This is a genomic window from Terrabacter aeriphilus, assembly GCF_039542985.1.
GTDB lineage: Bacteria > Actinomycetota > Actinomycetes > Actinomycetales > Dermatophilaceae > Terrabacter > Terrabacter aeriphilus.
This window is the reverse complement of the sequence record NZ_BAABIW010000016.1, coordinates 169,884-225,890: the sequence shown is the minus strand read 5'-3', so window position 1 is coordinate 225,890 and position 56,007 is coordinate 169,884. Positions and strand designations below refer to the sequence as shown.

Genomic DNA, 56,007 nt, shown 5'->3' with positions numbered 1-56,007 from the left:
CCTCCAGCACGGTCGCGGCGCGGTCGGGCGACGCGACGCCGACGCGCACCTGGCTGACGCCGGCGCCGCCGAGGATGTCGCTGACGTGGCCCTCGGCGAGCAGCGCGCCGTGGCCGATGATCGAGACCGTGTCGGCGACCTGCTCGACCTCGGCGAGGATGTGCGAGCTCACGAGCACCGTCTTGCCCTGCGCGCCGAGCGAGCGCATGGTGTCGCGAACCTCCCGGATGCCGGCGGGGTCGAGCCCGTTGGTCGGCTCGTCGAAGATCAGCAGGTCGGGGTCCTTGAGCAGCGTCGCCGCGATGGCGAGACGCTGCTTCATCCCGAGGGAGAAGCCGGCATACCGGTCCCGGCCCCGGTCACCGAGGTGGGTGGCCGCGAGCACCTCGTCGACGCGCTCGCGCGGGCTGCCGATGGCGCCGGCCAGCAGCACGAGGTTCTGCCGGGCCGTGAAGGCGGGGAAGAACTTCGGCGACTCGACGATGGCGCCGACGCGGTCGATGACGTGGGGGAGCCGGTCGGGCACCGACTCGCCGAACACCTCGGCGGTGCCGGAGTCGGGCTGCGCGAGGCCGAGCAGCATGCGGATCGTCGTCGTCTTGCCGCTCCCGTTCGGGCCGAGGAATCCGTGGACCCCGCCGAGGGGCACCGTCATCGTCAGGCCCTGGACCGCGACGCGTCTGGTGGTGCGGCTCAGATAGGTCTTGCGCAAGTTGACCGTGCGGACCGCTGCGTCCATCGCTTCTCCCCTGAGGCTCGGCTGTGAGCACACCCTAGGGGCAGGAGGGGCCGGGTCAGGTGGCGACGCGCTGGTTCGGTCGGAGGGTCGGGAGGATGTCGGCGAGGTGCTTCTCGACGTGCGGCAGCACCTCCGTGACGGGCACGTCACGGCCGAGCTCGAAGGAGAGCGAGGTGACACCGGCGCCGACGATGCCGCACGGGATGATGACCTCGCCCCACGACAGGTCGGGGTTGCAGTTGAAGGCGAAGCCGTGCATCGCGACCTGCCGGCTCACCCGGATGCCGATGGCACCAATCTTGCGCCGCGGCCCGCGGTCGTCGGCGGCGATCCACGTGCCGCTCTCGCCCTCGACCCGGCCGGCCTCGACGCCGAAGTCGGCGCAGACCCGGATCATCATCTCCTCGATGTGCCGCACGTAGCCGACGACGTCGATCGGGGCGGGCAGCCGGACGATGGGGTAGCCGGTGATCTGGCCGGGACCGTGCCAGGTGATCTTGCCGCCGCGGTCGACGTCGATGACGGGAGTGCCGTCGGTCGGGCGCTCCTGGGGCTCGGTGCGCTTGCCCGCGGTGTAGACCGCGCGGTGCTCGAGGAGGTAGACGGTGTCGGGCTCCTCGCCCGAGACGACCTTCGCGTGGGTGTCGCGCTGCACCTGCCAGGCGTGCTCGTAGTCCACGAGGTCGGGGTCGAGGCCGAGGTGCACGAAGCGCATGGCGTCACCCTACGCCGGGCGGCATACGATGCCGGAATGCCTCCCACCGCGTCGCCCGACACCCCCGCCAGCCTCCGTGTCGGCCTCGTCGGCTACGGCTCGGCCGGCCGCGGGATCCACGCCCCCCTCATCGTGCGCGCGGGCCTGCAGGTGGCGGTCGTCTCGACGTCGAACGCGCAGCGGGCCGACGAGGTGCGCGCCGACCTGCCGGCTGCCGAGGTCGTGCCGGACCTCGAGACGCTGCTCGCGGTCGACGGGCTCGACCTCGTCGTGCTGGCCTCACCCAGCGGCGTGCACGCGGAGCAGGCCGAGCGCGTCGTGGAGGCCGGCATCCCGCTCGTCGTCGACAAGCCGCTGGCCGTCGACGCGAGCGCCGCCCTCGGCGTCGTCGACCTCGCCCGCCACCACGGCGTGCCGCTCACCGTCTTCAACAACCGCCGCTTCGACCCCGAGCTCGCGGCGCTGCGCATCGTCCGCGACGACGACCTCGTCGGTGAGATCTGGCGCGCCGAATACCGTTGGGACCGTTGGCGTCCCGTGCCCAAGCAGCGGTGGCGCGAGCAGGTCTCGCCGGAGCAGGGTGGTGGCCTGCTCCTCGACCTGCAGACCCACCTCGTCGACCAGGCCGTGCTGCTGCACGGTGAGGTCGAGTCGGTCTACGCCGAGCTCGACGCGCGCACGACGACCGCCGAGGACGACACCTTCCTCGCGTGCCACCACACCTCGGGTGTCGTCAGCCACGTCATGGCGAGCTCGGTCAACGGTTCACCGGGGCCGCGGGCCCGGGTCAGCGGCTCGTCGGGCTCGTTCGTCATCGGCCGGCAGGTCGACGACGTCAGCGCCTTCACCGAGTTCGAGAACGACGGTGACGCGGTGGGCTGGATCGTCCGCGGCGACGAGCGCGAGCGCGGGCCCGTCGTCACCGACGCGGACCAGGCCGACTTCTACCGCGCCGTCGCGGCTGCGCTCGGGTCCGCGGACCCGCAGTCGGCCATGCCGGTCGACCCCCGCGACGCCGTGCACGTCCTCGCCGTGCTCGACGCCGCGCGGATCAGCGCGCGTGATCGTCGGGTCGTCGACGTCGTGACCCCCGGCGAGACCCCCTGAGCCTTCGCCGCCGACAGCTGCAGCGTCCCGGCCACCGAGGCCGTATGCCGTCCGGTGGGGTCCGCGGGCCTGTGGACGACGCGCTCGTGCGCCCTGCGCGCGCTGCTTCCATGGAGAGGTGAGCCACGAGGGGAGCCCGACCGACGCCGGGATGGCGGGCGCCTGCATTGCGGGCACCCCGGGACCGGGTGACGGGGAGCGCGAGCACGAGCCGGAGCCGCCGGACGTGCCGGGCCACGTCGTCGAGAGCGTCGTGGGCATCGGCTCGTCGGCGGTCGTGTGGGCGGGCCGCGACGCGACCGGGCGGGCCGTCGCCGTCAAGGTGCCCCGTCGCTCGCCGGCCCCCGGCACGGGCGGGGCGGGTGGCTCGGCCTCGACGTGGTCGGCGGCGGAGCAGCAGGTGCTGTTGGCGGTGCGCCACGACCACCTCGTGCCGCTCCGCTCGGTCGTGCCCCTCGCCGACGGCCGCGTCGCGCTCGTCTTCGACCTCGTCCGGGGCGTCCAGCTGCACGGCCTGGTGCGCGCGCGGGGGCACCTGCGCCCGGGTGAGGTCGTCACGGTCGTCACACCGGTCTGCGAGGCCGTCGCGGCGGTGCACGCCGCCGGTGGCCTGCACGCCGACCTCTCGCCGGGCAACGTCGTCGTCACCCCGGACGGCCGCCCGGTCCTGCTCGACCTCGGGTCGGCCCGGCTCGCGGGGCAGGCCGAGGGTGAGGCGGTCGGCACGCCCGGGTTCGTGGCTCCCGAGGTGCGTCTCGGCAGCGACCCGAGCGAGGCCTCCGACGTCTACGCCCTCGGGGCGCTCGCGTGGTTCTGCGTCACCGGCAACGGGGCTCCCGACACGCTGCAGCGCCTCGACCCGCAGACCGTCGCGAGCCACGTCGGCCCGGAGCTCGGTCCGCTCGTCGCCGCGTGCCTCGACCCCGATCCGGACCTGCGTCCCTCGGCGGCCGAGCTCGCGCGGTGGTGCTGGGAGAACGTGCCCGCCGAGCCGGTCGAGGTCGTGCTGGGAGATGACGGTGCTGCCGCGCTGACCCACCGGCTGCGGGCCCAGGCGCGGGCCGAGCCCCCGCCGCCGCGACGTGCTGCCCGGCGTCGCCGGCGGTGGCTCGCGCCCCTCGTCGCCGTGCTGGTCCTCGCTGGTCTCGGGTGGGCGGCCGTCGCGTGGAGCCTGGCGCGCCCTGCGGTGGCACCGTGGCCGGGCGCGGCTCGGTCCGTCGCCGGGACGCCCGGGGTCGCGCCTGCGGCATCGTCGGACGGCAGGTCCGCCGCCCAGCCCACGCCGGGGTCTCCGGTGCCACGCGCGTCACCGGTTCCGTCTCCGTCACGGTCACCGTCAGGGTCTCCGTCACGGTCACCGTCGGCATCGCCCGAGGCGCTGCTCGGCTCGGCGTCGGCCCCGGCCCGCCGGCCGGAGGACCTCCTCCAGGCGCTGAGCGACCGGCGTGCGGTCGTTCTCGTCAGCCGGGACCCCACCGGGCTCGCCGCCGTCGACGCACCCGGCTCGCCGAGTGAGGCGGCCGATCGGGCGCTGGTCTCCGAGCTCGTCCGCTCGGGCCTGCGGTGGCGACAGCTGCGCCTGCAGGTGGCCGAGGCGACCTACGTCGGGGGCTCGTCGACGCGGGCGGTGCTGCGCGCGCGAGTCGACTGGACGGCATACGTCGTGGTCGAGAGCGACGGGAGCGCGAGGACGAGGCCGGCGGACGCGGGGGAGCGCCTCGACTTCACGGTGGTGCGCGGAGGGCAGGGCTGGCGGCTCCGGTCGGTCAGTGCCCCACCAGCCACCTGACGGCGCCCGAGAGGTCGGGGTGCTCGAAGGTGAACCCCGCAGCCAGCAGCGCCGAGGGCTCGACGCGCTGGCTGGCGATGATGTAGTCGGCGAACTCTCCGACGACGGCGCGCAGCGCGAAGCGGGGGGCCGGGACGAAGGCGGGACGCCGCAGCTCCCGGCCGATGGCGGCCGCGATCTCCTTCTGGCGCGCGGGGTGCGGCGCGGTGAGGTTGAACGGACCGACGAGCTCCGGGTGGTCGATGAGGTGGGTCAGGGCCCGTACCTCGTCGACGAGGGTGATCCACGGCCACCACTCACGGCCCGAGCCCATGGGTCCGCCGAGGCCGAGCTTGCCGAGCAGCACGACCTGCGAGAAGGCGCCGCCGTCAGGAGCCATGACGAGGCCGGTGCGGGTGAAGGCGGTCGGGATGCCGGCGTCGACGGCGGGCTGGGCGGCGCCCTCCCAGCGGGTCACCACGCCGGCGAGGAAGTCGTCACCGGGGGCGCTCGCCTCGGTGAGCACGTCGTCGCCGCGGTCACCGTAGTAGCCGACGGCCGAGGCGTTGACGAGTCGGATCGAGGCACCGGTGCGCTCCCGGTGGGCCACGAGCGCCCGGGCCACGGTGCCGGTGGCGTCGGTGCGGGAGCGCTCGACCTCGTGCTTGTGCGCGTCGGTCCAGCGACGGTCGCCGATGCCGACCCCCGCGAGGTTGACGACGGCGTCGACCCCGGCGAGGGCCGAATCGTCGAGACGCCCCTGGGCGGGGTCCCACTGCACCTCGTCGGGCGCGCCGGGGGCGTGCCGCACGAGGCGGACCACCTCGTCGCCTCGCTCGGTGAGGTGACGGCGAAGCGCGCCGCCGATCAGACCGGATGAACCGGTGACGGCGACGCGCTTCGTCATGTGCTGCTCCTGCTGCCCGAGGGCGTTCGGTGATGCGGTGGGTGGTGCTCAGGCCTCGAAGCGGCCCTCTTCGAGTCGCGCCTTCATCGTGCCGAGGAAGCGCGCGGCGTCGGCGCCGTCGACGATGCGGTGGTCGTACGACAGCGCGAGGTACATCATCGAGCGGATGGCGATCGTCTCGCCGCCGTCGGCGTCGGTGACGACGACCGGGCGCTTGACGATCGCACCGGTGCCGAGGATGGCCACCTGCGGCTGGTTGATGATCGGCGTGTCGAAGAGCGCGCCACGGCTGCCGGTGTTGGTGATGGTGAAGGTGCCACCGGCCAGGTCGTCGGGCGTGATCTTGTTGCTCCGCGTGCGGGCCGCGACGTCGGCGATCGCGCGGGCGAGCCCGGCGATGTTGAGGTCCCCGGCGTTCTTCACGACGGGGACGATGAGCCCCTTCTCCGTGTCGACCGCGATCGAGAGGTTCTCGCTGCCGTGGTAGACGACCTCGTCACCCTCGATGCTCGCGTTGACCATCGGGTGCGCCTTGAGCGCCTCGGTGGCGGCGAGCGCGAGGAACGGCAGGAAGCTGAGCTTCGTGCCCTCGCGCGCCTCGAAGTCGCCCTTGACCTTGGCGCGCAGGCGCGCGACCTTCGTCAGGTCGACCTCGACGACGGTCGTCAGCTGCGCCGACACCTGCAGCGACTCGACCATGCGCGTGGCGATGACCTTGCGCAGGCGCGTCATCTTCTCGCGCGTGCCGCGCTTCGGGGAGACCTCGCCGGCGGCCGGAGCGCTCGCGGCCGGAGCCGAGGGCGCAGCGGCAGCGGGCTGCGCCGGGGCCGGTGCCGCGGCCGGGGCCTGGGCGGCCTTGGCCGCCTCGGCCGCGTCGAGCACGTCCTGCTTGCGGATGCGGCCACCGACGCCGGTGCCCGTGACCGAGCCCAGGTCGACGCCGTGCTGACCGGCGAGCTTGCGCACGAGCGGCGTCACGTAGGCGGCGGCGTCGTCACGCGACGGGGTCGCCGCGGGGGCAGCGGCCTCGGGGGACTGCTGGGCCGCGGGGCGCTCGGCGTCGGCGGGCTTGCCGGCAGCCTCCTGCGTGGCCTCCTCCGGCTTCTCCTGCGCGGGAGCCTTCTCGGGCTCGGGGGCCTTCTCCGGCTCGGGGGTCTTCTCGGGCTCCGGTGCCTTCTCCGGCTCGGGGGCCTTCTCGGGCTCCGGTGCCTTCTCGGCCGGCGCGGCGGGAGCGGACCCGCCGATGACGGCGAGGTCGGCGCCGACGGGCACGGTGTCGTCCTCCTGGACGAGGATCTTCGTCAGCGTGCCGGCGACCGGGGAGGGGATCTCGGTGTCGACCTTGTCGGTCGAGACCTCGAGGAGCGGCTCGTCGACGGCGACGTCGTCGCCCTCGGCCTTGAGCCACCGCGTCACGGTGCCCTCGGTGACCGACTCGCCGAGGGCCGGCATCGTCACGGTCTGGCCGTCGCCGCCGCTCGAGGCGGACGCCTCGGCCTGCGGCTTCTCGGCCGCGTCGGCCTCGGGCTCGCTCGTGGCGGCCTGGGGCTCCTGCTCGGTGCTCGGCGCCTCGGGCGCGGGAGCGGACTCCTCTGCGGGGTCCGACTCCGGGGCCGACTGCGGGGCCGACTCGGCGGCGGGCGCGTCGTCGCCACCGGACGGGGCCGCACCGTCGCCGATGACGGCGAGGTCGGCGCCGACGGGCACGGTGTCGTCCTCCTGGGCGAGGATCTCCTGCAGCGTTCCCGCCACGGGGGAGGGGATCTCGGTGTCGACCTTGTCCGTCGAGACCTCGAGCAGCGGCTCGTCGACCTCGACGCGGTCACCGACGTTCTTCAGCCAGCGGGTGACGGTCCCCTCGGTGACTGACTCACCCAGGGCCGGCATGGTCACGCGTTCTGACATGACGTGTTTTCTCCTCTTCCCAGTTTCTGGCTCAAGCGTGTGCGTGCAGGGGCTTACCCGCCAAGGCCAAGTGTGCCTCGCCGAGTGCCTCGTTCTGTGTGGGGTGCGCGTGGATGAGACCCGCGACGTCCTCGGGGTGGGCCTCCCAGTTGACGATGAGCTGCCCCTCGCCGATCTGCTCACCCATCCGGGCGCCGATCATGTGCACCCCGACGACCGGACCGTCGACCTGGCGCACGAGCTTGACGAAGCCCTGGGTGCCGAGGATCTGGGACTTGCCGTTGCCGCCGAGGTTGTACTCGTACGTCGCGACGTCGCCGTGCTTCTCGCGCGCCTGCGCCTCGGTGAGGCCGACGCTCGCGATCTCGGGGTCGCAGTAGGTGACGCGCGGGATGCCGCTCTCGTCGATGGGCGCCGGCGCGAGGCCTGCGATCTCCTCGGCGACGAAGATGCCCTGGGCGAAGCCGCGGTGCGCGAGCTGGAGGCCGGGCACGATGTCGCCGACGGCATACACGCCCGGGACGCCGGTGCGCAGGCGCTCGTCGGTCGGCACGAAGCCGCGGTCGACGGTGACGCCGGCCTGCTCGTAGCCGAGGCCCTCGGTCACGGGTCCGCGCCCGACGGCGACGAGCAGCAGGTCGGCCTCGATCGTCTCGCCCGACTCGAGCGAGACCGTGACGACGTCACCCTGCTGCGTGGCGCCCGCGAAGCGGACACCGGTCTTGAAGACGATCTTGCGCTTGCGGAACGACCGCTCCAGCTGCTTGCTGATCGCCTCGTCCTCGGCGGCGACGAGCCGCGGCAGCGCCTCGACGATCGTCACCTCCGACCCGAAGCTCTTGAAGACGGAGGCGAACTCGACGCCGATGACGCCGCCGCCGAGCACGACGACGCGGTCGGGCACGTGGTCGATCGAGAGCGCCTGCTCGCTCGTCATGATGCGGCCGCCGATCTCGAGCCCGGGCAGCGTCCTCGCGTAGCTGCCCGTGGCGAGCACGACGTTGCGGCCCGTCAGGCGACGGTCGCCGACGACCACGGTGTGGGGCCCGTCGAGCCGGCCGGAGCCCTCGACGTAGTCGATCTTCGCCGACTTGACCAGGCCCTGCAGACCCTTGTGGAGGCGGCTGATGACGCCGTCCTTGTAGGCGTTGACGCCGGGCATGTCGACCGACTCGAGCGTCGTGCGCACCCCGAACTGCGCGCCCTCACGGGCGACGTCGGCGACCTCGGCGGCGTGCAGGAGCGCCTTGGTCGGGATGCAGCCCTGGTGCAGGCAGGTGCCGCCCAGCTTGCCCTTCTCGACGAGCGCGACCGAGAGCCCCAGCTCTGCCGACCGGAGGGCGCAGGCGTAGCCGCCCGAGCCCCCACCGAGGATGACGACGTCGTAGTCGCCTGCGGCGTCAGCCGACATGTGGATGTGCTCCTTCATGGGGATCGCCCGCCTCCGGCCGGGGTGGGGCGGGAGGGCGGGGAGGGGCAAAAGCGACGTGCACCATGCATCTTGTCATTGATCCTCCGGGACGTCACAGGCAGGTCCACGCTCGTTCGCGCAGGTCCGGGCGCGCGTCCGCGCGGCCTCGCGACTCCCTGCTCGCAGGCGGGCCCGCCGCCCGGTCCGCCGGATTCGCACGCACGGCGCACACGCACGGCACACGGCGGACTCATGGCGGGCTCATGGCCGGGTCACGGCGTGACGCGGCGATCAGCACGTACAGTGCCGCCATGGGCTGGTTCTCACGCCGCCGCGATTCGGGCAACGGTCGTCCGGGTCGCTCCGACGGGCCGCAGATGCAGATCGACCGCAAGGCCGTGGAGGAGCACCTGCGTGCCTTCGTCGAGTCCAAGCGCGGCGTCGAGGCGTACGTCGAGCCGGCCACGAGCGTCACGACGACGACCATCGTCCTCATCGCCTGGGACGGCGAGTGGACGCGCCGGGCCGTCGGCACGCCCAAGGACGGTTTCGGCATCAGCCAGAAGCTCGGCGTCCCCGTCTACGACGTCAACCAGACCGGCTACCCCAACCGGATGCGCGAGTGGAGCAAGCGCCGCCGGCGCGGCGACGCCTGAGTGGCCGGGGGCCCGCCGGGCACCCGTCGCGAGATCCCGGAGGCGCCTCGCCGGCAAATGGGGTGGACCCTGACCGCGACGGCTGACAGGGTGAAACCCGAACAGTGCGTGCCGGATCCGGCGCCACGGCACAACAGGAGGTTGGCGAATGTCGAAGCAGGATGACGCACCGAGCGGTCCGAGCGAGGAGATGAAGGCCAAGTTCCGGGCTGCGCTCGACAAGAAGCACGCGCACGGCGGCAAGGACGTCACCGACGACCACGACCGCAGCAAGGTGCACGGCGCGCACGGCCCGGCCAAGGCGCAGCAGATGTTCCGCCGCAAGTCCGGCGGCTGACCCCAGTCCCAACCGTCGAGAGGCCACTCCTTGCGGGTGCCTCGACGTCGAAGGGCCAGAACGCGCGACGCGTTCTGGCCCTTCGACGTTCCCGGACCCGCAGGACGTGGCCTCTCGACGGTGTCAGTGGGGCAGGGGTATGCCGTCAGCGCGTGGGTCAGACGTAGGACTCGGCGACGCCGACGAGGGTGCGCACGCCGAAGCCGGTGCCGCCCTTGGGCCAGTAGCCCGTCGGGGCCTTGTCGTTGTACGCCGGGCCGGCGATGTCGACGTGGCTCCACGGGATGCCCTCGCCGACGAACTCCCCGAGGAAGATGCCGGCTGTCAGCATGCCGCCCTCGGCGCCGCCCTTGTGGGCGAGGTCGGCGTTCATCGAGTCGAGGCCGGCGCGCAGCTCGGTCGGCAGCGGCATCGGCCACGCGGCCTCGCCGACCGACGCGGCCGCGTCGAGCACTCGGGTGCGGAACGCCTCGTCGTTGCCCATGACCGCAGCGGTGTTCGCGAGCGCCACGACCTGGGCGCCGGTGAGCGTCGCGATGTCGACGATGGCGTCCGGCGTGGACTCCGACGCGAGCGCGATGCAGTCGCCGAGCACCATGCGGCCCTCGGCGTCGGTGTTGAGCACCTCGACGGTCTTGCCGCCGCGCATCGTCACGACGTCGCTCGGGCGGTACGCCGACGAGCTCGGCATGTTCTCGGCCAGTCCGAGGTAGCCCGTGACGGCGATGGGCAGGCCGAGCTCGGCGATGGCGAGTACGGCGCCGGCCACGGCGGCCGCGCCGGCCATGTCGCACTTCATCGTCAGCATGCCGGCGGCCGGCTTGATGCAGAGGCCACCCGAGTCGAACGTGATCCCCTTGCCCACGAACGCGATGGAGGCCTTGGGGCGTGACGGGGTGTAGCTGAGCACGGCGATGCGCGGGTCGTTCGCGGAGCCCTGGCCGACGGCCACGGTGCCCCCGAAGCCGCCGGCCCGCAGCGCCTTCATGTCGTAGGACTTGAGCTTGACCTTCGTGCCCTTGACCCGGTCGGCGAGCGAGTCGACGAACGTCTCGGGGTAGAGCAGGTTCGGCGGGAGGTTGACGAGGTCGCGGGTGTAGGCGACGGCCTCGCCGAGGGCGGCGGCGCGCTTGACGGCCTTGCGCGACGCGGCGTCGGCCGGGCCGACGAGGGCGACGGCCGCGACGGCGTCGGTGCTGGTCGCGCCCGCCTTGGACACGGCATACGCCCCGAGCGCGACGCCCTCGGCGACCGCCGCGACGACCTCGACGGAGGTGCCCGGCACGACAGCGACGACCTTCTTGCGCTTCGTCAGCGCGCGCAGGGCGGAGCCCATGCCCTTGCGGACGTCCTCGAGCGCCGACGCCTCGGCCGAGAGCGCCCCGACGCCCGCGAGCACGACGATCCTGGCGGCGACCTCGGGCACGGCGGCGAGCGAGGTCACCTCGCCGACCTTCCCGGTCAGCTCGAGGTCGGCCACGACGGACTTGAGGTGCGCGACCGTCTTGCGCGGGAGGCCGTGCCCCGGGGCGAGCGCCGCGGTGGGCTCGCCGCTGACGAGGGCGATCACGAGCGCGTCGCCCGGGGTGTCGGCGGCCGAGCGGTTCGAGATGGTCAGGTTGGCCACGAAGGACTCCTTTGTCGAGGTGCTTCCGGGGCGCACGGGTCCGGGGTCGAGCGGCGTGCGTCGAGGGGCGAGGTGCACGGGTGCGTGCGGAGGCTGCCGGGTGACGGCGTTCGATGATAACGAGCGACGGCGGCATACCCGGCGGGCGGTAGGTTGGCGCCCATGACGACAGAGACGTCGGGGACGACCGCCCCGCTCACCTCACCCCTGCACGACCGCCACGTCGCCCTCGGCGCCAAGATGGCCGACTTCGGCGGCTGGGACATGCCGATCGAGTACCCGGGCGGCGGCGTCGTCGCCGAGCACACCGCGGTGCGCGAGCGCGTCGGCGTCTTCGACGTGAGCCACCTCGGCAAGGCCTCGGTCACCGGTCCGGGTGCCGCCGACTTCGTCAACGCGTGCCTGACCAACGACGTGCGCCGCATCCAGCCCGGGTCGGCGCAGTACACGCTGTGCTGCGACGAGGCCGGTGGCGTCGTCGACGACCTCATCGTCTACCTCAAGGCCGACGACGACGTCTTCCTCATCCCCAACGCCGCCAACACGGCCGAGGTGGTGCGCCGCCTGCAGGCCGCCGCGCCCGAGGGCATCACCGTGACGAACCTGCACCGCGACCACGGGGTGCTCGCCGTGCAGGGGACGAAGAGCGACGAGGTGCTCGAGGCGCTCGGCCTGCCGACGGGCCACGACTACATGTCGTTCGTCGAGGCCGACTGGAACGGTGCGCCCGTCATCGTGTGCCGCACCGGCTACACGGGGGAGCGCGGCTACGAGCTCGTGCCCCGCTGGGACGACACACCGGCCCTCTGGGACGCGCTCGTCGACGCGATCGCGACCTTCGACGGCAAGCCGTGCGGCCTCGGCGCGCGCGACACGCTGCGCACCGAGATGGGCTACCCCCTGCACGGACAGGACCTGTCGCTGCAGATCTCGCCCGTGCAGGCCCGCGCCGGCTGGGCGGTCGGCTGGAAGAAGGACGCCTTCTGGGGCAAGGCCGCCCTCGAGTTCGAGCGGGCCAACCCGACCCGCCTCATGCGCGGTCTGCTCGTGACCGGCCGTGGCATCCCGCGCGCGCACTGCACCGTGTCGTTGAACGGTGCGGCGGCCGGCGAGGTCACCTCCGGCACCTTCTCGCCGACGCTCAAGCAGGGCATCGCCCTCGCGCTCCTCGAGCCCGGGATCGCCGACGGCGAGACCGTCGAGATCGACGTGCGCGGCCGTGCCGTGGAGGCCACGGTCGTCAAGCCGCCGTTCGTCAAGGTGCAGGTGCGCGAGAGCTGAGTTCGACTGCGCCACAAGGTATGCCGGCCGGTGCACCCAGGTGCGCCGGCCGGCATACCTTGTGGTGGCGGTGCGTCGGGCGTCAGGGGCGCAGCGAGAACTTCCGCCGGCCGTGGCGGTCGAGGATGGCGGCGAGGCGCTCGCCGTCGAGGGCGTGGATCGTCAGGCCGTCGCGGCCGACCATCGTCTCGGCCTGCAGCATGGCGTTGAGGATCGCCTCCGCCGTCGCCTCGATGACCGCGCCGAACATCGCGTCGAAGTACTCGAGCGCGAGCATCTCGACCTGCATGCCGATCTCGGTGCGGGCGCCCGGACCCTGGTCGGGCATGCCGTGCGCGGCCGTCGAGAACGCGATCATGAGGTCGCCGGAGTAGTTGTCGCCCCGCGCCCCGAACTTGGCGATGCCGAGGCCCGCGCGCTGGGCGAGGCGGTTCAGCTGGTGCGGCAGCAGCGGCGCGTCGGTGGCCACGACGGCGAGCACCGAACCGGTGCCCGGCGGCGGCACCCGGGTGATCTCCGACGACCGCGGGAAGGGCACGACCTTCTTCGGCAGCACGTGACCGATCGGCACGCCGTTGACCTCGAAGTGCTTGCGGTCGCCGTGGTTCGCCTGGACGAGCACGCCCACCGTGAAGTGCCGGTCGCCGAGGTCGACGACCCGCGACGCGGTGCCCGTGCCGCCCTTGAAGCCGTAGCACTGCGTGCCCGTGCCGCCGCCGACGTTGCCCTCGGCGATGGCGCCGGTGCGCGCGCCGTCGAACGCCTCGTGGACGTGCTCGCGCCGCACGTGCTGGCCGCTGATGTCGTTGAGGATGCCGTCCCACGTCTCGCCGACGACGGGAAGCATGATCGGCATCCGGCCCGGCACGCGCGTCTCGCGGGCGATGAGGGAGTCCCGCACGATGCCGACGCTGTCGGTGTTGGTCAGGGCGATCGGGCTCGAGAGCATGCCCGACTCGTGCAGCCACTCGAGGCCGGTCAGCTCGCCGAAGCCGTTGAGCCGGTGGTACCCCGCGAAGACCGGCTCGGTCGACGCGCGGCCGCCGTGGGGGAGCACGACGGTGACACCCGTGCGCACCGGCCCCCGGCCGACCGTCATCTCGCCGTCGCCCTGCACGATGGTGCTGTAGCCGACGCGCACGCCCGCGACGTCGGTGATGGCGTTCAGCGGACCCGACTCGCCGGTCCCGATCTCGATCCCGACATCGGAGGCTCGCACGGTCTTCTCCTCGTCCACCCGCAGGCCGGGACGACCGGGACTGCGGCTACCATCTGGCTTGTCGATCTGGCCTGTCACCGAGCGGTCGTCCCTCGCCGACTGGCGACGCGACCGACGATGTCGAGAAGGGTAACCGCTTTGTCCGACGCACGCGATCCGCTCCGCGCCCGACTGGCGTTGGCGACCGGACGGTCCGCGGGCCGTCTCTCCAAGGCCCTCGGCAAGGGCTCCGGCTCGATGATCGGCGGTCGCCTGGCCCTGCGCGTCGACCCCGGCGTGCTGCACGCCGTGGCGGGTGAGCGGCGCAGCGTGCTCGTCACCGGCACCAACGGCAAGAGCACCGTCACGGCCCTCGTCGCCGCGGCGATCTCCCCGGGGGGCGCCGTCGTCAGCAACACGACCGGCGCCAACATGACCGACGGCATCGTCACGGCGCTCTCGGCCGACCGCACCTCCGGGCTCGCGGCCCTCGAGGTCGACGAGGTCTACCTCGAGCCGGTGGCCCGGGGCACCCGCCCCCGCGTCGTGGTCGTGCTCAACTCCTCGCGGGAGTACACGCGCGGCGTCTCGCTCAAGAGCACGCTGGAGCACTGGCGCCGCACCGCCGCCGCCCTGCCCTCCGACTGCGTCGCCATCGTCAACGTCGACGACCCGCTCGTCACGTGGGCCTTCGAGACCGCGCCGCGGGTCGTCGGTATCACCGGCGGCCTCTACTGGCGCGGCGACGCCCTCGTCTGCCCGGCCTGCGGCTCGATCCAGGAGTTCACCGAGCAGTCGTGGAGCTGCCCGGGCTGCGGTCGCCGGCGTCCCACGCCCGACTGGACGGTCGTGCCCGACGGCGACGGGTGGGCGGTGGAGCACGACGGCCGGCGCACCCGCGTCGACGTCACCGTGCCGGGCCGCACCGGCCCCGTCGGCGGCGCCTTCGCGCTCGCTGCCGCCGATGCCCTCGGGGTCGACGTGGCGGCCGCCGCCGAGCGCGTCAGCGCCGTCGCCGACGTCGACGGGCGTTACGCCCCCTACCGGCTGGGCGACCACGTGGCCCGGCTGCTCATGCTGAAGAACCCGGCCGGGTGGGCCGAGGCCATCGACGTGTCGGTCTCGACGGGCCGTCCCCTCGTCGTCGCCGTCGACCCCTTCGGCCCCAAGGACACCGCGACGATGTGGGAGGCGCCGTTCGAGCGGCTCGCCGGACAGCGGGTCGGGGTCACGGGCGGACGCACCGCCGACGCCGTGGCCATCCTCGAGGCGGCCGGCGTGCACCCGGTCGAGGCGCCCGACATCGAGTCGGCGCTGGGCACCCAGCCCCCCGGTGAGGTGATGGTGGCCTGCAACTACCCGGCCTTCCGACGCATCTCCAAGCAGTTCCGAGGAGGCACCCCGTGAGCCGGCTCGTCGTCGCCACGCTCTTCCCGCTCGCCACGGTCGCCGCGGCCGACGAGGCCAACGCGACGGCGCTCGTGCGCCGCGGTGCGGTCCGTGACATCACGGTCGAGACCGTCACCGTCGACCGCGCCGACTCCTTCGTCGACGCCGACGTCTACCTCGTCGGCGGCACCGGGCGCGGCGGTGTCGGCGCCCTCGTCGAGGCGCTCACCTCCACCGACCTCGCCGTGCGGGTCGCCGACGGCGCGCTGCTGCTCGCGGTCGACGCCGGGCTCGACGCGGTCTCGCGCTCCTGGGTCGACGCCTCGGGCACGCGCCGGCAGGGGCTGGGCCTCGCGCCCGTCACGGTCGAGCCGGCCGCCGAGGCCACGGGCACCGTCGTCACGCGCCCCGACGCGACGCTGTCGCTCCCGGCCCTCACCGGCTGGGAGGCCAACGACCTGCGCACGGTCCGCGAGGACGGCGCCCGGGCGCTCTTCACCCTCGAGATCGGCGCGGGCAACCGCACCGAGGACAGCTCGGGGGACGTGACCGAGGGCGTGCTCGCCGGGTCGGTGATCGGCACGCGGCTGCACGGCCCGCTGCTGTCGCTCAACCCCGAGCTCGCCGACCTCGTGCTCGCCCGCGCCACGGGGCGCACCGAGCCGTGGCCGACGCTCGCGTCGCCGTCGGTCGAGCGTGCCCGCACCCAGCGCATCGCCGAGGCGCGCCGTGACGCCCCGCGCGCCGACTGGCGCAGCCGCCTCCCCGCCCGCGTGGCCGCCCGCCTCCACCGCTGACCCCACTCCCTTCAACCGTCGAAAGGCCAGGGTCTGCGGGTCTTCCCCGGTCGAGTGGTCACTCGGCACGGCCGCGGGGACTGGCCTCTCGACGGTGCAGCACCCGCGAAGCGTGGCCCTTCGACGGTTCGGGACCCGCGAAGGTTGGCCTTTCGACGGTTCGGGACCCGCGAAGGTTGGCCTTTCGACGGTCAGGTGACGAGGGTGGCGGTGACCGCGGCGGCGGACAGGGCGACCTCGATCGCGGCGCCGATGACGTCGCCCGTCACGCCGCCCAGGCGGCGGACGGCACGGCGCCGGGTGGCGACGGCCGCAGCCGCGGCGGCCAGCACGACGAGGACGGCGCCGACCAGGGTCCGCCACCCCGCCTGACCGGGGCCCACCCACATCAAGGCGCCCGCACCGAGGACGACGACGGCGACCACGAGACCGACGAGCCCGGCGCGCCCCACCGTGCCCGCGACGCCCTGACCGAGGCCTTCGTCGCGCGCAGGAGGTATGCCGTCACGCGTGCACACCGCGCAGGCCAGCCGGCTCGCGACGAGGGCGACGACGGCGAGGGTGGTGCCGGTCGAGGTGGCGAACAGGCTTGCGAGACAGGCTGCCTCGAGCAGGAGGACGAGCACGATCGCCGCTGCCCCGGCTGGTCCGGTGTCGCCCCGGCGCATGACGGCCAGCGACCGCTCGCGGTCGTGCCCGGACGTCAGGCCGTCGGCGAGGTCGGCGAGCCCGTCGAGGTGCAGCGCGCGCGAGAGCAGCGCCGTCACGACGAGCGCGAGCACTGCGGCGACGCCGGTCGGGACCCAGCCGTGCACCGCGGCCCAGCCGAACGCAGCCCAGACGAGGCACGCCGGCGCCGTCGTCAGCGGGGCGAGCAGCATGGCCCGGCCGAGCACGCGCCGGTCGACGTGCGACGGCATCGCGACGGGCAGGGCGGTGAAGGTGCCGAGGGCGAGCCGCCACGCGTCACGCACGGGCCGCGCCGGCATCCGGCTGCCCGGTATCCGGCCCCGCGGCCACGACCGGGGCGTGCGTGAGGTCGACGACCCGGCCGGCGACGACGAGGTGCACGTGCGCCGCGACGGCGGCGACGAGCGCGTTGAGCCGGCCGAGCTCGTCCTGGAAGAGCCGACCGGACGCCGTCGTGGGGACGAGCGACCAGCCGACCTCGTTCGTCACGACGACGACGGGAACCGTCGTCTCGCAGAGCGCCGCGACGAGCCGGTCGCCCTCGCGGCGGACGGTCTCCGCGGCGCCGACGAGGTCGTCCCACCCCGCACCGTCGACGACGGCCGTCAGCCAGGTGCCGAGGCAGTCGACGAGGACGGGTCCGGTGGCGGCTGCGAGGGCCTCGACGACGTCGGTCGTCTCGAGGGTCCGCCACGACCCCCGGCGCCGAGCCCGGTGCTCCGCCACCCGCCGGCTCCACTCGGGGTCGCTGGGGTCCGCCCGGCGGCCGGTCGCGACGTAGGTGGCCCCGCCGGGGTGCGTGGCGAGCCGGCCGACGAGGCCCTCGGCGTGGCGGCTCTTGCCGCTGCGCACGGGCCCGGTGACGAGCGTGGTGGTCGCGGCCCGACCGGCCCGGTCGTGGAGGCCGGGGGCTGCGCTCACCGGGTGTCCTCCGCGCCCTGCAGCCGCGCGGTCGCCGGCACGGCGGCTCCGGGCGCCGGCTCGAACGCGACGGCAGCCCCGAAGGCCGCCCGCCGCGCGCCCCGGCGGAAGACGCGGAGCAGGGCGGGCCCGGCCACGACGACGAGCACGGCGTTGAGCACCCCGCGCGGCACGTCCCACCCCAGCGACGTCGCGAGGTAGAAGAGCCCGTAGTGCCCGAGGTTCTCGGACACCGTGGCGCCCGGCACGAAGCCCATGCCGCTCGGCGCGTTGGTGCCGAGGAAGGGCCAGAACCACAGGTTCATGAGCACCCCGAAGGCGAGGCCCGTCACGAGGGCGTATGCCGCGAGCGACCACCGCTCGGTGCGCCCGCCCGCGCGCCCCGGCAGCAGCCCGGCCCCGAGCCCGATGCCACCCGCGCAGATCATCTGAAACGGCAACCACGGCCCGACGCCGCCCGTGAGCAGGGCACCGGTCGTGACCGCGAGCGAGCCGGACACGAAGCCGACGCCCGGGCCGAGCACGCGCCCGGCGACGATGACGACGAAGAACATCGGCTCGAGCCCGGCCGTGCCCGCGCTGAGCAGGCGCAGGGCACCGCCGGCAGCGGCCGCCACCCCGAGCACGGCGATCGTCTTGGCGTCGAGGCGCCCGGCCGTCACCTCGGCGAGGCACACGACGGCGAGCAGCGCGAGCAGGACGGCGAAGAACCAGGGCGCGTCGTTGCCGTGGTCGCGCGCGACGTCGCCCGTGACGAAGAAGGGCCAGGTGAAGGCGACGAGACCGACGAGCCCGACGACGGCCACGGCCACGACGGCCGGCCAGCGCAGCGGGATGACACGTCGTGAGGTCATGCGATGCGCCCGAGTGCGCCGGCGACCTCGGCCACCGTGAGCCACGTCTGGGGGAGCAGCACCTTCGTCACCTGCGGCGCGAAGGCGGGGGAGGAGGCGAGCACGTCGCGGGCCGGACCGTCGGTCACGACCTCACCGTCCGCGAGGATGACGACGCGGTCGGCCACCTCGGCCGCGAGCTCGACGTCGTGGGTGGCGAGGACGACGGTCGTGCCCTGGGCGGCCAGCCCGGTGAGCACCTCGCCGAGCCGCTTCTTGGCGCCGTAGTCGAGGCCCCGCGTCGGCTCGTCGAGCAGCAGCACCTCGGGGGAGCCGGCGAGGATCACGGCCAGGGCCAGCTCGAGGCGCTGCCCCTCGGAGAGGTCGCGCGGGTGGAGGTCGGGGTCGACGCCGTCCGAGATGCGGTCGAGCACGGCCCGGGCCGTGCCCGCCGGCACGGCGAAGTCCTCGTCGGCGGCGGCGCACTCCGCGGCGACCGAGTCGGCGTAGAGGAGCAGCTCGGGCTGCTGCGGCACGAGCCCGACGGTGCGCACGCGCTCACGCGGGCTCCGGGCGTGCGGGTCGATGCCGTCGGCGCCGAGGCGCACCTGCCCGCCCGTGAGCCGGTGCTGGGCGGCCAGCGCGCCGAGCAGGGTCGACTTGCCGGCGCCGTTGCGCCCCATGAGCGTCGTGATGGAGCCGCGGGCCACGTCGAGGTCGACGCCGTCGAGCACGACCCGGCCGCCGCGCGCGACCTTGAGCCCCTTGACCGCCACGGCGTCGCCCGGCCCGATGAGGCGCAGGTCGGCCGTCGGCCGCGGCGTGCTCGCGCCGAGCGCATCGCGCAGCGTCGCGGCCTGGCGCCGGGCGTCACGGATCGACAGGGGCGTCGGCGACCACCCGACGAGCCGGGAGAGGCCGACGACCGGCGGGAAGATCTGCGACCGCAGCATCGCCTCGGCCGGGTCGAGCAGCTCCGACACGCGGCCGTCGTCGACGAGCACGACCCGGTCCGCGTGGTGCACGACCCGTTCGAGGCGGTGCTCCGCGAGCACGACCGTGACCCCGAGGTCGTGCACGATGCGGTGGAGCGAGGCCAGGACCTCCTCTGCCGCAACGGGATCGAGGGCCGACGTCGGCTCGTCGAGCACGAGCACGCGCGGGCCTGCGGCGAAGAGGGCCGCGATGGCGACGCGCTGCTGCTGCCCGCCCGAGAGCGCGCGCAGCGACCGGGTCCGCAGCGGGGTGAGGCCGAAGAGGTCGAGGGTCTCCTCGACGCGGCGGCGGATCGTCGTCGGGTCGAGGCCCATCGTCTCCATGCCGTAGGCGACCTCGTCCTCGACGACGTCGGTGACGAAGGTCGACGTCGGGTTCTGCTCGACGAGGCCCACGACGGTGGCGAGGTCACGCGGGCGGTGCTCCGCCGTGTCGAGGCCGTCGACGGTGACGCGTCCGCGCAGCGTGCCGCCGCTGAAGTGCGGCACGAGCCCGTTGATGGTGCGCAGCAGCGTCGACTTGCCGCTGCCGGTGGGCCCGACGACGAGCACGAGCTCGCCCTCGGGCACCTCCAGCGTCACGTCGCGGAGGCTGGGAGCGGCTGCGTCGGCATACTGCACCGACACGTGGTCGAAGGTGATCACGGGGCCACCTCTCGGGGCATCGGGGTGAGCCACGCGGGCAGCGCGGCCACGAGGAGGGCGAGCACGGCGACGAGCGGCACGGCAGGCAGCCCGGCCTGCTGGGCGGGCGTCACCCCGTCCCAGCCGCGCGCCGAGGCGACGACGAGCGCGCCGGCCGGCACGGCGCCGGCCACCACGGTCACGGTCTCGGTCCAGGCCCACCGGTCGCGCCGGTGGCCCGACCGCCCGTCGCGGGAGGCGCCGACGGCGAGGCTCGTCGCTGCGACGACGGCACCCAGGGCGAGCAGCGGGAGGCCGAGCAGCCCGCCGGCAGACGCGTCGAGCAGCCCGTAGAGGCCGGCGACGACGCCGACGAGACCGACGAGGGCCAGCGTGGTGGCGGCACGGCGCGAGGTGGAGCTCGACCGCACGGAGCGGCCGTAGCCCCGGGACTCCATCGACGCCGCGAGGCCGAGCGAGCGCTCGAACGCGGTCTCGAGCACGGGCACGGTGAGCCGGGCCAGCTCGCGCACCCCCCGACCGTCGCGTCCGCGCAACGTGCGGGCCGCGCGCACGTCGCGCGCGTCCGAGAGCAGCTGGGGCGCGAAGGTCAGGCCCACGACGACGGCGGTGCCGACGTCGTAGAGGGTGGCCGGCAGGTAGCGCAGCAGCCGGCGCGGGCTCGCCAGCGCGTTCGCCGCGCCCAGGCACGCGAGCACCGCGGCGAGGCGCAGGGCGTCGTACACGGCATACAGGATCGCGTCGAGCGTGACCGGGCCGCCGAGGCGGATGCTGGCCGCCCACTCCGGCAGGGGCACCTGCGGCAGCGTGAAGAGCACGGTGCCGCCGACGATGCCGTTGCCGAGCAGCGCCGTCATGACGACGCGGAACGCGACGATGACGGCGCCGATCACGAGGAAGGCCGGCAGCGGGTTGGGCACGGCGGGGTCGCGGCGCTCGGCGACGACGAGGACGCAGACGCCGATGACCCCGACGAGCAGCAGCGGGTTGGTCGTGCGCGACGCAGCCGTGGCGAGACCGAGCCCCCACAGCCACCAGGCCGCGGGGTGCTGCAGTCGCGCCCGTTGCGCCATCGCGGCGCCGACTCCCGCTCAGCCGTCCTGGCGGGCCCGGGCGCGGCCCCGCACCAGGAGGTAGGCCACGAGCGCGAGCAGCAGCAGGCCGCCGACGACGTATGCCGTCGTGCTGCCACCCGTCGACGACGACGCGGGCGCCGCGGCGACGTCACCGGCGGTCGTGGCCGAGCCGCTCGGCGTGGCGGCGGCCGACGGGGTGGCGCCGGGGGCGGCGATCGTCACGGGCTGGTCGGCGGCCTTGGCCTCCGGGGTGACCTCCTTGACGGCGCCGCCGCAGTCGGAGCCCGGGTAGCCGGCGACGCCGCAGACGAGGCCCTTCTCGACCCGCACGTCTCCGGCGGTGGCCAGCACGGCCGCGCTCGTCGCGTCGCTCGCGACGACGGCGCACAGGGCCCGGGGCTCCGGGGGAGTGGCGGCGTCGGCGGCGTCGGCCGAGCGGCCGAAGTCGACGACGAGGCCGACGCGCTTCTTGCCCGACTCGGCGGGCGTGCTCGCGCAGAGGGCGTCGAAGGTGAGGACGGCGCGGGGGTAGCGGGTCGAGGCCTCGTCGGCGACGGCGAAGCGCCAGCCCTCGACGCTGCCGTCCTTGGGCACGGTCTGGTCGGGGCCCTTCTGCGCAAACGCCCAGGCGCCGTCGGTGAGCTGGTAGAAGCCCCAGTAGCGGTAGGCAGCGGCCTGCGCGGGCCCCACGGTGAGGGCGGTGAGGCACGCCGCGACGAGGGCGACGAGCAGGACCCGGAGAGGGGCACGACGAACAGCGGACACGGTTTCCTCCTCGCGGTCGGACACCGTGTCGGGTCTGCGCTGGCGCGGCCCCGGCGGGTGACTCCGGTCCGCATTCCACGACAGACTGACAAAGGAGCCGGCAGGACGAGGGTTTTCCGACTTGGTCGTCCGCGCCTCGTTCGGCTGCGGGTGACGTCACGGTTGCGGGTCAGCGCCGGATTCCCACCGGCTTGCCCCATCGTCCTTCGGTAGGCGAACCGTGGCACGCGGCCACCCCGCGCGTCAAACGGCCGACCCGTAGGGTGGCGGGCATGAGTGCTGACTGGTCCTGGCTGTACCTCGACGCCCACGGCAACCCGATGACGGGGGAGGCCCTGAGCTCGACGACGTTCCCGACGCAGAGCGACGCCGAGAACTACCTCGGCGAGTCCTGGCGCGACCTCGTCGCCGCCGGGGTCGAGTCCGTCACGCTCCGCGAGGACGACGCCGTCGTCTACGGCCCGATGAGCCTGCGGGCGGCCGAGTGACTCCCGAGGTCGAGCCGCTCTCCGACGCGCTCGCGCGCGACCTGCGCCACCGCGTCGCCGAGGCGCAGCGCTCCTGGCGGTCGCCGGGCGTCAGCGCCGGTGTCGTGCGGGACGGGCAGCTCGTGTGGTCGGGCCACGTCGGGTCGGCCCGGCTCGGCGCGCCGGGTCGTGCGGGCGCGGGTGAGGGTGTGGCGGCCGACGACGACACGCAGTTCATGATCGGGTCGGTCACCAAGACCTTCACGGCCCTGACGGTGATGTCGCTGCGCGACGAGGGCCGGCTGTCGCTCGACGACACGCTCGAGACCTACCTGCCGGGCACCCGGCACGCGCGGGTTCCGTTGCGGCAGATGCTCGCCCACGCATCCGGCCTCCAGCGCGAGCCGGTCGGCAACATCTGGGAGAGCCTCCAGGCCCCGGAGCGCGAGGCCTTCCTCGCCGGCGTGGAGGAGGCGGAGCAGGTGCTGCCCGCCCACCACGCGTTCCACTACTCGAACCTCGCCTACGGCCTGCTCGGCCAGGTCGTCGAGCGCGTCACGGGGCAGGACTGGGAGCACGTCGTGCAGGAGCGCGTGCTCGGTCCGCTCGGGATGACGCGCACCGGCCTCGTGCCGGCGACCGACCGTGCGCTCGGCTACCAGGTCGACCCCTACGCCGGCACGGCGAGCGAGGAGCCGCTCTTCACGCTCAACGCGACGGCGCCCCTGGGTGGCCTCTGGTCGACGGTCGCCGACATGGCGCGCTATGCCGCCTACGTCGCGCGCCCCGACGACCGCGTCGTGCGCCCCGAGACGATCGACGAGATGTGCCGGCCGATCATCATGACCGACGTCGACGGCTGGGGCGGCGCCTACGGTCTCGGCTTCGGCATGGGCCGGCGGGGCGACCGGGTCTTCGTCGGGCACGGCAGGGCCATGCCCGGCTTCCTCACCGGCCTGCGGGTGCGCCGGCGTGACGGCATCGGCGCGGTCGTCTTCGCCAACGCCACGTCGAACGCCATGACCCTCGCGCTCGCGACCGACCTGGTCGAAGCGGTGCTCGACTCCGAGCCGTCGGCCCCAGCGCCCTGGGTGCCCGAGGCGGAGCAGCCGGCGCTCGCCGAGCTGCTCGGGCTGTGGTGGTCGGAGGGCTCACCGCTCACGTTCTTCGTGCGCGACGGCGGGCTGTGGTCGCGCCTCGACGAGCACGACCCGCTGTCCGAGACGCGGTATGCCGCCGAGGGCCCGGACCGCTTCCGGGCCGTCGAGGGCCGCGAGCGCGGCGAGGTGCTCGAGGTGGTGCGTGACGCCGACGGCTCGGTCGCCAAGCTCTACTTCGCGACGTATGCCGTGACCCGGGCCCCGCTCGCCTTCGCCGACCTCCAGGCCTGAGGCCGCCGCCGGCCCCGCACCCCTGCCCGCCGGCTGCAACCGCGCCACGGCGCACTTTCGGCCGGGTTCCGGTGCGGCTGGCGGCTGCAACTGCGCCACGGCGCACTTTGGGCAGGGTTCCGGGCCGGCTGGTGGCTGCAACTGCGCCACGGCGCACTTTCGGCCGGGGTTCGGGCCGGCTGGTGGCTGCAACTGCGCCACGGCGCACTATCGGCCGGGTTTCGGTGCGGCTGGCGGCTGCAAGTGCGCCACGGCGCACTTGCGGCCGGGGTTGGGTGTGGCTGGTGGCTGCAACTGCGCCACGGCGCACTTTCGGCCGGGGTTCGGGCCGGCTGGTGGCTGCAAGTGCGCCACGGCGCGAGTTCAGCCGCGGACGGCGTGCCCGCGGGCGGTGCGCGTCAGACGGTGGGGTGCTCGCCGCGGTTGACCTGCGGCTTCGGCATGCGCGTGCGGCGCATCTGGAAGGCGCGCATGATGGCGTACCAGGCGTCACCCTTCTCGGCCGCGCCGAACTTGTCCTCGACCTTGCGGCGGGTGCGCCGCCACATCAGCACGGCGTCGCCGACGGCGATGAGGATGAGGCCGTAGACCATGACGAAGACGATGAGCAGGGCCCAGTTCGTGCGCACGAAGCTGAGCAGCAGGACGAGCAGCATGACCGGGAGCATGAACTCGCCGATGTTCCAGCGGGCGTCGACCGTGTCGCGGATGAAGCGGCGGCGCGGGCCCTTGTCGCGGGCCGGCAGGTACTTCTCGTCGCCGGTCATCATGCCGGCGCGCTGCTTGGCCATCGCCTCGCGGCGGGCCGCCTTGTCCTGGGCACCGGCGGCCTTGCGGTCGGTCACGATGAGGGGACGCTTGTTGAGGGCCTCCTGCTCGCGCCGCTTGGGCGTGGGGCGGTTCTTCGCACCGGGGCGGGCCGGGTCGGCCGTCACCGTGGGGGCGAGCTCGTCGTTGAGGGTCTTCTTGCGTCCGAACACGGTGTCACTCTAAGCCGAACGGGCCCCGGGCCCCGCATCGCGCCGGCCACCGGACCGCAGCCCGCCCACCGCCAGACCACCGCCCGCCCACCGCCGGGCACACCGGACCCGCCGGTCGGTAAGGTCGCAGGCGTGACTGACGCGACGCTGACCCCTGACCAGATCGAGCAGATCCGCGCCCGCGTGGCCGAGCTCATGCCGCAGGTGCGGGCCGACCTCGAGGAGCTCGTGCGCATCCCGAGCGTGTCGGCCTCGTCGTTCGACCAGAGCCAGGTGGCGCGCAGCGCCGAGGCCGTGGCCGAGCTGCTCCGCCGCGAGGGCCTCGACGTCGAGGTCGTCGTCGAGGGCGGACGCCCGGCCGTCATCGGCCACCTCGACGGTCCCGAGGGCGCGCCGACGGTGACCCTCTACGCGCACCACGACGTGCAGCCCCCCGGCGACGACGCCGACTGGGACAGCGCCCCCTTCGAGCCGCAGGAGCGCGGCGGACGCCTCTACGGCCGTGGAGCCGCCGACGACAAGGCCGGCGTCATGGCCCACGTCGCCGCCCTGCGTGCGCACGCCGGCAACCTCCCCGTCGGCGTCACGGTCTTCGTCGAGGGCGAGGAGGAGTCCGGCTCGCCGTCCCTCGGCACGATCCTCGAGAAGCACGGCGACCGGCTCGCGGCCGACGCCATCGTCATCGCCGACTCCGGCAACTGGGACATCGGCACGCCCGCCCTGACGACGACCCTGCGCGGGGGCGTCAGGGCCGTGGTCAAGGTCGAGACGCTCGACCACTCGGTGCACTCGGGCATGTTCGGCGGCGCTGCTCCGGACGCCGTCACCGCGCTCGTGCGGCTGCTGTCGAGCCTGCACGACGAGGACGGCAACGTCGCCGTCCAGGGCCTCGACGAGTCCACCGCCGCCGACCTCGACTACGACGAGGCACGCTTCCGTGAGGAGTCGGGGCTGCTCGACGGCGTCTCGCTCATCGGCTCGGGCTCGATCCTCTCCCGGCTGTGGACCAAGCCGTCGATCACGACGATCGGCATGGACGTCACCTCGGTCGACAAGGCGTCGAACACCCTCGCCGCCCGCGCGCGCGCCAAGGTCTCGATGCGCCTGGCCCCGACCCAGGACCCGCAGGCCGCCTTCGAGCTGCTCGAGAAGCACCTGCTCGACCACGCGCCGTGGGGCGCGCGGGTCACCGTCGAGTCGGAGGAGTACGGATCGGGCTTCGCGGCCGACGCCGAGGGCCCGGTCTACGACGAGGCCCGCGCCTCCTTCGCCGACGCATGGGGCACCGAGCCGGTCGACATGGGCGTCGGGGGCTCGATCCCCTTCATCTCCGACTTCTCCGCCCGGTTCCCCGACGCGTCGATCATCGTGACCGGCGTCGAGGACCCCGACACCCGCGCGCACGGCGCCAACGAGTCGCTGCACCTCGCCGAGTTCGAGAAGGTGTGCGTGGCCGAGGCCGTGTTCCTCGCCCGCCTCGGCGCCCTGCCCCGCTGAGCCGGTCGGGGGGCGGTCGTCAGGACGTCGGCTTGCCCGCCCCCCGGTAGACCTGGTCGCGCAGCTCGAGGGCGTAGGCCTCGGCATCGGGCATGCCGAGGTCGCGCGCGGCCGCGATCTCGGCCTCGATGTCGTACGGCACCCGCACGAAGTTGACCGAGAAGCTCTGCGGCACGAGCGAGTCGGTGACCCCCTCGAGGATGCAGTAGGGCGCGCTCGGCCCGTCGAGGTGGTTGCCGACGGCGCCCGCGTTGAAGAGGAGCAGCCCCTCGTCGGCCTCGAGGTAGGCGCCGTGGATGTCGCCGTAGCCGACGACGTCCGGGGTGGTGCCCTCGGGCCACGCGTCGTCCGGGTGGGCCGGCAGCCCCGGCGCCCACGGGCCGGTGAAGTCGGTGTTGGTGAACATCCCGCGGAACTCGTCCATGGTGTGCTCCCAGCGCACCCGCACGAACTCGCTCGTCTGCGAGGCGTGGAACAACCGGATCCGCTTGCCGCTCATGACGAGGTCGTATGCGTTGGGCAGGGCGGTCAGCCAGGCGGCGTCCTCGTCGCTGATCTCCTCACGGGTCCACTGCCCGGCCGGGAAGCGGGGCACGTCGCCGCGCCCGACGAAGCCCTCCCAGTCGCCGATGAGGGTGTCCCAGTTGCCGCGGACCGTCAGCTCGCACGCCTCGCGCGTCAGCTTGACCGCCTCGGAGCCGCGCGGCCCCTTGCCCACGACGTCGCCGAGGCACAGCACGCGGGTGATGCCGCGCGCCCGGATGTCCTCGAGCACGGCCTCGAGGGCCGTGACGTTGCCGTGGACGTCGGAGATGACCGCGATGCGGTCGAGCGCGAGCGCCACGCCTCAGTCCTTCGACGTGTGGCCCGGGAGCGCGAGCATCCGGTCGAGCGCCGACCGCGCCTCGGCCGCCACCGTCGGGTCGACGCGGATCGGGTTGACGACCCGCCCCTCGACGAGCGACTCGAGCGCCCACACGAGGTGGGGCAGGTCGATCCGGTTCATCGTCGAGCAGTAGCAGACGTTCTTCTCGAGGAAGGCGATCCGCTGCTCGGGGAACTGCCGGGCGAGCCGCTGCACGAGGTTGAGCTCCGTGCCGACGACCCACGACGTGCCGGCGGGCGCCGCCGCGATGGTCTGGATGATCTTCTCCGTCGAGCCGACCTCGTCGGCGAGCTCGACGACCTCGTGGCGGCACTCGGGGTGCACGATGACCTTGACCCCCGGGATCTCGCGCCGGGCCGTCTCCACGGCGTCGACCGAGAACCGGCCGTGCACCGAGCAGTGCCCGCGCCACAGGATCATCCGCGCCGCCTGCAGCTGCTCCGGCGTCAGGCCGCCGTTCGGGCGGTGCGGGTCCCACACGACGCAGTCGTCGAGGGAGAGGCCGAGCTCGCGGACGGCGGTGTTGCGGCCGAGGTGCTGGTCGGGCAGGAAGAGCACCTTGCCGGTGCCCGTCCCGTCGAGCCCGACCCCGCCGACCTGCTCGAAGGCCCAGTCGAGCGCCGTGCGCGCGTTCGAGCTCGTGCAGATGGTGCCGCCGTGCCGGCCGGTGAACGCCTTGATCGCGGCGGACGAGTTCATGTAGGTCACGGGGATCGTCGAGCCCGCGACCCCCGCCGCCTCGAGCTGCTCCCAGCAGTCCTCGACCTGGGCGATGGCGGCCATGTCGGCCATCGAGCAGCCGGCGGCGAGGTCGGGGAGGATGACGCTCTGCTCGTCGCTCGTCAGGATGTCGGCCGACTCCGCCATGAAGTGCACGCCGCAGAAGACGATGTAGGGCGCGTCGGGGCGTGCAGCGGCGTCGCGCGCGAGCTTGAAGGAGTCACCGGTCACGTCGGCGAACTCGATGACCTCGTCGCGCTGGTAGTGGTGGCCGAGCACGAAGACGCGGTCGCCCAGCGCGGCCTTGGCCGCCCGCGCCCGCTCCACGAGGCCGGGGTCGGACGCCGCGGGCAGGTCTCCCGGGCACTCGACGCCGCGCTCGGTGTGCAGGTCGGTGCCCGTCCCGAGCACGAGGAGGGGGAGCGGGGCCGGTGCCGAGGCGGTGTCGGTCGTCATGCCCCAGATCGTATGCCGACGGCGGCGGCCCCCGGCGCGGGCCTCGCCCGCGTGCCGCGCACGCGCGTGCTTCGCCCGCGCGTGCCTCGCCCGCGCGTTCTTCGCCCGCGCGTGCCGCCTGCACGTCGACGGTGGGAGGATGCCGGCGTGCACGTCATCATCGCCCCCGACTGCTACACCGGCACCCTGACGGCCGGGCAGGCCGCCAGCGCCCTGGCCGAGGGGTGGGCGCGCAGCGCCCCGCACGACCGGCTGACGCTCGTGCCCCTCTCGGACGGCGGCCCCGGCTTCGTCGACGTGCTCGCCGAGAACCTCGACGGGGAGGTGCACGCCGTCGTCACGACCGACCCGCTGGGGCGGGAGGTGCCGGCGACGATCCTGCTGACGACCGGCGCGGCCGGGCGGACGGCATACGTCGAGTCGGCCCAGGCCGCCGGGCTGCACCTGCTCGCGCCCGACGAGCGCGACCCCACGGTGACGACGACGACCGGTGTCGGCACGCTCCTGCAGGCCGCCCTCGACGCCGGCGCCCGACGCGTCGTCGTCGGGCTCGGCGGCTCGGGCACCAACGACGCGGGCGCCGGGGTGCTGGCCGCGCTCGGCGCGGGCCCCGTGGCCCGGCTCGGGCGCGGGGGCCTCGCGCTCGGCGCCACGACGGCCGACGACGTGGCCGGGCTCGACACCGCGGGCGACCGCTTCCGGGGGGTCGACCTCGTCATCGCGAGCGACGTCGACTCGCCGCTGCTCGGGCTCAAGGGCGCGAGCGCGGTCTTCGGGCCGCAGAAGGGCGCGTCCGAGGAGGACGCCCAGCGCCTCGAGAACGCCCTCGGGCACTTCGCGAGCGTCGTCGCGCGGGTGCGCCCGCCGGCCCGCGACCTCATCACCGGCGCCCTGCTCAAGCCCGAGCGCGAGCCGGGTGCGGGCGCGGCGGGAGGCCTCGGCTACGCCCTGCACCTGCTCGGCGCGCGCCGCGTCTCGGGGGTCGAGGCGGTGCTCGACGCGGTCGGGTTCGCCGACCTCGTCGCGAGCGCCGACCTCGTGGTGACGGGGGAGGGCTGCTTCGACTGGCAGTCGCTGCGCGGCAAGGTCGTCGTCGGGGTCGCCGAGGCCGCGGGCCGCGTGGGCGTGCCGGCGGTCGCGGTGCCCGGCCAGTCGCTCGTCGGTCGCCGCGAGGCGATGACCGCCGGGCTCTCGGGCGTGTACGCCGTCGCCGAGCGCCCCGACCAGGTGGCCGCGGCGCTCGCGGACCCCGCCGCGCGCCTCGCCGACCGGGCGGCCCGGGTGGCCCGCACGTGGTCGCCCCCACGCGCCTGATCGGGCCCGGATGCACGGATCCGACCGCCCCGGTCGTATCCTGAAGCGGCAGGGAACACTTCCCGCACGGCGTGGGTTGTCACTCCTGACCCATGCACCACGACGTGAAGGACCACCACATGAGTGTCGAGACGAACGCATCTGCCGCCGAGGTTCAGACCGAGGCTCCCGCCCACGGTGTCGTGCTGACGGACGTCGCGGCGACGAAGGTCAAGAGCCTCCTCGAGCAGGAGGGTCGCGACGATCTTCGCCTTCGCGTGGGCGTCCAGCCCGGCGGCTGCTCGGGCCTGATCTACCAGCTCTACTTCGACGAGCGCACCCTCGACGGTGACCTCGTCCGCGACTTCGAGGGTGTCGAGGTCGTCGTCGACCGCATGAGCTCGCCCTACCTCGAGGGCGCGACCATCGACTTCGCCGACACGATCGAGAAGCAGGGCTTCACGATCGACAACCCCAACGCGGGCAGCAGCTGCGCCTGCGGCGACTCCTTCAGCTGAGCCGCACCAGCCGGACCACGACGAAGGGCCCGACCACACGGTCGGGCCCTTCGTCGTGCGCGGGGGCGGCCGTGGTCGGGGGAGGCGCCCCGCCGGGTAGGTTGCTCCCGTGCAGATCGCGATCACCGGCTCCATCGCCACCGACCACCTGATGACCTTCGACGGGCTCTTCGCCGACTCCCTCGTCGTCGAGCAGCTCGACAAGATCTCCCTCTCGTTCCTCACGCAGGACCTGCAGGTGCGTCGCGGGGGTGTGGCGGCCAACATCGCGTTCGGCATGGCCAACCTCGGCCAGCGCCCGGTCCTCGTCGGCGCGGTGGGCGAGGACTTCACCGACTACCGCAGCTGGCTGCAGCGCCACGGGGTCGACTGCGAGTCGGTGCACTACTCCGAGTCGCAGCACACGGCCCGCTTCATCTGCACGACGGACCGCGACATGGCCCAGATCGCGACGTTCTACGCCGGCGCCATGACCGAGGCGCGCGACATCGAGCTCGCGCCGGTCGCGCGCCGGGTCGGCGGCCTCGACCTCGTCGTCGTCGGGGCCAACGACCCCGAGGCGATGCTGCGCCACTCCGACGAGTGCCGCAGCCGCGGCATCCCGTTCGCGGCGGACCCGTCGCAGCAGCTCGCGTTCTGCGACGGCGAGACGATCGAGCGGCTCGTCGACGGCGCCGAGTACCTCTTCACGAACGAGTACGAGAGCCACCTCGCGTGCCAGAAGACGGGCTGGAGCGAGGAGGAGCTGGGCAACCGGGTGCGGGTGCAGGTCAAGACCCGCGGCAAGGACGGCGTCACCGTGCGCGTGCGCGGGGAGGAGCCGATCGAGGTCGGCATCGCCCGCGAGGTGCGCAAGGCCGACCCGACGGGGGTCGGCGACGCGTTCCGCTCCGGCTTCCTCACCGGTCTCGCCGCCGGCCTGCCGCACCGCCGGTGCGCCGAGCTGGGCTCGATGCTCGCCACCTACGTCATCGAGACCGTCGGCACGCAGGAGTACGTCCTCGGCAAGGCCCGCTTCCTCGAGCGGCTCGCGGAGGCCTACGGCAGCGACTCGGCCGAGGAGATCGCGCCGCACATCACGTGCCCGCGGCCGTGAGCTCGTGCCCACCCCGCCGCCGTCGACTCCCTGGGACTTCGCCCTCGACCGGGTGACCCCGGGGGAGGACCTCGTCGGCATCGGCGCGGACCTCGACGTGGCCACGCTCTACGAGGCCTACACCGTCGGCGTCTTCCCGATGGGCATCGGCGACCACGGCGCGGAGCCGATGGGCTGGTGGAGCCCGGACCCCCGCGGCATCCTGCGCCCGAGCGAGCTGCTCGTCAGCCGGTCGCTGCGCAAGTCGCTCGCGCACTTCGAGGTGCGCGTCGACACCGACTTCGAGGGGGTCGTCGAGGCGTGCGCGGCGCCCGACCGTGACGGCCGGTGGATCACGCCGGAGATCGCCGAGGCCTACCTCGCCCTCAACCGCGCGGGGTGGGCGCACTCGGTGGAGACGTGGCAGGACGGCGAGCTCGTCGGCGGGCTCTACGGGGTCGCCATCGGGGGCCTCTTCGCCGGGGAGTCGATGTTCCACCACGTGCGCGACGCCTCCAAGGTCGCCCTCGTCGGCCTGCGCGACCTCCTCGTCGCAGACGGCGACCCGCGCCGGCTCGTCGACGTGCAGTGGCAGACGCCGCACCTCTCGTCGCTCGGGGTGCGCGAGGTGCCCCGGGAGGAGTACCTCGCGGCGCTCCCGACCGTGCTCAGCGCCCCGCTGCCGGCCCGCTGGGCCTGACCACCCCGACGACGTATGCCGTGTGGTCGCCCTCGTCGCGCGCGCCGACGAAGCGGTGCCCCCGCATCCGGCACCACGCCGGCACGTCGTGCGCGGCCGCCGGGTCGGTGGCGAGCACCGTGACCTCGAGCACGGTGGGGTCGTCCTCGACGAGCCGCACGAGGCGGGCGAGGCGGATGACGGGCAGCGGGCACCGCTGACCGCGCGCGTCGACGACCGGGGGATCGTCGGGGGCGGTCACAGGTCGCCCACCCCGAGCCGGTCGCGCACGGCCCGCACGGTCGGGGCGACGGTCTCCACGAAGGCGTCGACGTCGGCAGCGAGCGCGGGGGAGACGGCGGGCAGGGGCAGGGTGACGCGCACGTTGCCGTGGGTCAGCACCCCCATCGCCGCCAGCACGTGGCTGGGCTCCAGGGTGCTCGACGTGCACGCGGAGCCGCTGGCGACGGCGAAGCCGGCCGCGTCGAACGCCCCGACGACCGCCTCACCGTCGACATAGAGGCTGGAGAAGGTCACGACGTGGGGGAGCCGGTCGTCCGGGTCGCCGACGACCTCGGTGTCGGGCACCTCGGCGGCCGCGGCCCGGATGCGGTCGACGAGCGCGTGCGCCGCGGGGGCGTCGGCCGGCCGGGTGGCGGCCGTCTGCTGCCATGCCTCGGCCGCGGCCAGCGCGAGCGGCACCCACGGGGTCACGTCGGTGCGGCCGTGCTCCACGTCGGCGCGGGCACCGTCCCAGTGCCAGCGCACGCCCTCGCGGACGACGAGCACACCGAGCGGGGGACCGCCCCACGAGCGGGCGTCGCCGACGAGCACGTCCCACTCGGTGGGCGCGGTGTCGCGGCCGAGCCCGGCGCTCGCGTCCACGAGCAGCGGCAGGCCGTGGGCCGCGGCCGCCGCCCTGGCCTCGCCGAGGGGCTGCCGGGTGCCCACCTCGCCGTTCGCGCTCTGCAGCGCCGCCACGACGGTCGCCGGGTGGGCCACGGCCGCGGCCCAGGCGCGGAGGTCGACGCGGCCGCGCGCGTCGACCGCGACCTCCTCGAGCAGCGTCGGGTCGGCGGCGGCGGCCGCGCGGGCTCGGGCCGGCACGAGCACCGCGGAGTGCTCGACCGCGGAGGTCACCGTGCGCGCGCCACGCCGGCGGGCGGCATACGTGATGCCGTCGACGGCCCGGGCGAGCGCGGTGGGGCCGCTGGGCAGGAAGCTCACCTCGCCGGGGCGCGCCCCGAGACCGGCCGCGACGACCTCGCGGGCCCGGTCGAGCAGCCCGCGGGCGCGGCGACCCTCGGCGTGCAGCCGGGCGGGGTCGGCCCACCCGACGTCGACCGCCGCGAGGAGGGTCGAGCGGGCGGCCGGGTGAAGCGGTCCGGCGGCCGCGTCGAGCAGCCGGCGCGGGGCTGCGGGCCGCTCCGGGCCGCGTCCGGCACCGGGTCCAACGTTCGTTCCCGGATCGTGACTGGCCACTCCGCAACGTTAGCCGCCCCCTGCGGACACCGTGACAAGTGGGGCGGTAGGGTTGCGCCGTGGGCCCTGGCTGCCCTGACGGATTGACTGGGATTGACGGGAACACGTTCGACGCGCGCCTCGCGCGCCCACGTATGGAACGAAAGGTGCACCTGGTGCCTGAGCACGAAGACACCCCAGCGGCGACGCCGGTGGTGACGTCGGTGGTAGGCGGGACCGGGCGGCGACGCACCGGTCTGCGTGTCGCCGGGATCGTGACCCTCGCGGGTCTCGCCCTCAGCGGATGCCAGGGCAAGGTGTCCAACGGATACCTGCCCGAAGTGGTTTCCGACAGCGGCCAGCGGGTGACGGACCTCTGGGTCGGCAGCTGGATCGCCGTGCTCGGCGTCGGCGCCATCACGTGGGGCCTGATGCTCTACGCCGCCATCCGCTTCCGCAAGCGCAAGGGCGACGAGACGCTCCCCGTGCAGTTGCGCTACAACGTGCCGATGGAGCTGCTCTACACGATCATCCCCGTCTTCATGGTGGCCGTGTTCTTCGCCTACACCGCGCGCGACGAGGCCGCCCTCGTCGACACGAGCACGAAGAAGGACCTCACGGTCAGCGTCGTGGCCAAGCAGTGGAGCTGGGACTTCAACTACGTCGACTCCGACGTGCACGAGAGCGGTGTCCACACCGAGCTCGACGGCACGACCGGCAAGCGCGACCAGATGCCCGTGCTCTACCTGCCCGTCAACAAGCGCGTCGAGTTCGTCCTCAACGCTCGTGACGTCATCCACAGCTTCTGGGTGCCGGCGTTCATGATGAAGATGGACATGCTCCCGGGCAAGACGAACAAGTTCCAGCTGACGCCCACCCAGGTCGGCACCTTCCAGGGCAAGTGCGCCGAGCTCTGCGGCGCCTACCACTCGCAGATGCTCTTCATGGTCAAGGTCGTGCCGCAGGCGCAGTACGACCAGGAGATGGCGCGCCTGCGCTCCATCGGCCAGACCGGCCTTATCCCCGTCGACGTGAGCCGCGAGAAGATGGTCCCCGCCGACGCCGACAAGATCCCCGCACCCGCACGCTCTGGGAGCAGCTCATGACCTCCGCAACCCTCAACCGTGAGGCCCAGGCGACCGGCGTCAGCGCCGCCCGCCCGCGCCTGCTCAAGGGGCAGACGTTCGTCAAGTGGGTGACGACGACCGACCACAAGGTGATCGGCAACCTCTACTTCGTCACCTCGTTCGTCTTCTTCCTGCTCGGTGGCCTGATGGCCCTGCTCATCCGCGCCGAGCTCATGGCCCCCGGCCTGCAGATCGTCGACAACCCGGAGCAGTACAACCAGCTCTTCACGATGCACGGCACGATCATGCTGCTGCTCTTCGCGACGCCGCTCTTCGCCGGCTTCGCGAACGCCGTCATGCCGCTGCAGATCGGTGCGCCGGACGTCGCGTTCCCGCGCCTCAACATGTTCGCGTACTGGCTCTACCTCTTCGGTGGCCTCATCGCCTCGATCGGCTTCCTCACCCCGCAGGGTGCGGCCGCCTTCGGCTGGTTCGCCTACGCGCCGCTCTCCGACGTCAGCTACTCGCCGGGTCTGGGCGGTGACCTCTGGGTCTTCGGCCTCGCCCTCGGTGGCTTCGGCACGATCCTCGGCGCCGTCAACTTCATCACGACGATCATCTGCCTGCGCGCGCCCGGCATGACGATGTTCCGCATGCCGATCTTCACCTGGACGGTGCTGATCACCTCGCTGCTCGCGATCCTCGTCTTCCCGATCCTCGCGGCCGCGCTCTTCGCGCTCGGTGGCGACCGGCGCTTCGGGATGCACATCTTCGACGCCGAGAACAACGGCGCCATGCTGTGGCAGCACCTCTTCTGGTTCTTCGGGCACCCAGAGGTCTACATCATCGCGCTGCCGTTCTTCGGCATCATCAGCGAGATCCTCCCGGTCTTCTCGCGCAAGCCGATCTTCGGCTACAAGACGCTCGTCTTCGCCACGATCGCGATCGCCGCGCTGTCCGCGAGCGTCTGGGCGCACCACATGTACGTGACGGGGCAGGTGCTCCTACCCTTCTTCGCGGTGATGACGATGCTCATCGCCGTGCCGACCGGTGTGAAGTTCTTCAACTGGATCGGCACGATGTGGGGCGGCAAGGTCGTCATGGCCACGCCGATGCTGTGGTCGATGGGCTTCCTCGTGACGTTCCTCTTCGGTGGCCTGACCGGCATCATCCTCTCGAGCCCCGCGCTCGACTTCCACCTCTCCGACAGCTACTTCGTCGTCGCGCACTTCCACTACACCGTCTTCGGCACCGTGGTGTTCGCGATGTTCGCCGGCTACTACTTCTGGTGGCCCAAGCTGACCGGCCGGATGCTCGACGAGACCCTCGGCAAGATCCACTTCTGGATGCTCTTCATCGGCTTCCACCTGACCTTCCTCATCCAGCACTGGCTCGGTGTCGAGGGCATGGCGCGCCGCTACGCGGACTACCTGCCCGAGGAGGGCTTCCAGGCCGCGAACATCGTCTCGAGCCTCGGCTCGTTCCTGCTCGGTGCCTCGATGATCCCGTTCGTCTACAACGTCTGGAAGACGTGGCGCACGGCGCCGCTCGTCGAGTCCGACGACCCGTGGGGCTACGGCGCCTCGCTCGAGTGGGCCACCTCGTGCCCGCCGCCGCGGCACAACTTCACCTCGCTGCCGCGCATCCGGTCCGAGCGCCCCGCGTTCGACCTGCACCACCCGGAGGCCGCCAGCGGTGGCGGGGCCATCGTCGCCGACCAGAGCACCCTCGTCCAGGTCATGGGCCCGGCGGACGTCGCCGAGCACGAGACCGCCAGCACCACGAAGCGTGAGGACTGACCCCGATGCGTGTCGAGACCAAGCTCTTCCTCTACCTGTTCGTCTTCTTCGTGCCGATCACGCTGATCTACGGCTTCTGGTCGAAGTGGCAGGAGCCGATCGGCGTCACGGCCCTGATCCTCACGGCGCTGCTCTTCGCGCTGAGCGGCTTCTACCTGGCGATGACCGGCAAGAAGCTGCCGCTGCGCCCGGAGGACAACGCGTCCGGTGAGATCGAGGACGCCGAGGGCAACTACGGCTACTTCGTCGCCAGCTCCTGGACGCCGCTGTGGCTCGCCGGCTCGGCCGCGATCATGTTCGCCGGCCTCGCCGTCGGCTGGTGGCTGTTCATCATCGGCGCGTTCCTCGCCATCGTCGCCGTCTGCCTCTGGGTCTTCGAGTCCTTCTCGGGCGAGTACTCCATCTGAGGTGTCGCCCCGCGCCTCGTGCGCGGTCGTGACGCAGCACAGCACGGGCCCCGGTCGTCGCGACCGGGGCCCGTGCTGCATCCTCGGGCGCAGGGCGATGCCGCATCACGGTTGGCACGGCCGGTGGCCCCGTGGGCATGACGAAGGGGAAGGCGCGAGGCCTTCCCCTTCGTGGCGATCGGCGCCTTCACGGCCCTTCGGGCTCGTGGTGCGATCGTGAGGGATTGAACAAGGCGAGCACCTCCGTCCGATCCGGTTCTGCTGTCCTTCGACGGTAGATCACGGGCGGCCCGGCGTAAAGGGTCGCTCCCGGGCGAGCGCAGGATCTGTCCCGCCCGCGAGACCTCCTCGCGGTGCGCCCGTCCGGGTCAGCCCCAGCCGAGCTCGTGCAGCTGGTCGTCGTCGATGCCGAAGTGGTGGGCGATCTCGTGCACGACGGTGACGGCGATCTCGTGCTCGAGCTCCTCGGCGTCGGCGCACATCCGCCGGAGCGGGCCCGAGAAGATCGTGATCCGGTCGGGCAGTGAGCCGGCGCCCCACCAGCCGTCGCGCTCGGTCAGGGGAGTGCCGTCGTAGACGCCCAGCAGGTCGGGGTCGTCGGCGGGTGGCTCGGCCTCGACGAGCACGACGACGTTGTCCATGGCGCGAGCCAGCTCGGCCGGGATCGAGTCGAGGGCGCGGGCCACGGCCTCCTCGAACGCGGCGTCCGACGGCTCGTCCATGCACCGAGTCTGTCACGCGTGGGAAGGGGCCCCCGACGGGCGGCACGTACGCGCCCTCGCTCGACCGGGTCCCCTCCGGGGGGCTGACACAGCTGTCTGAGGGGCGTAGGGGCCCTCCACAGGGCTCCTACGCCCCTCCAGGGGCCTGGTGCGCAGCCGTGGGTTCAGTTGCCGTCGGAGTCGCCGTCACCGCTCGCGGGCGGGGGCGTCTGGGAGACGGCGTCGCCCCACGCGGCCTGGGCGCCGCTGTGGCCGATCCGCACGACCTGGACCGAGGTGCCGACAGCTGCGACGAGGCCCAGCACGGCCGCGCCGGTGAGCAGCCACCGGGCGGCGCCACCCGTCCGCGTGGTGGCCGCCGTGGTGGCTGTGCCGGTGGCCGTCGGGGTGGTGCCGGCCTCGCCCTCGTTCCGGCTGGTGCGGGCGCCCCGCTCGCGCCGGCCGACGACGTAGAGGGCCACGGCGGCCACGGCGAGGGCGATCACCCACGGCAGCAGTCCCTCGGCGAGCTGGGAGTGGGTCTCAATGAGGTCGCTCTGCTCGACGCGCCGCTCGAGCGCCTCGCCGGACTCCGTCGAGAGGGGAGTGAGCACGACGGCTGCCACCGCGAGGGCGACGGGCAACCAGCCGCTCCAGCGGCGGAACCGCGGCCAGACGGCCGCCAGCAGCACCGCCACGGCAGCCGCCGGGACGACGACGGTGGTGGCGTGCACGATGAGCGGGTGGACGGGCAGACCGAAGACGGTGTCGAGCATGGGGTGCCTCTCGTGGGAGCAGCGGGGGACGACCGATCGACCCGATGCTTGCGTCACCGTCTCAGAAACTTCTCATAAGGGTGGAAAGCCCTGGTACATGACGAGAGGGACCTGCCCGGTGGGCAGGTCCCTCTCGTCATGGCGGCTCGAGCCGCAGCCGACTCAGTCGTGCTGCTTGTCGGCCTTGATCGTCTCTCGCTCCTGGCCGGCACCGGTGGCCTCGACGGCCTCGATGGCCTCGTGGTCGCCCGGAGCCGCGATGGCGCCGTGGTCGTCGTGCGCGTGGTGGGCGGCCTCGAGCTCCGAGGGCGTCGGCGGAGCGACGCGGTCCTTGAAGTAGAAGTTCGAGAACTTCGCCCGCAGGCGCTCCTTGCGGGCCACCGGGCTGTCGACGCCGTTCTCGTCCTTGGCGGCCGAGAGCTGCAGCGGCTCCGGCGACTCGTGCTGGACCAGGGGCCAGCGCTCGTCGGGCGTGAGCGGGGCGTGGATCTCCTCGAAGCGACCGTCGGCGTGACGCCAGATCGTGCCCGTCTCGCGGCCGTGGAGCACCTTCTGACGGTCGGCGCGCTGCAGGCTGAGGCAGATGCGCTTCGTGATCCAGAAGGCGATCGGCGGGCCGACGAAGAAGAGCACACGCAGGGTCTGCGTGATGTCGTTGATCGACAGGTGCAGCTTGATCGCCATGAGGTCGTTGCCGGCGGCGAAGAACAGCACGACGTACATCGTGATGCCGGCGATGCCGATGGCGGTGCGCGTCGGCGCGTTGCGCGGGCGGTCCAGCAGGTGGTGCTCGCGCTTGTCACCGGTCACCCAGGACTCGACGAACGGGTAGGCGCCGATGATGCCCCACATGACGGGCAGGAGCAGGATCGAGCCCGGGAAGATGTTCATGCTCCACGTGAAGCCGAACGTCGTGAACTCGAGGAAGCCCGGCAGCAGGCGCAGGGCGCCGTCGGCGAAGCCCATGTACCAGTCGGGCTGCGAACCGGCCGTCACGGGGGACGGGTCGTAGGGGCCGTACGCCCAGATCGGGTTGATCGTCACGACCGCCGAGATGAGCGCGATGACACCGAAGACGATGAAGAAGAAGCCACCGGCCTTGGCGATGTAGACGGGCAGGAGCGGGTAGCCCACGACGTTGTTGTTCGTGCGGCCCGGTCCGGGGAACTGGGTGTGCTTGTGCACGAAGACGAGCAGGATGTGCGCCGTGAAGAGGCCGACGAGGATGGCCGGCACGAGCAGCACGTGCACCGAGTAGAGGCGCGGGATGATCGCCTCGCCGGGGAAGGCCCCGCCGAAGATGAAGTAGCTCATGTACGACCCGATGACGGGAACCGACTGGACGAAGCCGTTCATGGCGCGGATGCCGGTGCCGGAGAGCAGGTCGTCGGGGAGCGAGTAGCCCGCGAAGCCCTCGATGCAGGCGAGCATCGACAGGATCGTGCCGAACACCCAGTTGATCTCGCGCGGCTTGCGGAAGGCGCCGGTGAAGAACACGCGGGCCATGTGCACGAAGACCGAGACGACGAAGATCAGGGCGGCCCAGTGGTGGATCTGGCGGATCAGCAGGCCGCCGCGGATGTCGAAGGAGATGGCGAGCGTCGAGCGGTAGGCGTCCGACATCGTCACGCCCTGGAGCGGGACGTAGGAGCCGTCGTAGACGACCTGGCTGGCGCTGGGCACGAACCAGAAGGTGAGGAACGCACCGGTCAGCAGGCAGACGATCATCGAGTACATCGCGATCTCGCCGAGCATGAACGACCAGTGGTCGGGGAAGACCTTCTTGGCGAGGAAGGAGACGCCCTTGGCTGCGCCCAGGCGGTCGTCCATCCACCCGGCGATGCCGCCCAGCGGCTTGCTCGCCGTGGCGCGCTCGTCGGCCTGACGGTCGCCGGCGCGCAGGGCGTCAGCCGGGCGGGTGTCGTTGATGGTGCTCATCGCGCACGCTCCCAGAAGCTCGGTCCCACGGGCTCAGCGAAGCCCTCGGGGGCGACGAGGTAGCCCGCGTCGTCGACGGTGATCTTGAGTTGCGGCAGCGGCCGCTTGGCCGGGCCGAAGATGACGGCGCAGTCCTCGGTGAGGTCGAACGTCGACTGGTGGCACGGGCAGAGCAGGTGGTGGGTCTGCTGCTCGTACAGGCCGACGGCGCAGCCCACGTGGGTGCAGATCTTGGAGTAGGCGACGACACCGTCGACGCCCCAGTCCCTGGCCTTCTGCACCTTGATGTCGTTCGGGTCGAGGCGGATGAGGATGACCGCCGCCTTGGCCTTGGCCTCGAGGACGTGCTTGCCCTCGTCGATGTACTTCTGCAGCGTCTCCGGCATGACGTGGAAGACGGAGCCGTTCGTGACCTCGTCGAACTTGATCGGGGTCATCTCGGGGTCCCGCATGAGCCGGATCGGCTTGCCGCCGTTGTCCTTCGGGTCCCAGATCGTGTGCTTGAGCTCCTCGACCGTGACCGGGCCGAGCGAGCCGGCGACCTGCAGGCCGAGGGGGAGGGCGAAGAGCCCGAGGGCCCCGCCGAGGGAGTACTTGATGAGCGGGCGGCGCGCGAACTGCGTCGACTCGACGCCCTCCTTGACGACGGCGACGGCCTTGGCGCGCTGCTCGTCGGTGGAGGCCTGCAGGTGGCGCTCCTCGCTGACCTCCTCGTCGGACATCAGCGTCTTGGCCCAGTGCACGGCACCGATGCCGATGAGGAAGATCGCGAAGCCGAGCGACAGGCCGAGCACGACGTTCTGCGTCTTGGCCCGACCGATGCCGGGGAAGAAGAAGACCGACTCGTCGGGGATCGCGAAGTAGCTGACGAGGAAGACGAGGGTCGCGAGCATGGAGAGGCCGAAGAGCGTCGCGACCTGGCGCTCCGCGCGGCGGGCCGCCTTGGGGTCGTCGTCGGCCTGGCGGTGCACGTGGGCCGGCAGGCCCGGGTTCTCGAACCGGTCGGCGTCGCGGACCAGCGACGCGGGGAGCAGCTCGTGGCCGTGGTCCGAGCTGTCCGAAGCGGGCACGAGGGCGCTGCCCGTTCCGGGATCCGTGGTCTCGTTGTGGTTCATCGGGTGGTGGTCCTGTCGTGGTTCTTCGAGATGAGGACGAGGGTGCGCGCGCTCATGCGGCCTTCTTGCCCAGCCACACGGCGCAGCCGATGAGGATGCCGAGGGCGAAGACCCAGGCGAAGAGGCCCTCGGAGACCGGGCCGAGGTTGCCGAGCGTCAGGCCGCCGACGTTGGTCTCGGCCTCCTGGGCCTTGAGGTAGGAGATGACCTTCTGCTTCGCCTCGGGGGTGAGGTTGCTGTCGTTGAAGACCGGCATCGACTGCGGCCCGCTGACCATCGCCTCGTAGATGTGCTTCGGGGTGGTGCCGTCGAGGGCCGGGGCGTACTTGCCGCGCGTCAGGGCACCACCGGCGCCGGCGAAGTTGTGGCACATGGCGCAGTTGACGCGGAAGATCTCGCCACCCTCGGCGATCGCCTTGTTGTTCTCGGCGGTGCCCGGCTCGATGACCTTGGTGTACTGCTCCTCGGGGATGGCCGGGCCGGGGCCGAGCGAGGCGACGTACGCGGCGAGGGCGCTGATCTGCTCGTCGTCGAACTTCACCTTGTTCGCCGGGGCCTGGACGTTCGGGCCGGCGAGCGGCATACGGCCGGTGCCGACCTGGAAGTCGACGGAGGCCGCACCGACGCCGACGAGCGACGGGCCCGACTTCGTGCCCTGGGCCGCGATGCCGTGGCAGGAGGCGCAGTTGGCGAGGAAGAGGTTCTTGCCGTCGGCGACGGCGTCCGCCGCAGCGGTGGGCGCGGCGGCGTTGGCGTCCTTGGGAGCGAGGAAGGAGTAGGCGCCACCGGTCACGAGGAGCCCGAGCAGCAGCAGCACCGCGATCGCGGCGGGGTGTCGGCGGCGGGCGGCCAAGGCGTTCACTGTGGGTTCCTGTCGTCCGTGGTGGAGGGTGTCGGGGTGGGGCTCATGCGTCGCACCGGCGGGTCAGCGCAGGATGTAGATCGTCGCGAAGAGCGCGATCCACACGACGTCGACGAAGTGCCAGTAGTAGGACGTCACGACGGCGCCGGTCGCGTTCGCGTGCGTGTAGCGGCGCGTCGTGAAGGTGCGGGCGATGATGAGCAGGAAGGCGATGAGGCCGCCGGTCACGTGCAGGCCGTGGAAGCCGGTCGCCATGAAGAAGACCGAGCCGTAGGCGTCGGAGCTCAGCGTCATGCCCTCGTGGACGAGCTCGGCGTACTCCATGACCTGGCCGGCGATGAAGAACGCGCCGAAGAAGTAGGTGAGCACGTACCACTCGCGCATGCCCCAGTTCTTGACGTCGAGCAGCGAGCCGGTGCGGGCCTTCTGGCCGCGCTCGGCCTTCCAGACACCGAGCTGGCACCACACCGAGGAGATGACGAGGACGAGGCAGTTGATGCTCGCGAACGGCAGGTTGAGCTTCTCGGTCTGCACCTGCCAGAGCTCGCCACGCACGGAGCGGAGCTGGAAGTAGACGGCGAAGAGACCCGCGAAGAACATGAGCTCGCTGGAGAGCCACACGATGGTGCCGACGGCAACCATGTTGGGTCGGGTCGCCGGCCCGTGATGGGCCGAACTCGCCACTGCGCTGGAAGGAACTGCCGATGCTGTCGCCACGTTGGACATTATTCCCACATTCCTGTCCGGCTGCGCGAGGCACCCCCTGTCAGGGAGGCTTTTCTCGCGCGGGTGTAGAGGATTCGTGACCCTTTCGACACGAACCCTGAACAGCCGTCCTGGTGGCCGTCCGGGGAACACCCTCCCACGACTCCGGCGACGCCTCGCACCGGGTCGCGGGTGGGCAGGCGGCCGCCGGGAGGGCGCTGCCGGCGGCGCGGGGCGGCCCGGTAGCATTCGGGCCATGACCGCCTCGACCGCCTCGAACGACAGCGCACCCCACGGCACGTCCACCGACGTCGCGACGACCGCCGGGTCCACGCGGCCGGTCGCGCGGATCAGCGTCCTGCTCTACAGCGACGACATCACGACGCGTGACGCCGTGCGCGCCGCCGTCGGCCGACGCCCGGCCAAGGACGTCGAGGTGGTCCGCTGGCACGAGTGCGCCACGGCCGATGCCGTCATCAGCACCGTCGACGCCGAGCGCTTCGACGTGCTCGTGCTCGACGGCGAGGCCGCCAAGGTCGGCGGCCTCGGCCTCGCGCGCCAGCTGAAGAACGAGATCTTCGAGTGCCCGCCCATCATCGTGCTGACCGGCCGGCCGCAGGACAGCTGGCTCGCCGCCTGGTCGCAGGCCGACCTCGCCGTGCCGCACCCGCTCGACCCGATCGCGCTGACGTCGGCCGTGGCCACGCTCGCGCGCTCGGGCGTGCCCACGGCCTGAGCATGGCGCCGGACTCGACGAGCTGGCCCGCCGTCCTCGGCGACCTCATCGCCGGTCACGACCTCGACCGGGCGACGGTCGAGTGGGCGATGGGCCGCATCATGGGTGGGGAGGCGACCCCCTCGCAGGTCGCGGGCTTCCTCGTCGGCCTGCGCGCGAAGGGCGAGAGCGTAGAGGAGATGCGCGGGCTCGCCGAGCAGATGCTGGCGCACGCCCGCCGCATCGAGGTGCCCGAGCCGAGCCTCGACATCGTGGGCACCGGTGGCGACCGCGCCCACACCGTCAACATCTCGACGATGGCCGGGGTGGTCGCCGCCGCCGCCGGCGTCCGCCTCGTCAAGCACGGCAACCGGGCGGCGTCGTCGTCGTCCGGGTCGGCCGACGTGCTCGAGGCGCTCGGCATCGACCTCTCGCTCGAGCCCGAGCGCGTCGTCGAGGTCGCCCACGAGGCGGGCATCACCTTCTGCTTCGCCCAGACGTTCCACCCCTCGTTCCGGCACACCGCCGCGCCGCGTCGTGAGCTCGGGATCGGCACCGCGTTCAACTTCCTCGGCCCGCTCACCAACCCGGCCCAGCCGACGTATGCCGCGGTCGGCTGCGCGGACGCCCGCATGGCCCCGCTCCTGGCGGGGGTCTTCGCCGAGCGCGGCAAGGACGCCGCGGTCTTCCGCGGCGACGACGGGCTCGACGAGGTGACCGTCTCGACGACGACGCACGTCTGGTGGGTGCGCGGGGGCTCGGTCACCGAGCGCTCGGTCGACCCGACGCGGCTCGGCCTGGCCCTGCACCCCATCGAGGACCTGCGCGGAGGCGACGCCGTGCACAACGCGGGCGTCGTGCGCGAGGTCTTCGCCGGGGCCACCGGTGCGGTGCGCGACGCGGTGCTGCTCAACGCCGGCATCGCCCTGGCCCTGACGCGACCGGACTCGGGTTCGACGCAGGAGTCGTTCGAGGACGACCTGCGGGCCGGTCTGGCCGTGGCCGCCGACGCCATCGACAGCGGCGCCGCGACGCAGGTCGTGGAGCGCTGGGTGGCCGCCACCCGGCGCTGACGCGGCGGGTCGGCTACTCGCCGTCGAGGCCGAGGCTGAAGGCCGCCTCGAGGTCGTGCGAGGAGTAGGTGCGGAACGCGATGTGGGTCGAGCTGCCGACGACGCCCTCGACCTTGTTGAGGCGGCCGGCGATGACGTCGGCGAACTCCTCGTGCGCCTTGACCCGCACCATGGCGATGAGGTCCGCGTCGCCGGTCACCGAGTAGACCTCCGAGACGGCGGGGATGTCGGCGACGGCCTCGGCGACCTCGGGGATGCGGTCGACCTCGCAGCTGATCATGACGATGGCGGTGATCACGAGGACACCCTAGCCGGGGCACCCCCGCGGCCGGTGGCCGCTCCGGCACGACGGGGGCGGCCGGGTCGTGCCGGGTGCGGCACGTCGTCGTCGAAGCCGGCCACCTCGTGGGCCGACGCGACGGCGGGCTCGAGCTCGCGGCGTACGGAACCCGCGCCGCCCACCGGGCACGTCCACAGCCCGTCGAGCTCGACGATGCGCACGCCGGGCGACTCCAGCCAGCGCAGCAGGATCTCGGTCTCCTCGGTCAGCGCGGACGGACGCTCGGGCGTCGGCGACGCGACGACCTCGGCGGTGAGCCGCATGGACTCGACGTAGGGCATCGGGTCGGCGCCGCGCGGGCTAACGACGGTGCCTGCGAGGCGCCCGTGGCGGATCGTGACGAGCTCCCAGCCGCCGAGGTCGCTGCGGCGGGCCGCCACGATCTCGGGGGAGCGGGTGAGCGGCGTGAGCCGCTGGGCCCGCGCGGCGCCCCGGACGAGCTGGAGGAACCGGTCGCGCACGCGCGCGGCGTCCTCGAAGCGCTCCTGGGACGCGAGCTCCTCGAGGCGGGAGCGCAGCAGCTCGGCACCGGGACGGGCGTTGCCGGTGAAGATCTCGCGGCACTCCGCCACGACGAGGGCGTAGTCGCCCTCCGACTGGGCGCCCGTGCACGGGGCCCCGCAGCGACCCATGTCGGCGAGGGCGCAGGCGCTGCCCCGGCGCGCGAGGCGGCCGGTGCACTGCCGCAGCGGGACGACCTCGTGGACGGCGTCGACGGCCGACTGCGCCGTGGCCCGGGAGCGGAACGGCCCGATGTAGTGCGCGCCGTCGTCGCGGACCTGCTTGACGATCGACAGGCGGGGGAAGCGCTCCTGGGTCAGCTTGACCCACATCGCCTTGCGGCCGTCCTTGGACCGGCGGTTGAACCGGGGCTTGTGCTCGTCGATGAGGCGCAGCTCGCGGACCTGGGCCTCGAGGGGCGTCTGGCACACGACGGGGTGCACGACCTGCGCGAGGCGCACCATCTCGGCCATGCGGCTGCGCTGCTCGGAGGCGGTGAAGTAGGTGCGCACCCGGGTGCGGATGTCGCGGCTCGTGCCCACGTAGAGGACCCGGTCGTTGCCGTCCTTGAAGAGGTAGACGCCGGGCGCGCTCGGCAGCGGGTCGGCGAGGAAGCGCTTGCGCCGCTGCGACGGCGTGACCCGTGAACTGTAGCTCGACAGCTCCTCGAGCGTGTGGACGCCGAGCCCGCCGACCCGGGCGATGAGCCCGTGGAGGACGTCGACCGTGGCCCGCGCGTCGTGCAGCGCGCGGTGGTCGGGCGTCGTCGGCGAGCCGAAGACCTGGGCGAGCGAGGAGAGTCGGTGGTTGGGCGTCTCGTCGCGGACGACGAGCTGGCGCGCCAGCTGCAGGGTGTCGAGCACGGGGAAGCCGGGCCACGGGGCGCCGACGCGGGCCGCGGCCGCCTTGAGGAAGCCGATGTCGAAGCCTGCGTTGTGGGCGACGAGGACGCTGCCCGCCGCGAACTCGAGGAAGGCCGGCAGGGCGCTGTCGATGCGCGGCGCGTCGCGCACCATGGCGTCGGTGATGCCGGTGAGCACCGAGATGAAGGCGGGGATCGGCTCGGCCGGGTCGACGAGCGTCTGGAACTCGCCGAGGACCTCACCGCCGCGCACCTTGACGGCACCGATCTCGGTGATGCCGCACTGGGCCGGCGTGCCGCCGGTCGTCTCGAGGTCCACGACGACGAACGTGACGCCGGCCAGGGGGGTGCCGAGGTCGTCGAAGGTGGACTGGATCGCCTGCATGACCCGACCGTATGCGCGGCCGCCGACAGCGCCCGGGAGGCGCGGCCGGGGTCCGGGCCACGCGGGCGTTGTCGGTGGGTCCGCCTAGCGTCGGCACGACAGATCGCAACGAGAGACGAAGGGTTGGACCAGATGATGCTCGTCGACTGCCAGACCTGCCCGGTGCGGGACGTCCACTGCGCAGACTGCATGGTGACCGCGCTGACCACGATCCCGCTGCGCCCGGGGCGCGCCGACCGGGAGCACGAGCGCGCTCACCGGCGCGATCCCGACGACGCGCCCGATCGCCCCCTCGAGCGACCCCTCGACCGGGCCGAGCGGCGCGCCGTGTCGGCGTTCCTGGGCGCCGGGCTCGTGACGACGGCCACGGCGAACGCCGCGCGCGCCGTGCTCGACGAGGGGGTCGCTGCACCGCACGTCCGCCACGCGGTCTGATCACGCGTCCGGCGCACCGTGGCACGATGACGCGGTGCGCAGCCCCGGACGGCCCGGCCTCCTCGGGCCCAGACCCGATCGTCGGCCGCGACGCCGGGCGGCCCGGCTGACCGCGGCGGGCCTCGTGCTGGCCACCCTGGCCGGGTGCGGCGATGCACCGCCCAGGACCGCCACGAGCGGGGCCCGCACGACCGGCACGGCAGGTGCGACCCGTTCGGCCGGCGCCACGGCGCCGACGGAGGCCCCCGGCGCCACCACCAGCGCCACCACCAGCGCCACCACCAGCACCACCACCACTGCGGCGCCGCTCGGCGTCATCACCCCCGAGCGGTGGCTGTCCGCCCGACAGGACGCCGTCCGCGCGCTGGTCGAGCGGCGCCTCGAGGCCATCTCCCGCGGCGACCTGACGGCCTGGCTCGCGCCGGTGCGCGGGCAGGAGGCACGACGCCACCAGCTCGCGATCGGTCAGAGACTCCTGCGCATGCGCGTCGGCGACCTCCGGCTCGTCGGCGTCCGGGAGACCACGCCGCCCGTGCCCGCTGCGGCCGGCACCGACGTCGGCTGGGACGTCAGGGCGTGCTTCACGTACAGGTTGATCGGTTTCGACCAGCGGGCACGCACCTTCGACCTCGACCTCACCGTGAAAGCTGACCCGGCCCGTCCGGGCAGCGCGGTGGTCACGGCATCCAGCCCGTCGGACCGCCCCCAGCCCTGGGACCTCGACGGGCTCGTCGTGCGCCGGTCTCCCACCGTCCTCGTCCTCGCCGTCGGGTCGCCGGCCACGGTCGACGAGGTCGTACGCCGTGCGGCGACGGCGGCCGCCCACGTGTCGGCCGTGTGGGGGCGCGTGCCCCCGGCCGTGTGGGTCGCGCCGGCCACCGACGAGGACGCCGGCGCCCTGCTCGGGCGCGACGCCGCCGGTCTCGACGGCGTGGCGGCCGCCACGGACGGCCCGTTGACTCCCGGCGAGACGGCGGGCGCCGACCGCGTCGTGATCGTGCCCGGGCCCTGGGCGTCCCTGCGGCCCGCGGGCCGGGACGTCGTCATGACCCACGAGCTCACCCACGTCGCCGTGCGGGCGTCGACGACCCGCGCGGTGCCGCTCTGGCTGTCCGAGGGCTTCGCCGAGCTCGTCGCCTACCGCTCGGTCGACCTGCCCGAGCGGACCGTCGTCGCGCGGGCCCTCGACACGGTGCGCGCGTCGGGGCTGCCCCGGTCGCTGCCCGCCGACGCCGACTTCGACCCGAGCACCGGAACCCTGCCGACGGCATACGGGCTGGCGCTGCTCGCGCTGCGCACCCTGGACGACGCGTATGGCACGGCCGCGGTGGTGCGCTTCTACGCGGCGGCCGCGGGCGGCCTCGCGGAGCCGACCGCGCGCCTCGGCGACGCGGAGGCGACGGCCGACGACGCGCTGGCCGACACGACGGGCACGAGCCGAGCGTCGCTGGTGCGCGACTGGCGCGATCGGATGCGCACCCTGCTGCGCTGACGGTGCCGGACGGCCTCGGCCGGGGCGGACGGCTCAGGCGTAGAGCTTCTCGACCTCGTCGGCGAAGTCCTTCATGACGACGTTGCGCTTGAGCTTGAGCGACGGGGTGAGGTAGCCGTTGGCCTCGGTGAAGTCGCCGCTCAGCACGGCGAACTTGCGGATCGACTCCGCCTTCGAGACCGCCTCGTTGGCGCGGTCGACGGCATCCTGCAGCGCGGCGAGCACGACCTCGTTGGTCCGCGCCTGCTCGAGGGTCACGCCCTCGACGCCGTGGCTCTTGGCCCAGAGCGGCCACATCTCCTCGTCGAGCGTGACGAGCACGCCGATGAAGGGCTTCTGGTCGCCGACGACGATGCACTGCGAGACGAGCGGGTGCGCGCGCAGGCGGTCCTCGAGCACGGCCGGCGCGACGTTCTTGCCGCCGGCGGTCACGAGCATCTCCTTCTTGCGCCCGGTGATCCGCAGGTAGCCGTCCTCGTCCATCTCGCCGACGTCGCCCGTGTGGAACCAGCCGTCGACGATGGCCTCCGCGGTCGCGGTGGGGTTGTCGTGGTAGGCCGCGAAGACGCCGACCCCCTTGAGCAGCACCTCGCCGTCGTCGGCGATCCGGATGCCGGTGCCGGGCAGGGGCGGGCCGACCGTGCCGATCTTGATCTTGTCGGGGGTGTTGACGGCGACCGGCGCCGTCGTCTCGGTCAGGCCGTAGCCCTCGAGGATGAGGATGCCGATGCCCCGGTAGAAGTGACCGAGGCGCGTGCCGAGCGGCGCCCCGCCCGAGACGGCGTAGCGGACCTTGCCACCCATCGCGGCGCGCAGCTTGCCGTAGACGAGCCGGTCGAAGAGCGTGTGCTGCAGGCGCAGCAGCAGCCCCGGACCGCCGGTGGTGTTGAGCGCCTCGCTGTAGGCGACGGCCACGGTGGCGGCGCGGAGGAAGATCTTGCCCTTGCCCTCGGCGGACGCCTTGGCCTCCGCAGAGTTGAAGATCTTCTCGAAGACCCGCGGGACGGCGAGCACGAACGTCGGCTGGAAGCCGGCGAAGTCGTCGAGCAGCGTCTTGATGTCGGCCGAGTGGCCCATCCGGGCGCGGCCGGCCACGCAGAGCACCTCGATGAAGCGGGCGAAGACGTGCGCGAGGGGGAGGAAGAGCAGGGTGGAGGCGTTCTCGGTGAGCACGACGTCGCCGAGCTTGCCGATGGCGTTCTCGGCGAGGTCGAGGAAGTTGCCGTGGGTCAGCTCGCAGCCCTTGGGCCGGCCGGTCGTGCCCGAGGTGTAGATGATCGTCGCCACCGACCGCCGGTCGAGGCCCCCGCGGCGCGCGTCGAGGTCGGCGTCCGGCACCTCACGGCCCTTCTCGCGCAGTGCGTCGAGTCCGCCGGCCTCGATCGTGACCACGTCACGCAGGCTCGGCACGTCCGCGCGCACCTGCTCGACGACGGCTGCGTGCGCGGCCGTCTCCACGACGGCGACGTGGGTGTCGGAGTTCGACAGGATCCACTGCACCTGCTCGGCCGAGGAGGTCTCGTAGATCGGCACGACGACCGCGCCCGCCGTCCACGCCGCGAAGTCGACGAGTGTCCACTCGTAGCGGGTGCGCGACATGATCGCGATCCGGTCACCCGGACCGACGCCGTGCGCGACGAGGCCCTTCGCCACGGCCGACACGTCGTCGGCGAACCGGCGCCACGTGACGTGGGTCCAGCCACCCGAGGGGGTCTTGCGCGAGAACGCCGTCTCGCCTCCGACCTCGGCAGCGTTGCGGACCGGCAGGTCGGCGAGGCTGCCCTCGGTCGTGACGGGCGCGAGGGGTGCGACGACGTTGTCCTTCACTGTCACTCCTGTGGGCGAGGCCGGGGAACTCTGCTGCACCATACCGATCGGTAACCAGGGGGGCCACGTCACCGTGGTCACACCGGCCGGGGGCTGACGTCGGCCTCATCCTCGCACGCGGCGTGCGCGCCGTGACAGGCGCGCGGTCGGCACCGTCGCCCGGCCGGTGACGCGATAGCCTTCGGCGCATGGCCGATCGCACCGAGTCCTCCATCGTCATCGACGCCCCTCCGGGAGAGGTGCTCGACGTCATCGCGGACTTCGAGGCCTACCCCGAGTGGGCCGGCGAGGTGAAGGACGTCCGCGTGCTCGCCGAGGAGGGCGACGGCTGGGCCGACCAGGTGCAGTTCACCCTCGACGCCGGGGCCATCAAGGACACCTACGTGCTCGACTACGAGTGGGACGTCGTCGAGGACGGCACGGGCGTCATCTCGTGGTCGCTCGTCTCGGCCCAGGTGCTCAAGGCGATGAACGGCTCCTACACCCTCGCGGCCGACGGCGCGGGCACCAAGGTGACCTACCGCCTCGCCGTCGACGTCAAGATCCCCATGATCGGGCTGCTCAAGCGCAAGGCGGAGAAGGTCATCGTCGACACCGCGCTCAAGGAGCTGAAGAAGCGCGTCGAGGCCTGACCCCGGTGGGTTCCGACGACGCAGCGGGCGCCGTGCCCGACGACGCGCCCCCGAGCAGCGTGGCCCACGAGGCGTCCCTGCTGCTCGACCTGCTCTCCGCGCGCGGCTGGTCCGCCGATACCGGGGCGGGATCGCGCGACGGCGCCCGTGACAGCGCCCGTGACAGCGCCCGTGACAGCGCCCGTGACGGTGCTGCCGACGGTGCTGCCGACGGTGCTGCCGACGGTGCTGCCGACGGTGCTGCCGGCGGTTCGACCGGCCGCGACTGCACGTGCGGCGGCACGACGCCCGCCTCCTGCCGGATCTGCCCGGTCTGCCAGCTCATCGCCTTCGTCCAGAAGGTCGACCCCGACACCATCGAGAGGGTCGCCGACGTCGTCGGCTTCGCGGCGACGGTGCTGCGCGACCTCGCGACGGCACAGCGCGACCGGCGCAACGAGCGCGAGCGACCCGAGCCACCGGAGCGACCAGGACACCACCACCGCACCGACGGACCGACCGGACGGGACGACGCGCCGGGAGGCAGCGCATGAGCAGACGGCTCGCCATCGGCATCGACATCGGCGGCACGAAGGTCGCCGGCGGCGTCGTCGACGAGACGGGGGCCATCCTGCACCGCACCCGCCGCGACACGCCGCACCGCTCCACGTCACCGGCCGTCGTCGAGGACACCATCGTCGAGTCGGTGCAGGACCTGCTGGGTCGGGTCGGCGGCGACGACGTCGTGGCCGTGGGCATCGGCGCCGCCGGCTTCGTCGCCGAGGACCGCGCGACCGTCGTCTTCGCGCCCCACCTCTCGTGGCGCAACGAGCCGCTGCGCGACGCGCTCTCGCAGCGCATCGACCTGCCCATCACCGTCGACAACGACGCGAACGCGGCGGCGTGGGCCGAGGCCTCCTTCGGGGCCGCGCGCGGCGAGTCGCACGTCGTCGTCATCACCCTCGGCACCGGTATCGGCGGCGCCCTCATCATCGACGGTCGGGTGCAGCGCGGGCGCCACGGCATCGCCGGCGAGTTCGGGCACATGCAGATCGTGCCCGGCGGCATCCGCTGCGAGTGCGGCAACCGGGGCTGCTGGGAGCAGTACGCGAGCGGCAACGCCCTCGTGCGCGAGGCCCGCGCGATGATCGAGGCGAGCTCGCCCGTCGTCGCCGACCTGCTCGTGCGCCTCGGCGGCGACGCCGCCGCCCTGACCGGCCCGTTCATCACCGAGGCCGCCCGCGAGGGTGACCCGACCGCCCGCGAGCTGCTCGCCGACATCGGCGAGTGGCTGGGCGTCGGGCTCGCCAACCTCGCCGCGGCCTTCGACCCCGGCCTCTTCGTCATCGGCGGGGGAGTGAGCGCGGCCGACGAGATGCTCATCGGCCCGGCGCGCGAGGCCTTCCGGCGCCAGCTGCCCGGTCGTGGCTACCGGCCGGAGGCGCGCATCGTGCGGGCGGTGCTCGGCAGCGACGCCGGCCTCATCGGCGCCGCGGAGCTCGCCCGGGCGGGTCGCTGAGCCGTGCCGGCCCGGCCCGCCGACGGTCGTGCGGCGCACGTGCTGCGGGTCATGAGCTACAACGTGCACGACCTGCGTGACGACCGGGCCGCCGCCGCGCGGGTCGTGCGGGCCGTCGACCCCGACGTGCTCTGCCTGCAGGAGGTGCCGCGGCGGCTCACGACCGAGCTGCGGCTGCCGCCCTTCGCGCGCGCCTGCGGCCTCCGTTGGGACGGGCGGCGGCTCGGCGCCGGCGGCACCGCCGTGCTCACCGGCCCCCGGGTCGTCGTGCACGGCTCGCGTCGGGGCCGGCTGCCCGTCCGCTTCCCCGACCGCACGAGGGGGTATGCCGTCGCCACCGTCTCGCTCCCGGGTGACGGCAGCGAGACGGTGGCCTCGGCGCCGGTCGACGTCGTCAGCGTCCACCTCGGCCTGCGAGCGCCCGAACGGGTGCGGCACGCCGCGACCGTGCTCGCCACGCTCTCCGCGAGGGCCGTCCTGGCGGGCGACCTCAACGAGGGCGCCGACGGCGCCGCCCACCGCCTCGTCGCGGCGCGGCTGCCGGTGGTGTCGTCCGCGGAACCGACCTTTCCCGCCGACCGGCCGTCGGTCGTCATCGACGTCGTGTTCGCCTCGCCCGACCTGCCGCGCGTGCCCGGCGCCCCGGTCGACGTCCCCGAGCGCGACCTCTCGAGCGGGTCGGACCACCGTCCCGTCTGGGTCGACCTCGCGCTGGCGCCGACCACCCATGACCAGCACGACTCGCACGGTCCGGTGACGTGACTGCGGCATTCCGGCACGGAACGGGGCATCCAGCCCCTAGCCTTGCCGCGTGACCCCCGAGGTGCGCGTGCCGCAGCTGACGCGCGAGACCGGCTGGCCGCCCGGGGAGCCGCCGCGTGACGTCCGTGCGGCGCCGGCCGTGCCCCGCGAGCCGTGGACGGCTCGCGTGACCCGCCGCGACCTGGTGGCGGCCCTGGTCGCCGTCGTCGTCGGTGGCCTCTTCGCCCTCGCCTCCCTGCCGATCATGTCCGGCCCGTGGCACCCGATCGCCGACTCCGCGGCCGGCGCCGTGACGGGCACCGCGACGGGGATGGTCCTGGTGGCGGCGTTCGGTGTGGCCTCCGGCCGGTTCGGCGCCGACCTCGTGTCGCGGACGAGGCCGGGGCAGGAGAGGGGCATGGCCCTCTACCGGGGCACGGTGCTCGCTGGCACCGGTGCGTGTGCGGCCGCGTCCGTCTCGGCCTCCGCCGACGTCCACCCGTGGATGTGGGTGCACGCGGCCTGGTGCCTGGCCGCGGCCGCCTGGCTGGTGCGGCGGGGCTGGTCGGCCCGGCGGACGGCGGCCCTCGCCGCCACCGGCCGCTGACCCCGGCGACCTCGCGGCCGGGTGGGGTCAGACGCGCGTGCCGTCGTCGAAGGGGTCGCGCTCGGTGCCACCGCGCAGCACGAGTAGCACGAAGCCGGTGACGACCATCGAAATCGCCGTCACGACCCACCAACCGCTGCCGTCGCGGTCGAAGAAGAGCAGGTAGAGCAGCAGGAGGGGCCCGCCCACGAGACCGCCGACGATCGCCCAGAACATCGGGTCGTTCTCCGCCGAGGGCAGGTCGATCTCCGACGGCGGCACGAAGTGCTCGTCCTCGGCCCCGACCGCCTCGAGCAGCTCGTCCGCGTCGTCGCGGCGCGGTGTCCCGCTGCTGCGCCAGGCGTGGTCGGCGCCCGGAGCGATGGGGAGCTCGAGCAGCCCCGACCCCGGGCCACCGGCGGGAGGCGCGCCCGCGTCGGTGACGGCATCCGTCATCGGGGTGGTCTGACCGGCCGTGGGCTCGACGTCGCCCGCGACCGGCGCGGCGGGCGAGCCCGCCGGGGTCGCCTCGGGACGCACCGCCTCTGGACGCGTGGGGTCCGGCGATGCGCTCGCCGGCGTGGGCGCGGGGTTGGTGTGCTTGCCCGCCTGCGGGTCGGGGGCCTCGTCGTCCCAGCCCGCGATGATGCGCTCGAACTCGGCGTCGAGGTCGCGGTCGCTCATGCCGCCGCCTCGCGCACCGCGCAGGCCGCACCCGGCAGGGGTGGGGCGTCGTGCAGGACCGTCACGTTGGAGCTCCCGGAGGCGTTGCGGCAGGACCTGCTGATCCTCGCATGCGCCGCCCGGTGTGCGCGAGTGTCGTAGAGTTCGAGCGGTCACAGACGGAAGGCGGACACAGTTGTTCTACTGGTTCCTCAAGACGATCGTCATCGGGCCGATCATCAAGCTCCTCTTCCGTCCGTGGGTGGAGGGGGAGGAGCACATCCCCGAGGAGGGTGCCGCGATCTTCGCGAGCAACCACCTGTCCTTCTCCGACTCGATCTTCCTGCCGCTCGTCGTCTCGCGCCGGGTCACCTTCCTCGCGAAGAGTGACTACTTCACGGGCCGCGGTATCAAGGGTCGCCTGACGGCCGCCTTCTTCAAGGGCGTCGGCCAGCTGCCCGTCGACCGTTCCGGCGGCAAGGCGAGCAACGCGGCCCTGACGTCGGGCCTGAAGGTGCTGCGGCGCAACGAGCTGCTCGGCATCTACCCGGAGGGCACCCGCTCGCCCGACGGCCGGCTCTACCGCGGGCGCACCGGCGTGGCCCGCATGGCGCTCGAGGCCGGCGTGCCCGTCATCCCGGTCGCGATGATCGGCACCGACAAGGCGCAGCCCACCGGCAAGGTCATCCCGCGGATCATGCGGGTCGGTGTGCGCGTGGGCAAGCCGCTCGACTTCTCCCGGTACGAGGGGATGGAGGACGACCGCTTCGTGCTCCGCTCGATCACCGACGAGGTGATGTACGAGCTGATGCTGCTCTCCGGGCAGGAGTACGTCGACATGTACGCCACCTCGATGAAGGACCGCCTCGTGTCGGCCGCCCGCGCCAAGGCCCGCGAGCTGCAGGAGGCTGCGAAGCCCGGCAGCGCGGCCCCCGAGCTCGAGGAGGCGCTCGACGCCGCCGAGGGCCGGGTGCGCCCGGCGTCGCCGGCGTCACGTGACGCCGACGACGAGGCCGGTGACGACGACGCCGACGGTCCCGTCGTGGCGGCCTCCTGAGGCCATGACGGTGCCGACCCGGGCCGTGCTCGACGACGAGCACGCCATCGTCCGCGGCCTGTGGCGCGGCGTCGACGTGCTGCGCTGGCTCGCGCTCGCGTATGCCGTCTGGTCGGTCTGGGAGCGCCACGAGCAGGTCGCGCACCCCGTCCGTGCCGTCGCCGTGCTCGCCGTGCTCGGGGCGTGGACCGTCGCGCAGGCAGTGCGGCCGATGCGGACCGTGCGCGCGTATGCCGTCGAGCTCGCGCTCGGCTGCGGCGCCATCCTCGCCACCCGCCTCGTCGACGACGCCGCGGTCATCACGGCCGGCGCGAAGACGATCCCGACGATCTGGCCGGCGGCAGCCATCGTCGGCTTCGCCGTGCTGCGCGGGTGGCGCGGCGGTCTCGCGGCGGGCGCGCTCGTCGGCGCGGCCTCGTTCGTCGAGGTCGTCGAGCCGACGGCCAACACGGTGACGAACACGATCTTCGGGCTGCTGCTCGGCGGCTGCGTCGGCTACTGCGTCGACCTCGCCCGGGCGAGCCACGCCGCCCTCGCGGAGGCGATGCGCCTCGACGCCGCGCGCGCGGAGCGCGACCGACTGGCCCGCACCGTGCACGACGGGGTGCTCCAGACGCTGTCGTTCATCAACCGGCGGGGCCTCGA

At 73.3% G+C, this 56,007-nt stretch carries 56 protein-coding genes and 1 riboswitch (2 of these 57 running past the window's edge); of the genes, 28 read left to right on the top strand and 28 right to left on the bottom strand.

The genetic code is table 11. The annotated features are described in order from the left end of the window. On the bottom strand, positions 1-739 hold the 5' portion of the coding sequence (locus ABD979_RS12825; RefSeq protein ID WP_345507871.1) for an ABC transporter ATP-binding protein. 224 nt of this gene lie to the left of the window's left edge; the window shows 739 of its 963 coding nt (coding positions 1-739); its start codon is at positions 737-739; its stop codon lies beyond the left edge, outside the window. Positions 740-794: 55 nt separating this feature from the next. Then, complete coding sequence (gene lipB / locus ABD979_RS12820) at positions 795-1,454, bottom strand: lipoyl(octanoyl) transferase LipB (RefSeq protein ID WP_345507870.1); 660 nt, start codon at positions 1,452-1,454, stop codon at positions 795-797. A gap of 36 nt (positions 1,455-1,490) precedes the next feature. Here lipB and ABD979_RS12815 point away from each other — a divergent pair, with 36 nt between their 5' ends. Together ABD979_RS12815 and ABD979_RS12810 are read left to right on the top strand one after the other, a co-directional pair. Beyond that, complete coding sequence (locus tag ABD979_RS12815; RefSeq protein ID WP_345507869.1) at positions 1,491-2,561, top strand: Gfo/Idh/MocA family protein; 1,071 nt, start codon at positions 1,491-1,493, stop codon at positions 2,559-2,561. Between the two features lie 118 nt (positions 2,562-2,679). Then, positions 2,680-4,350 (top strand): serine/threonine-protein kinase, encoded by a 1,671-nt coding sequence (locus tag ABD979_RS12810; RefSeq protein ID WP_345507868.1) that lies wholly within the window; start codon positions 2,680-2,682, stop codon positions 4,348-4,350. Here the strand turns inward: ABD979_RS12810 and ABD979_RS12805 are convergent. Genes ABD979_RS12805 through lpdA form a run of 3 tightly spaced genes read right to left on the bottom strand, consistent with a single transcriptional unit; the run spans position 4,328 to position 8,552 of the window. Beyond that, complete coding sequence (locus tag ABD979_RS12805) at positions 4,328-5,236, bottom strand: TIGR01777 family oxidoreductase (RefSeq protein WP_345507867.1); 909 nt, start codon at positions 5,234-5,236, stop codon at positions 4,328-4,330. The genes ABD979_RS12810 and ABD979_RS12805 overlap by 23 nt on opposite strands. 48 nt (positions 5,237-5,284) lie before the next feature. Beyond that, positions 5,285-7,141, bottom strand: coding sequence for a 2-oxoglutarate dehydrogenase, E2 component, dihydrolipoamide succinyltransferase (gene sucB / locus ABD979_RS12800; RefSeq protein WP_345507866.1), 1,857 nt, complete (start codon positions 7,139-7,141; stop codon positions 5,285-5,287). A gap of 31 nt (positions 7,142-7,172) precedes the next feature. Further along, on the bottom strand, positions 7,173-8,552 hold the full coding sequence (gene lpdA / locus ABD979_RS12795) for a dihydrolipoyl dehydrogenase (protein WP_345507865.1): 1,380 nt from the start codon (positions 8,550-8,552) through the stop codon (positions 7,173-7,175). A gap of 311 nt (positions 8,553-8,863) precedes the next feature. On the opposite strand from lpdA, the gene ABD979_RS12790 reads away from it, so the two are divergent. Both ABD979_RS12790 and ABD979_RS12785 read left to right on the top strand, forming a co-directional pair. Next, positions 8,864-9,208 carry a hypothetical protein gene (locus ABD979_RS12790; protein WP_345507864.1) on the top strand — a complete coding sequence of 115 codons (345 nt, stop codon included), beginning with the start codon at positions 8,864-8,866 and terminating at the stop codon, positions 9,206-9,208. 148 nt (positions 9,209-9,356) lie between these two features. Next, entirely contained in the window at positions 9,357-9,545 is a 189-nt protein-coding gene (locus ABD979_RS12785; protein WP_345507863.1) for a DUF5302 domain-containing protein, read from the top strand. Positions 9,546-9,702: 157 nt separating this feature from the next. Here ABD979_RS12785 and ABD979_RS12780 read toward each other — a convergent pair whose 3' ends face one another. Then, positions 9,703-11,172 carry a leucyl aminopeptidase gene (locus tag ABD979_RS12780; protein WP_345507862.1) on the bottom strand — a complete coding sequence of 490 codons (1,470 nt, stop codon included), beginning with the start codon at positions 11,170-11,172 and terminating at the stop codon, positions 9,703-9,705. 162 nt (positions 11,173-11,334) lie between these two features. On the opposite strand from ABD979_RS12780, the gene gcvT reads away from it, so the two are divergent. Continuing rightward, positions 11,335-12,453, top strand: a complete 1,119-nt coding sequence (gene gcvT / locus ABD979_RS12775; protein WP_345507861.1) for a glycine cleavage system aminomethyltransferase GcvT — start codon at positions 11,335-11,337, stop codon at positions 12,451-12,453. Between the two features lie 82 nt (positions 12,454-12,535). Here gcvT and ABD979_RS12770 read toward each other — a convergent pair whose 3' ends face one another. After that, complete coding sequence (locus ABD979_RS12770; protein WP_345507860.1) at positions 12,536-13,672, bottom strand: DmpA family aminopeptidase; 1,137 nt, start codon at positions 13,670-13,672, stop codon at positions 12,536-12,538. A 138-nt stretch (positions 13,673-13,810) separates the two neighbouring features. Between ABD979_RS12770 and ABD979_RS12765 the strand changes: the two genes are divergently transcribed. Both ABD979_RS12765 and ABD979_RS12760 read left to right on the top strand, forming a co-directional pair. After that, positions 13,811-15,058 carry a Mur ligase family protein gene (locus tag ABD979_RS12765; RefSeq protein ID WP_345507859.1) on the top strand — a complete coding sequence of 416 codons (1,248 nt, stop codon included), beginning with the start codon at positions 13,811-13,813 and terminating at the stop codon, positions 15,056-15,058. Next, positions 15,055-15,837, top strand: a complete 783-nt coding sequence (locus ABD979_RS12760; RefSeq protein WP_345507857.1) for a hypothetical protein — start codon at positions 15,055-15,057, stop codon at positions 15,835-15,837. The genes ABD979_RS12765 and ABD979_RS12760 overlap by 4 nt, the downstream gene beginning before the upstream one ends. A 191-nt stretch (positions 15,838-16,028) precedes the next feature. Here ABD979_RS12760 and ABD979_RS12755 read toward each other — a convergent pair whose 3' ends face one another. From ABD979_RS12755 to ABD979_RS12730, 6 genes are read right to left on the bottom strand one after another with little or no spacing between them, the layout of a single operon-like run. Then, a complete protein-coding gene (locus tag ABD979_RS12755; protein WP_345507856.1) occupies positions 16,029-16,826 on the bottom strand; it encodes an adenosylcobinamide-GDP ribazoletransferase in 798 nt (265 codons plus the stop codon). Further along, entirely contained in the window at positions 16,804-17,448 is a 645-nt protein-coding gene (locus ABD979_RS12750) for a bifunctional adenosylcobinamide kinase/adenosylcobinamide-phosphate guanylyltransferase (RefSeq protein WP_345507855.1), read from the bottom strand. The genes ABD979_RS12755 and ABD979_RS12750 overlap by 23 nt, the downstream gene beginning before the upstream one ends. Beyond that, complete coding sequence (locus ABD979_RS12745) at positions 17,445-18,302, bottom strand: ECF transporter S component (RefSeq protein WP_345507854.1); 858 nt, start codon at positions 18,300-18,302, stop codon at positions 17,445-17,447. Before ABD979_RS12745 ends, ABD979_RS12750 begins: the two co-directional genes overlap by 4 nt. Beyond that, positions 18,299-19,921, bottom strand: a complete 1,623-nt coding sequence (locus ABD979_RS12740) for an ABC transporter ATP-binding protein (RefSeq protein ID WP_345507853.1) — start codon at positions 19,919-19,921, stop codon at positions 18,299-18,301. Before ABD979_RS12740 ends, ABD979_RS12745 begins: the two co-directional genes overlap by 4 nt. Continuing rightward, positions 19,918-20,994 carry an energy-coupling factor transporter transmembrane component T gene (locus ABD979_RS12735; protein WP_345507852.1) on the bottom strand — a complete coding sequence of 359 codons (1,077 nt, stop codon included), beginning with the start codon at positions 20,992-20,994 and terminating at the stop codon, positions 19,918-19,920. Before ABD979_RS12735 ends, ABD979_RS12740 begins: the two co-directional genes overlap by 4 nt. Before the next feature lie 18 nt (positions 20,995-21,012). Further along, positions 21,013-21,762 (bottom strand): SCO2322 family protein, encoded by a 750-nt coding sequence (locus ABD979_RS12730; RefSeq protein WP_345507851.1) that lies wholly within the window; start codon positions 21,760-21,762, stop codon positions 21,013-21,015. Between the two features lie 89 nt (positions 21,763-21,851). Further along, a riboswitch (cobalamin riboswitch) is annotated at positions 21,852-22,010 on the bottom strand. A gap of 24 nt (positions 22,011-22,034) precedes the next feature. On the opposite strand from ABD979_RS12730, the gene ABD979_RS12725 reads away from it, so the two are divergent. Both ABD979_RS12725 and ABD979_RS12720 read left to right on the top strand, forming a co-directional pair. Beyond that, positions 22,035-22,250 carry a hypothetical protein gene (locus ABD979_RS12725; RefSeq protein WP_345507850.1) on the top strand — a complete coding sequence of 72 codons (216 nt, stop codon included), beginning with the start codon at positions 22,035-22,037 and terminating at the stop codon, positions 22,248-22,250. After that, positions 22,247-23,620: a serine hydrolase domain-containing protein gene (locus ABD979_RS12720; RefSeq protein WP_345507849.1), complete on the top strand. Its 1,374-nt coding sequence runs from the start codon at positions 22,247-22,249 to the stop codon at positions 23,618-23,620. The genes ABD979_RS12725 and ABD979_RS12720 overlap by 4 nt, the downstream gene beginning before the upstream one ends. 398 nt (positions 23,621-24,018) lie before the next feature. Here ABD979_RS12720 and ABD979_RS12715 read toward each other — a convergent pair whose 3' ends face one another. After that, positions 24,019-24,600 (bottom strand): DUF3043 domain-containing protein, encoded by a 582-nt coding sequence (locus ABD979_RS12715; RefSeq protein WP_345507848.1) that lies wholly within the window; start codon positions 24,598-24,600, stop codon positions 24,019-24,021. 132 nt (positions 24,601-24,732) lie between these two features. Between ABD979_RS12715 and ABD979_RS12710 the strand changes: the two genes are divergently transcribed. Next, a complete protein-coding gene (locus ABD979_RS12710; protein ID WP_345507847.1) occupies positions 24,733-26,097 on the top strand; it encodes a dipeptidase in 1,365 nt (454 codons plus the stop codon). A gap of 19 nt (positions 26,098-26,116) precedes the next feature. Here the strand turns inward: ABD979_RS12710 and ABD979_RS12705 are convergent, their stop codons facing one another. Then, positions 26,117-26,941 carry a metallophosphoesterase family protein gene (locus ABD979_RS12705; RefSeq protein ID WP_345507846.1) on the bottom strand — a complete coding sequence of 275 codons (825 nt, stop codon included), beginning with the start codon at positions 26,939-26,941 and terminating at the stop codon, positions 26,117-26,119. A gap of 3 nt (positions 26,942-26,944) precedes the next feature. Then, positions 26,945-28,159, bottom strand: a complete 1,215-nt coding sequence (nadA, locus tag ABD979_RS12700) for a quinolinate synthase NadA (protein ID WP_345507845.1) — start codon at positions 28,157-28,159, stop codon at positions 26,945-26,947. 147 nt (positions 28,160-28,306) lie between these two features. On the opposite strand from nadA, the gene ABD979_RS12695 reads away from it, so the two are divergent. The 4 genes from ABD979_RS12695 to aat all read left to right on the top strand — a co-directional run bounded on the left by ABD979_RS12695 (position 28,307) and on the right by aat (position 31,745). Then, a complete protein-coding gene (locus ABD979_RS12695) occupies positions 28,307-29,473 on the top strand; it encodes a glycerate kinase family protein (RefSeq protein WP_345507844.1) in 1,167 nt (388 codons plus the stop codon). A gap of 119 nt (positions 29,474-29,592) precedes the next feature. After that, on the top strand, positions 29,593-29,970 hold the full coding sequence (erpA, locus tag ABD979_RS12690) for an iron-sulfur cluster insertion protein ErpA (protein ID WP_345507843.1): 378 nt from the start codon (positions 29,593-29,595) through the stop codon (positions 29,968-29,970). Between the two features lie 109 nt (positions 29,971-30,079). Then, positions 30,080-31,066, top strand: coding sequence for a carbohydrate kinase family protein (locus ABD979_RS12685; RefSeq protein ID WP_345507842.1), 987 nt, complete (start codon positions 30,080-30,082; stop codon positions 31,064-31,066). 4 nt (positions 31,067-31,070) lie between these two features. Further along, positions 31,071-31,745: a leucyl/phenylalanyl-tRNA--protein transferase gene (gene aat, locus ABD979_RS12680; protein WP_345507841.1), complete on the top strand. Its 675-nt coding sequence runs from the start codon at positions 31,071-31,073 to the stop codon at positions 31,743-31,745. Here aat and ABD979_RS12675 read toward each other — a convergent pair. Next, entirely contained in the window at positions 31,714-31,986 is a 273-nt protein-coding gene (locus ABD979_RS12675; protein ID WP_345507840.1) for a sulfurtransferase TusA family protein, read from the bottom strand. The genes aat and ABD979_RS12675 overlap by 32 nt on opposite strands. Next, positions 31,983-33,206: a cysteine desulfurase family protein gene (locus tag ABD979_RS12670; protein WP_345507839.1), complete on the bottom strand. Its 1,224-nt coding sequence runs from the start codon at positions 33,204-33,206 to the stop codon at positions 31,983-31,985. The genes ABD979_RS12675 and ABD979_RS12670 overlap by 4 nt, the downstream gene beginning before the upstream one ends. Before the next feature lie 134 nt (positions 33,207-33,340). Here ABD979_RS12670 and ctaC point away from each other — a divergent pair, with 134 nt between their 5' ends. Genes ctaC through ABD979_RS12655 form a run of 3 tightly spaced genes read left to right on the top strand, consistent with a single transcriptional unit; the run spans position 33,341 to position 36,458 of the window. Next, complete coding sequence (gene ctaC, locus ABD979_RS12665) at positions 33,341-34,291, top strand: aa3-type cytochrome oxidase subunit II (RefSeq protein ID WP_486389410.1); 951 nt, start codon at positions 33,341-33,343, stop codon at positions 34,289-34,291. After that, positions 34,288-36,051 carry an aa3-type cytochrome oxidase subunit I gene (ctaD, locus tag ABD979_RS12660; RefSeq protein WP_345507837.1) on the top strand — a complete coding sequence of 588 codons (1,764 nt, stop codon included), beginning with the start codon at positions 34,288-34,290 and terminating at the stop codon, positions 36,049-36,051. Before ctaC ends, ctaD begins: the two co-directional genes overlap by 4 nt. Positions 36,052-36,056: 5 nt before the next feature. After that, complete coding sequence (locus tag ABD979_RS12655; RefSeq protein WP_345507836.1) at positions 36,057-36,458, top strand: cytochrome c oxidase subunit 4; 402 nt, start codon at positions 36,057-36,059, stop codon at positions 36,456-36,458. 368 nt (positions 36,459-36,826) lie between these two features. Here the strand turns inward: ABD979_RS12655 and ABD979_RS12650 are convergent, their stop codons facing one another. The 6 genes from ABD979_RS12650 to ctaE form a co-directional block, all read right to left on the bottom strand. Continuing rightward, the gene (locus tag ABD979_RS12650; protein ID WP_345507835.1) at positions 36,827-37,180 is read right to left on the bottom strand and encodes a metallopeptidase family protein; all 354 of its coding nucleotides are present in this window, start codon (positions 37,178-37,180) and stop codon (positions 36,827-36,829) included. Between the two features lie 164 nt (positions 37,181-37,344). Next, entirely contained in the window at positions 37,345-37,935 is a 591-nt protein-coding gene (locus tag ABD979_RS12645) for a DUF2231 domain-containing protein (RefSeq protein WP_345507834.1), read from the bottom strand. A gap of 162 nt (positions 37,936-38,097) precedes the next feature. Further along, positions 38,098-39,873, bottom strand: coding sequence for a cytochrome bc1 complex cytochrome b subunit (qcrB, locus tag ABD979_RS12640; protein ID WP_345507833.1), 1,776 nt, complete (start codon positions 39,871-39,873; stop codon positions 38,098-38,100). Continuing rightward, entirely contained in the window at positions 39,870-40,988 is a 1,119-nt protein-coding gene (qcrA, locus tag ABD979_RS12635) for a cytochrome bc1 complex Rieske iron-sulfur subunit (protein WP_345507832.1), read from the bottom strand. The genes qcrB and qcrA overlap by 4 nt, the downstream gene beginning before the upstream one ends. Before the next feature lie 52 nt (positions 40,989-41,040). Beyond that, on the bottom strand, positions 41,041-41,850 hold the full coding sequence (gene qcrC, locus ABD979_RS12630) for a cytochrome bc1 complex diheme cytochrome c subunit (protein WP_345507831.1): 810 nt from the start codon (positions 41,848-41,850) through the stop codon (positions 41,041-41,043). A gap of 63 nt (positions 41,851-41,913) precedes the next feature. Beyond that, positions 41,914-42,576, bottom strand: coding sequence for an aa3-type cytochrome oxidase subunit III (ctaE, locus tag ABD979_RS12625; protein WP_345507830.1), 663 nt, complete (start codon positions 42,574-42,576; stop codon positions 41,914-41,916). 235 nt (positions 42,577-42,811) lie between these two features. Here ctaE and ABD979_RS12620 point away from each other — a divergent pair, with 235 nt between their 5' ends. Both ABD979_RS12620 and trpD read left to right on the top strand, forming a co-directional pair. After that, positions 42,812-43,291, top strand: a complete 480-nt coding sequence (locus ABD979_RS12620; RefSeq protein ID WP_345507829.1) for a PleD family two-component system response regulator — start codon at positions 42,812-42,814, stop codon at positions 43,289-43,291. A 2-nt stretch (positions 43,292-43,293) separates the two neighbouring features. Beyond that, positions 43,294-44,343: an anthranilate phosphoribosyltransferase gene (gene trpD / locus ABD979_RS12615; RefSeq protein ID WP_345507828.1), complete on the top strand. Its 1,050-nt coding sequence runs from the start codon at positions 43,294-43,296 to the stop codon at positions 44,341-44,343. Between the two features lie 13 nt (positions 44,344-44,356). On the opposite strand, the gene ABD979_RS12610 is transcribed toward trpD, so the two are convergent. After that, positions 44,357-44,641 carry an Lrp/AsnC family transcriptional regulator gene (locus tag ABD979_RS12610; RefSeq protein ID WP_345507827.1) on the bottom strand — a complete coding sequence of 95 codons (285 nt, stop codon included), beginning with the start codon at positions 44,639-44,641 and terminating at the stop codon, positions 44,357-44,359. Beyond that, positions 44,638-46,431, bottom strand: coding sequence for a DEDD exonuclease domain-containing protein (locus tag ABD979_RS12605; RefSeq protein WP_345507826.1), 1,794 nt, complete (start codon positions 46,429-46,431; stop codon positions 44,638-44,640). Before ABD979_RS12605 ends, ABD979_RS12610 begins: the two co-directional genes overlap by 4 nt. 132 nt (positions 46,432-46,563) lie before the next feature. Between ABD979_RS12605 and ABD979_RS12600 the strand changes: the two genes are divergently transcribed. Together ABD979_RS12600 and ABD979_RS12595 are read left to right on the top strand one after the other, a co-directional pair. Next, positions 46,564-46,866, top strand: a complete 303-nt coding sequence (locus tag ABD979_RS12600; RefSeq protein WP_345507825.1) for a hypothetical protein — start codon at positions 46,564-46,566, stop codon at positions 46,864-46,866. Positions 46,867-46,900: 34 nt separating this feature from the next. Continuing rightward, the gene (locus ABD979_RS12595) at positions 46,901-48,358 is read left to right on the top strand and encodes a hypothetical protein (RefSeq protein ID WP_345507824.1); all 1,458 of its coding nucleotides are present in this window, start codon (positions 46,901-46,903) and stop codon (positions 48,356-48,358) included. Positions 48,359-48,391: 33 nt separating this feature from the next. Here ABD979_RS12595 and ABD979_RS12590 read toward each other — a convergent pair whose 3' ends face one another. Further along, complete coding sequence (locus ABD979_RS12590) at positions 48,392-50,185, bottom strand: AMP-dependent synthetase/ligase (protein WP_345507823.1); 1,794 nt, start codon at positions 50,183-50,185, stop codon at positions 48,392-48,394. Between the two features lie 188 nt (positions 50,186-50,373). Between ABD979_RS12590 and ABD979_RS12585 the strand changes: the two genes are divergently transcribed. Genes ABD979_RS12585 through ABD979_RS12565 form a run of 5 tightly spaced genes read left to right on the top strand, consistent with a single transcriptional unit; the run spans position 50,374 to position 53,663 of the window. Next, the gene (locus ABD979_RS12585; RefSeq protein ID WP_345507822.1) at positions 50,374-50,817 is read left to right on the top strand and encodes an SRPBCC family protein; all 444 of its coding nucleotides are present in this window, start codon (positions 50,374-50,376) and stop codon (positions 50,815-50,817) included. A 5-nt stretch (positions 50,818-50,822) separates the two neighbouring features. Then, complete coding sequence (locus ABD979_RS12580) at positions 50,823-51,350, top strand: hypothetical protein (RefSeq protein ID WP_345507821.1); 528 nt, start codon at positions 50,823-50,825, stop codon at positions 51,348-51,350. Beyond that, positions 51,347-52,315, top strand: a complete 969-nt coding sequence (locus tag ABD979_RS12575; RefSeq protein WP_345507820.1) for an ROK family glucokinase — start codon at positions 51,347-51,349, stop codon at positions 52,313-52,315. The genes ABD979_RS12580 and ABD979_RS12575 overlap by 4 nt, the downstream gene beginning before the upstream one ends. 3 nt (positions 52,316-52,318) lie before the next feature. Next, on the top strand, positions 52,319-53,077 hold the full coding sequence (locus tag ABD979_RS12570; RefSeq protein ID WP_345507819.1) for an endonuclease/exonuclease/phosphatase family protein: 759 nt from the start codon (positions 52,319-52,321) through the stop codon (positions 53,075-53,077). A 49-nt stretch (positions 53,078-53,126) separates the two neighbouring features. Then, positions 53,127-53,663, top strand: a complete 537-nt coding sequence (locus ABD979_RS12565) for a hypothetical protein (protein WP_345507818.1) — start codon at positions 53,127-53,129, stop codon at positions 53,661-53,663. Positions 53,664-53,690: 27 nt separating this feature from the next. On the opposite strand, the gene ABD979_RS12560 is transcribed toward ABD979_RS12565, so the two are convergent. Continuing rightward, positions 53,691-54,326, bottom strand: a complete 636-nt coding sequence (locus ABD979_RS12560) for a hypothetical protein (RefSeq protein WP_345507817.1) — start codon at positions 54,324-54,326, stop codon at positions 53,691-53,693. Between the two features lie 175 nt (positions 54,327-54,501). On the opposite strand from ABD979_RS12560, the gene ABD979_RS12555 reads away from it, so the two are divergent. Continuing rightward, positions 54,502-55,362, top strand: coding sequence for a lysophospholipid acyltransferase family protein (locus ABD979_RS12555; protein WP_345507816.1), 861 nt, complete (start codon positions 54,502-54,504; stop codon positions 55,360-55,362). 4 nt (positions 55,363-55,366) lie between these two features. Continuing rightward, on the top strand, positions 55,367-56,007 hold the 5' portion of the coding sequence (macS, locus tag ABD979_RS12550; RefSeq protein WP_345507815.1) for a MacS family sensor histidine kinase. Its footprint extends 583 nt past the window's final position; the window shows 641 of its 1,224 coding nt (coding positions 1-641); it begins with the start codon at positions 55,367-55,369; its stop codon lies off the right edge, out of view.

Coding starts and splice junctions, on each gene's coding strand:
- ABD979_RS12605 (WP_345507826.1), bottom strand. CDS start 46,431: ATGCAGGCGATCCAGTCCACCTTCGACGACCTCGGCACCCCCCTGGCC.
- qcrB (WP_345507833.1), bottom strand. CDS start 39,873: ATGAGCACCATCAACGACACCCGCCCGGCTGACGCCCTGCGCGCCGGC.
- ABD979_RS12620 (WP_345507829.1), top strand. CDS start 42,812: ATGACCGCCTCGACCGCCTCGAACGACAGCGCACCCCACGGCACGTCC.
- erpA (WP_345507843.1), top strand. CDS start 29,593: ATGAGTGTCGAGACGAACGCATCTGCCGCCGAGGTTCAGACCGAGGCT.
- lpdA (WP_345507865.1), bottom strand. CDS start 8,552: ATGTCGGCTGACGCCGCAGGCGACTACGACGTCGTCATCCTCGGTGGG.
- gcvT (WP_345507861.1), top strand. CDS start 11,335: ATGACGACAGAGACGTCGGGGACGACCGCCCCGCTCACCTCACCCCTG.
- ABD979_RS12560 (WP_345507817.1), bottom strand. CDS start 54,326: ATGAGCGACCGCGACCTCGACGCCGAGTTCGAGCGCATCATCGCGGGC.
- ABD979_RS12725 (WP_345507850.1), top strand. CDS start 22,035: ATGAGTGCTGACTGGTCCTGGCTGTACCTCGACGCCCACGGCAACCCG.
- nadA (WP_345507845.1), bottom strand. CDS start 28,159: ATGACGACCGACACCGCCTCGGCACCGGCCCCGCTCCCCCTCCTCGTG.
- lipB (WP_345507870.1), bottom strand. CDS start 1,454: ATGCGCTTCGTGCACCTCGGCCTCGACCCCGACCTCGTGGACTACGAG.
- ABD979_RS12600 (WP_345507825.1), top strand. CDS start 46,564: ATGATGCTCGTCGACTGCCAGACCTGCCCGGTGCGGGACGTCCACTGC.
- ctaE (WP_345507830.1), bottom strand. CDS start 42,576: ATGTCCAACGTGGCGACAGCATCGGCAGTTCCTTCCAGCGCAGTGGCG.
- ABD979_RS12790 (WP_345507864.1), top strand. CDS start 8,864: ATGGGCTGGTTCTCACGCCGCCGCGATTCGGGCAACGGTCGTCCGGGT.
- qcrA (WP_345507832.1), bottom strand. CDS start 40,988: ATGAACCACAACGAGACCACGGATCCCGGAACGGGCAGCGCCCTCGTG.
- ABD979_RS12755 (WP_345507856.1), bottom strand. CDS start 16,826: ATGCCGGCGCGGCCCGTGCGTGACGCGTGGCGGCTCGCCCTCGGCACC.
- ABD979_RS12645 (WP_345507834.1), bottom strand. CDS start 37,935: ATGCTCGACACCGTCTTCGGTCTGCCCGTCCACCCGCTCATCGTGCAC.
- ABD979_RS12815 (WP_345507869.1), top strand. CDS start 1,491: ATGCCTCCCACCGCGTCGCCCGACACCCCCGCCAGCCTCCGTGTCGGC.
- trpD (WP_345507828.1), top strand. CDS start 43,294: ATGGCGCCGGACTCGACGAGCTGGCCCGCCGTCCTCGGCGACCTCATC.
- ABD979_RS12735 (WP_345507852.1), bottom strand. CDS start 20,994: ATGGCGCAACGGGCGCGACTGCAGCACCCCGCGGCCTGGTGGCTGTGG.
- sucB (WP_345507866.1), bottom strand. CDS start 7,141: ATGTCAGAACGCGTGACCATGCCGGCCCTGGGTGAGTCAGTCACCGAG.
- ABD979_RS12785 (WP_345507863.1), top strand. CDS start 9,357: ATGTCGAAGCAGGATGACGCACCGAGCGGTCCGAGCGAGGAGATGAAG.
- ABD979_RS12655 (WP_345507836.1), top strand. CDS start 36,057: ATGCGTGTCGAGACCAAGCTCTTCCTCTACCTGTTCGTCTTCTTCGTG.
- ctaC (WP_486389410.1), top strand. CDS start 33,341: ATGGAACGAAAGGTGCACCTGGTGCCTGAGCACGAAGACACCCCAGCG.
- ABD979_RS12575 (WP_345507820.1), top strand. CDS start 51,347: ATGAGCAGACGGCTCGCCATCGGCATCGACATCGGCGGCACGAAGGTC.
- ABD979_RS12805 (WP_345507867.1), bottom strand. CDS start 5,236: ATGACGAAGCGCGTCGCCGTCACCGGTTCATCCGGTCTGATCGGCGGC.
- ABD979_RS12745 (WP_345507854.1), bottom strand. CDS start 18,302: ATGACCTCACGACGTGTCATCCCGCTGCGCTGGCCGGCCGTCGTGGCC.
- ABD979_RS12585 (WP_345507822.1), top strand. CDS start 50,374: ATGGCCGATCGCACCGAGTCCTCCATCGTCATCGACGCCCCTCCGGGA.
- ctaD (WP_345507837.1), top strand. CDS start 34,288: ATGACCTCCGCAACCCTCAACCGTGAGGCCCAGGCGACCGGCGTCAGC.
- ABD979_RS12650 (WP_345507835.1), bottom strand. CDS start 37,180: ATGGACGAGCCGTCGGACGCCGCGTTCGAGGAGGCCGTGGCCCGCGCC.